Annotated in this window: 50 protein-coding genes (2 of these 50 cut by a window edge); 21 read left to right on the top strand and 29 right to left on the bottom strand. The window is 66.5% G+C overall.

Going from position 1 to position 57671, the window contains the following annotated elements; translation table 11 throughout:
* From ACOGJB_RS09015 to ACOGJB_RS09005, 3 genes are all read left to right on the top strand, one after another.
* A protein-coding gene (locus ACOGJB_RS09015) for an acyl-CoA dehydrogenase family protein (protein ID WP_419840478.1) crosses the window boundary here: on the top strand, positions 1–353 show its end. It extends 883 nt beyond the left edge of the window; 353 of the gene's 1236 nt are visible here — the last part of the coding sequence; its start codon lies beyond the left edge, outside the window; the stop codon is at positions 351–353.
* 101 nt (positions 354–454) lie between these two features.
* On the top strand, positions 455–1978 hold the full coding sequence (locus ACOGJB_RS09010) for a Fic family protein (protein ID WP_419840477.1): 1524 nt from the start codon (positions 455–457) through the stop codon (positions 1976–1978).
* Positions 1979–2072: 94 nt separating this feature from the next.
* Positions 2073–2555 carry a VOC family protein gene (locus tag ACOGJB_RS09005; protein WP_419840476.1) on the top strand — a complete coding sequence of 161 codons (483 nt, stop codon included), beginning with the start codon at positions 2073–2075 and terminating at the stop codon, positions 2553–2555.
* 60 nt (positions 2556–2615) lie between these two features.
* Here the strand turns inward: ACOGJB_RS09005 and ACOGJB_RS09000 are convergent, their stop codons facing one another.
* Positions 2616–3851 (bottom strand): amidohydrolase family protein, encoded by a 1236-nt coding sequence (locus ACOGJB_RS09000; protein WP_419840475.1) that lies wholly within the window; start codon positions 3849–3851, stop codon positions 2616–2618.
* Between the two features lie 230 nt (positions 3852–4081).
* On the opposite strand from ACOGJB_RS09000, the gene ACOGJB_RS08995 reads away from it, so the two are divergent.
* On the top strand, positions 4082–4855 hold the full coding sequence (locus ACOGJB_RS08995) for an EthD domain-containing protein (RefSeq protein ID WP_419840474.1): 774 nt from the start codon (positions 4082–4084) through the stop codon (positions 4853–4855).
* Between the two features lie 47 nt (positions 4856–4902).
* On the opposite strand, the gene ACOGJB_RS08990 is transcribed toward ACOGJB_RS08995, so the two are convergent.
* The 3 genes from ACOGJB_RS08990 to ACOGJB_RS08980 all read right to left on the bottom strand — a co-directional run bounded on the left by ACOGJB_RS08990 (position 4903) and on the right by ACOGJB_RS08980 (position 9053).
* Positions 4903–6513, bottom strand: coding sequence for an ABC transporter permease (locus tag ACOGJB_RS08990; RefSeq protein ID WP_419840473.1), 1611 nt, complete (start codon positions 6511–6513; stop codon positions 4903–4905).
* A 36-nt stretch (positions 6514–6549) separates the two neighbouring features.
* Complete coding sequence (locus tag ACOGJB_RS08985) at positions 6550–7584, bottom strand: extracellular solute-binding protein (RefSeq protein ID WP_419840472.1); 1035 nt, start codon at positions 7582–7584, stop codon at positions 6550–6552.
* A 473-nt stretch (positions 7585–8057) separates the two neighbouring features.
* A complete protein-coding gene (locus tag ACOGJB_RS08980; RefSeq protein WP_419840471.1) occupies positions 8058–9053 on the bottom strand; it encodes an SDR family NAD(P)-dependent oxidoreductase in 996 nt (331 codons plus the stop codon).
* A 236-nt stretch (positions 9054–9289) separates the two neighbouring features.
* Here ACOGJB_RS08980 and ACOGJB_RS08975 point away from each other — a divergent pair, with 236 nt between their 5' ends.
* The gene (locus ACOGJB_RS08975) at positions 9290–9637 is read left to right on the top strand and encodes a hypothetical protein (protein ID WP_419840470.1); all 348 of its coding nucleotides are present in this window, start codon (positions 9290–9292) and stop codon (positions 9635–9637) included.
* Positions 9603–10103, top strand: a complete 501-nt coding sequence (locus tag ACOGJB_RS08970; RefSeq protein WP_419840469.1) for a retroviral-like aspartic protease family protein — start codon at positions 9603–9605, stop codon at positions 10101–10103. Before ACOGJB_RS08975 ends, ACOGJB_RS08970 begins: the two co-directional genes overlap by 35 nt.
* Here ACOGJB_RS08970 and ACOGJB_RS08965 read toward each other — a convergent pair.
* Complete coding sequence (locus ACOGJB_RS08965) at positions 10100–11860, bottom strand: glycerol-3-phosphate dehydrogenase/oxidase (RefSeq protein WP_419840701.1); 1761 nt, start codon at positions 11858–11860, stop codon at positions 10100–10102. The two genes, ACOGJB_RS08970 and ACOGJB_RS08965, sit on opposite strands and share 4 nt — an antisense overlap.
* Before the next feature lie 95 nt (positions 11861–11955).
* Entirely contained in the window at positions 11956–12729 is a 774-nt protein-coding gene (locus ACOGJB_RS08960; protein WP_419840468.1) for a class II aldolase/adducin family protein, read from the bottom strand.
* Between the two features lie 102 nt (positions 12730–12831).
* Between ACOGJB_RS08960 and ACOGJB_RS08955 the strand changes: the two genes are divergently transcribed.
* Positions 12832–13992 carry an ABC transporter ATP-binding protein gene (locus ACOGJB_RS08955; RefSeq protein WP_419840467.1) on the top strand — a complete coding sequence of 387 codons (1161 nt, stop codon included), beginning with the start codon at positions 12832–12834 and terminating at the stop codon, positions 13990–13992.
* A gap of 8 nt (positions 13993–14000) precedes the next feature.
* Here ACOGJB_RS08955 and ACOGJB_RS08950 read toward each other — a convergent pair whose 3' ends face one another.
* Positions 14001–15071, bottom strand: coding sequence for an LLM class flavin-dependent oxidoreductase (locus tag ACOGJB_RS08950; protein WP_419840466.1), 1071 nt, complete (start codon positions 15069–15071; stop codon positions 14001–14003).
* A 242-nt stretch (positions 15072–15313) separates the two neighbouring features.
* Between ACOGJB_RS08950 and ACOGJB_RS08945 the strand changes: the two genes are divergently transcribed.
* Together ACOGJB_RS08945 and ACOGJB_RS08940 are read left to right on the top strand one after the other, a co-directional pair.
* Positions 15314–16333 (top strand): AAA family ATPase, encoded by a 1020-nt coding sequence (locus tag ACOGJB_RS08945; RefSeq protein WP_419840465.1) that lies wholly within the window; start codon positions 15314–15316, stop codon positions 16331–16333.
* 2 nt (positions 16334–16335) lie between these two features.
* Complete coding sequence (locus ACOGJB_RS08940; protein ID WP_419840464.1) at positions 16336–16845, top strand: hypothetical protein; 510 nt, start codon at positions 16336–16338, stop codon at positions 16843–16845.
* A gap of 224 nt (positions 16846–17069) precedes the next feature.
* Here ACOGJB_RS08940 and ACOGJB_RS08935 read toward each other — a convergent pair whose 3' ends face one another.
* The 6 genes from ACOGJB_RS08935 to ACOGJB_RS08910 form a co-directional block, all read right to left on the bottom strand.
* Positions 17070–18191: a Gfo/Idh/MocA family protein gene (locus ACOGJB_RS08935; RefSeq protein ID WP_419840463.1), complete on the bottom strand. Its 1122-nt coding sequence runs from the start codon at positions 18189–18191 to the stop codon at positions 17070–17072.
* 58 nt (positions 18192–18249) lie between these two features.
* Positions 18250–19197 carry an aldo/keto reductase gene (locus ACOGJB_RS08930; RefSeq protein WP_419840462.1) on the bottom strand — a complete coding sequence of 316 codons (948 nt, stop codon included), beginning with the start codon at positions 19195–19197 and terminating at the stop codon, positions 18250–18252.
* 106 nt (positions 19198–19303) lie between these two features.
* The gene (locus ACOGJB_RS08925; protein ID WP_419840461.1) at positions 19304–20320 is read right to left on the bottom strand and encodes a carbohydrate ABC transporter permease; all 1017 of its coding nucleotides are present in this window, start codon (positions 20318–20320) and stop codon (positions 19304–19306) included.
* Positions 20313–21890 carry a carbohydrate ABC transporter permease gene (locus ACOGJB_RS08920; RefSeq protein WP_419840460.1) on the bottom strand — a complete coding sequence of 526 codons (1578 nt, stop codon included), beginning with the start codon at positions 21888–21890 and terminating at the stop codon, positions 20313–20315. The genes ACOGJB_RS08925 and ACOGJB_RS08920 overlap by 8 nt, the downstream gene beginning before the upstream one ends.
* A 175-nt stretch (positions 21891–22065) precedes the next feature.
* Positions 22066–23526 (bottom strand): ABC transporter substrate-binding protein, encoded by a 1461-nt coding sequence (locus ACOGJB_RS08915; protein WP_419840459.1) that lies wholly within the window; start codon positions 23524–23526, stop codon positions 22066–22068.
* A gap of 248 nt (positions 23527–23774) precedes the next feature.
* Positions 23775–25382 (bottom strand): alpha-amylase family glycosyl hydrolase, encoded by a 1608-nt coding sequence (locus tag ACOGJB_RS08910; RefSeq protein ID WP_419840458.1) that lies wholly within the window; start codon positions 25380–25382, stop codon positions 23775–23777.
* Between the two features lie 237 nt (positions 25383–25619).
* On the opposite strand from ACOGJB_RS08910, the gene ACOGJB_RS08905 reads away from it, so the two are divergent.
* Positions 25620–26156 carry a YbhB/YbcL family Raf kinase inhibitor-like protein gene (locus ACOGJB_RS08905; RefSeq protein WP_419840457.1) on the top strand — a complete coding sequence of 179 codons (537 nt, stop codon included), beginning with the start codon at positions 25620–25622 and terminating at the stop codon, positions 26154–26156.
* A gap of 2 nt (positions 26157–26158) precedes the next feature.
* Positions 26159–28069: a hypothetical protein gene (locus ACOGJB_RS08900; RefSeq protein WP_419840456.1), complete on the top strand. Its 1911-nt coding sequence runs from the start codon at positions 26159–26161 to the stop codon at positions 28067–28069.
* Between the two features lie 30 nt (positions 28070–28099).
* On the opposite strand, the gene ACOGJB_RS08895 is transcribed toward ACOGJB_RS08900, so the two are convergent.
* The 3 genes from ACOGJB_RS08895 to ACOGJB_RS08885 all read right to left on the bottom strand — a co-directional run bounded on the left by ACOGJB_RS08895 (position 28100) and on the right by ACOGJB_RS08885 (position 30518).
* On the bottom strand, positions 28100–29293 hold the full coding sequence (locus ACOGJB_RS08895) for an RNA-binding domain-containing protein (RefSeq protein ID WP_419840455.1): 1194 nt from the start codon (positions 29291–29293) through the stop codon (positions 28100–28102).
* 112 nt (positions 29294–29405) lie between these two features.
* Entirely contained in the window at positions 29406–29789 is a 384-nt protein-coding gene (locus tag ACOGJB_RS08890) for a hypothetical protein (RefSeq protein ID WP_419840454.1), read from the bottom strand.
* A gap of 15 nt (positions 29790–29804) precedes the next feature.
* On the bottom strand, positions 29805–30518 hold the full coding sequence (locus ACOGJB_RS08885; protein WP_419840453.1) for an alkylhydroperoxidase-related (seleno)protein: 714 nt from the start codon (positions 30516–30518) through the stop codon (positions 29805–29807).
* Between the two features lie 307 nt (positions 30519–30825).
* On the opposite strand from ACOGJB_RS08885, the gene ACOGJB_RS08880 reads away from it, so the two are divergent.
* The 4 genes from ACOGJB_RS08880 (at position 30826) to ACOGJB_RS08865 (ending at position 36507) form a co-directional block, all read left to right on the top strand.
* Entirely contained in the window at positions 30826–31755 is a 930-nt protein-coding gene (locus ACOGJB_RS08880; protein ID WP_419840452.1) for a Dyp-type peroxidase, read from the top strand.
* A gap of 238 nt (positions 31756–31993) precedes the next feature.
* Positions 31994–35611, top strand: a complete 3618-nt coding sequence (locus tag ACOGJB_RS08875; protein ID WP_419840451.1) for a choice-of-anchor R domain-containing protein — start codon at positions 31994–31996, stop codon at positions 35609–35611.
* Positions 35612–35671: 60 nt separating this feature from the next.
* Positions 35672–36073, top strand: coding sequence for a hypothetical protein (locus tag ACOGJB_RS08870; RefSeq protein ID WP_419840450.1), 402 nt, complete (start codon positions 35672–35674; stop codon positions 36071–36073).
* Positions 36070–36507: a type II toxin-antitoxin system VapC family toxin gene (locus tag ACOGJB_RS08865; protein ID WP_419840449.1), complete on the top strand. Its 438-nt coding sequence runs from the start codon at positions 36070–36072 to the stop codon at positions 36505–36507. Before ACOGJB_RS08870 ends, ACOGJB_RS08865 begins: the two co-directional genes overlap by 4 nt.
* 113 nt (positions 36508–36620) lie before the next feature.
* Here the strand turns inward: ACOGJB_RS08865 and ACOGJB_RS08860 are convergent, their stop codons facing one another.
* Positions 36621–37409 carry an enoyl-CoA hydratase/isomerase family protein gene (locus ACOGJB_RS08860; protein WP_419840448.1) on the bottom strand — a complete coding sequence of 263 codons (789 nt, stop codon included), beginning with the start codon at positions 37407–37409 and terminating at the stop codon, positions 36621–36623.
* A gap of 94 nt (positions 37410–37503) precedes the next feature.
* Between ACOGJB_RS08860 and ACOGJB_RS08855 the strand changes: the two genes are divergently transcribed.
* Entirely contained in the window at positions 37504–38691 is a 1188-nt protein-coding gene (locus ACOGJB_RS08855) for a phytanoyl-CoA dioxygenase family protein (RefSeq protein ID WP_419840447.1), read from the top strand.
* Between the two features lie 52 nt (positions 38692–38743).
* Here the strand turns inward: ACOGJB_RS08855 and ACOGJB_RS08850 are convergent, their stop codons facing one another.
* The 4 genes from ACOGJB_RS08850 to ACOGJB_RS08835 form a co-directional block, all read right to left on the bottom strand.
* Positions 38744–39166 carry a type II toxin-antitoxin system VapC family toxin gene (locus ACOGJB_RS08850; RefSeq protein WP_419840446.1) on the bottom strand — a complete coding sequence of 141 codons (423 nt, stop codon included), beginning with the start codon at positions 39164–39166 and terminating at the stop codon, positions 38744–38746.
* Complete coding sequence (locus ACOGJB_RS08845; RefSeq protein ID WP_419840445.1) at positions 39163–39462, bottom strand: hypothetical protein; 300 nt, start codon at positions 39460–39462, stop codon at positions 39163–39165. Before ACOGJB_RS08845 ends, ACOGJB_RS08850 begins: the two co-directional genes overlap by 4 nt.
* A gap of 221 nt (positions 39463–39683) precedes the next feature.
* On the bottom strand, positions 39684–39863 hold the full coding sequence (locus ACOGJB_RS08840; RefSeq protein WP_419840444.1) for a hypothetical protein: 180 nt from the start codon (positions 39861–39863) through the stop codon (positions 39684–39686).
* A 4-nt stretch (positions 39864–39867) separates the two neighbouring features.
* Positions 39868–40236, bottom strand: coding sequence for a hypothetical protein (locus ACOGJB_RS08835; RefSeq protein WP_419840443.1), 369 nt, complete (start codon positions 40234–40236; stop codon positions 39868–39870).
* Positions 40237–40511: 275 nt separating this feature from the next.
* Here ACOGJB_RS08835 and ACOGJB_RS08830 point away from each other — a divergent pair, with 275 nt between their 5' ends.
* From ACOGJB_RS08830 to ACOGJB_RS08815, 4 genes are all read left to right on the top strand, one after another.
* Positions 40512–41822, top strand: coding sequence for an FAD-dependent oxidoreductase (locus ACOGJB_RS08830; RefSeq protein WP_419840442.1), 1311 nt, complete (start codon positions 40512–40514; stop codon positions 41820–41822).
* Positions 41822–42094 (top strand): sarcosine oxidase subunit delta, encoded by a 273-nt coding sequence (locus ACOGJB_RS08825; protein WP_419840441.1) that lies wholly within the window; start codon positions 41822–41824, stop codon positions 42092–42094. Before ACOGJB_RS08830 ends, ACOGJB_RS08825 begins: the two co-directional genes overlap by 1 nt.
* A gap of 61 nt (positions 42095–42155) precedes the next feature.
* Positions 42156–45005 (top strand): 2Fe-2S iron-sulfur cluster-binding protein, encoded by a 2850-nt coding sequence (locus ACOGJB_RS08820; protein ID WP_419840440.1) that lies wholly within the window; start codon positions 42156–42158, stop codon positions 45003–45005.
* Between the two features lie 53 nt (positions 45006–45058).
* Complete coding sequence (locus ACOGJB_RS08815; RefSeq protein WP_419840439.1) at positions 45059–45760, top strand: hypothetical protein; 702 nt, start codon at positions 45059–45061, stop codon at positions 45758–45760.
* Between the two features lie 29 nt (positions 45761–45789).
* Here the strand turns inward: ACOGJB_RS08815 and ACOGJB_RS08810 are convergent, their stop codons facing one another.
* The 3 genes from ACOGJB_RS08810 to ACOGJB_RS08800 all read right to left on the bottom strand — a co-directional run bounded on the left by ACOGJB_RS08810 (position 45790) and on the right by ACOGJB_RS08800 (position 48087).
* Complete coding sequence (locus tag ACOGJB_RS08810) at positions 45790–47256, bottom strand: D-alanyl-D-alanine carboxypeptidase/D-alanyl-D-alanine-endopeptidase (protein WP_419840438.1); 1467 nt, start codon at positions 47254–47256, stop codon at positions 45790–45792.
* Between the two features lie 170 nt (positions 47257–47426).
* Positions 47427–47822 carry a type II toxin-antitoxin system VapC family toxin gene (locus ACOGJB_RS08805; RefSeq protein WP_419840437.1) on the bottom strand — a complete coding sequence of 132 codons (396 nt, stop codon included), beginning with the start codon at positions 47820–47822 and terminating at the stop codon, positions 47427–47429.
* A gap of 10 nt (positions 47823–47832) precedes the next feature.
* Positions 47833–48087 (bottom strand): antitoxin, encoded by a 255-nt coding sequence (locus ACOGJB_RS08800; protein ID WP_419840436.1) that lies wholly within the window; start codon positions 48085–48087, stop codon positions 47833–47835.
* Positions 48088–48428: 341 nt separating this feature from the next.
* On the opposite strand from ACOGJB_RS08800, the gene ACOGJB_RS08795 reads away from it, so the two are divergent.
* On the top strand, positions 48429–49163 hold the full coding sequence (locus ACOGJB_RS08795; protein ID WP_419840435.1) for a hypothetical protein: 735 nt from the start codon (positions 48429–48431) through the stop codon (positions 49161–49163).
* Between the two features lie 22 nt (positions 49164–49185).
* Here ACOGJB_RS08795 and ACOGJB_RS08790 read toward each other — a convergent pair whose 3' ends face one another.
* From ACOGJB_RS08790 to ACOGJB_RS08770, 5 genes are all read right to left on the bottom strand, one after another.
* Positions 49186–49581 carry a hypothetical protein gene (locus tag ACOGJB_RS08790; RefSeq protein ID WP_419840434.1) on the bottom strand — a complete coding sequence of 132 codons (396 nt, stop codon included), beginning with the start codon at positions 49579–49581 and terminating at the stop codon, positions 49186–49188.
* Between the two features lie 133 nt (positions 49582–49714).
* Entirely contained in the window at positions 49715–52549 is a 2835-nt protein-coding gene (locus ACOGJB_RS08785) for a DNA methyltransferase (protein ID WP_419840433.1), read from the bottom strand.
* 389 nt (positions 52550–52938) lie between these two features.
* A complete protein-coding gene (locus ACOGJB_RS08780; protein WP_419840432.1) occupies positions 52939–55779 on the bottom strand; it encodes a DEAD/DEAH box helicase in 2841 nt (946 codons plus the stop codon).
* Between the two features lie 71 nt (positions 55780–55850).
* Positions 55851–56411, bottom strand: coding sequence for a hypothetical protein (locus tag ACOGJB_RS08775; protein WP_419840431.1), 561 nt, complete (start codon positions 56409–56411; stop codon positions 55851–55853).
* 227 nt (positions 56412–56638) lie between these two features.
* Positions 56639–57671: the 3' portion of a hypothetical protein gene (locus ACOGJB_RS08770; RefSeq protein ID WP_419840430.1), read on the bottom strand. The gene runs 95 nt beyond the window's last position; only the last 1033 of its 1128 coding nucleotides appear in the window; its start codon lies beyond the right edge, outside the window; the stop codon is at positions 56639–56641.

Below are 57671 nucleotides of genomic sequence, written 5' to 3'. Positions count from 1 at the left end.
TCGAGACGCTGCGACGCATCTCGTCGTGGACCACCCAGCGCGCCCGAGCCGCACGTGCCGCGGGCAAGCCGCCCGGCCCGGAAGGCTCGCTCACCAAGCTCAACATGTCGGTCACCGCCCGGGCCTGCCACGTTGCCCACACGATGATCGCTGGCTCGATGGGCATGCTGGTCGGACCCGGCTCCAATGCCGACGGCATCGTGTCGGAGATCCTGATGTCCACACCGGCCATGTCGATCGCCGGCGGCACCGACGAGATCCAGCGCAACATCATCGGCGAGCGCGTGCTGGGCCTGCCCAAGGAACCCGACGACGCCAAGGAGATTCCCTACAAAGACGCCCGCCGCAACTGACGCCTGCCCGACGGCAGTTATTCAGCAAAAAAGTTCTGTATATGTTCTAAATAGAAGAAAAATATTTGTTTAGGACGAAACTGGCAGTATTCTCCATACGCATGGCCTCGCCCGCTGCACTGCCGTGGCCACGCGGCGTCCGAACGGTCTTCTTCGACGATGACGACGGTGTCGCACCGACGGCCACGATTCGCCGGGCAGTCGCCGGTGGACATCTTCGCCGACTCGCGCCCCGGCTGTACACATCGGATACCGCGAGCGATGCAGCCGAGATCGTCGCTCACAATCTCTGGCGCATCTTGGGCCGCGCGATCTCTGACGCCGTGATCGTCGACCGCTCCGCTGCTGAGGACGGCAAGGTCATCGATGGCGTTCTCTATGTCGCCACCGACCAGCGGCACACCGTGCTGCGGCTGCCGGGCGTCGAGGTTCGAGTGCGTCCTCACCAAGCAGGCCTCGACGGCACCGATGACCTGCCGTGGCCGCACGGACTGCGCATGTCCCGACCTGCCCGCATTCTCGTCGACAACCTGGTTCCGTCACGCGGTCGCGGTGTCAGGGCCTCTCGGACGCTGTCGCTCGCAGAGCTGGAAGATTGGGTGGCACACAAGGCCTCCTTCATGGACCGGGCGCGCACACTGCGGCTGCGCGACGAAGCAATCGAACTTGCCGAACGGATTGAGGCCACCGACCGTGTCCGCGAGATCCGTGCGCTGTTCGAACGCCTCGACGGCCGCGAGCCGTTGTCGCCAGACAGCGGGGAACTGTTTGCAGCCTTCGTTCAGGGTGAAGCGTGGGATGAGCAGCGTGTGGAGATGTTCACCGTGCTGGCGGACGGCCTGGCCTCGTTCGAAGACCCCGACCTGCCCCAGCATCTCCCTGCGGGGTCCTACAACCTTGAGTTGCCGTTCTTCGAGAGCTACTTCTCCAACTACATCGAGGGCACGATTTTCGAGGTGGATGAGGCACGCCGAATCATCGAGACTCAGCAGCCACCGGCGTCTCGTCCAGCCGATGGTCATGACATCTTGGGCACCTACCGGTGTGTTGCCGATGCCGTCGGTCGTCGAGCCGTGTCCGACGACCCGGGCGAGTCGTTGTTGTTCCTGCGGGAACGTCATGCTTCCATTCTGGAAGGCAGGCCCGAACTAGGACCCGGCGAGTGGAAGCAGGTGAACAACCGCGTCGGCAGCTACCACTTCGTCGCCCCGCATGTCGTCGAAGGCACGTTGCTCAAGGGACTCGAACTTGCTCAGCCTGTGCCGGCCGGATTCCGACGGGCGCTGTACATGATGATGATGGTGTCCGAGGTTCATCCGTTCGCCGATGGCAATGGTCGAGTCGCACGCGTCATGATGAACGCGGAGCTGTCCGCGGCCAACGAAGCCCGGATCGTGATCCCCACCGTGTTTCGCAACGAGTACCTCGGTGGCGTGAAGCGCACTTCGGCATCCCAGGCACGCAATCTCTCCTCGTTCGTGCGAGTCATGAGCTTTGCCTGGCGCTGGACTGCCGCGATGCCTTGGGATGACCGGGCGGCAACCGAAGGGCAGATGGTCGCCACCAATGCGCTCCGCGAGCCCGACGACGCTGCGATCGGCGGCATCAAGCTCCGATTGCCCTGAGGTTCAGTCGGGTCGGTACGATTCGAAGCGGGCGGCGGACTCTGCGGACGGACAGGTTGGCACCGGTCGCGGATCCATACCGATGGGGGGTGCCATGGCCACGCTCGGCATCCGGCACGCAGTGCTGTGGGTCACCGATCCTGAGGCATCGGCCCGCTTCTACTCCCAGGCGCTGGGTCTCGAGGTGGTCAATCGCTACGGCACCGCCGTGTTCATGGCGTCGCCCGACTCCGACACCGACCACGACCTCGGACTGTTCGACGCGGCCGGCGAAGGGGCACCGCCGCGACATGTCGGGCTGTACCACGTGGCTTGGGAGGTGGCGACGCTCGCCGAGCTGGCCGAGGCCAAGGCCCGGCTGGCTGAGATGGGCGTGCTCGTGGGCGAGAACAACCACGGCGTCAGCCGCAGTCTGTACTGCCACGACCCTGACGGCATCGAGTTCGAAGTGATGTGGGAAGTCCCGCTGGAGCTCTATGAAGAGGGCGCCCCGAGCAACATCCCGCTCGATCTCGAAGCCGACATCGCCCGCTGGGGTGCCGACCGGCCCGGCCGCGGCGCCCGACCCGCTGCCTGACGTTTCGGAGAGCGCTGGACCGACCGAGCGCCGGTCGCGGCGGCCATCCTGCTCCGCTGGCTACACGTCGATCTTGTAGAGCTCGGCGGCGTTGTCCTGCAGGATCCGCTTCTGCGTGGCGGCATCGAGGCTGCCGATGGCGTCACGCACCCGCTCGACGCTGCGGGGATACAGGCACGTCGGATGGGGGATGTCGGTCTCGAACATGATCTGGGTGGCCCCGATGTGGTCGATGGCCGGCGCCAGCGTCTGCGATTCGAACCAGAAGCAGCCGTAGAACTGCCGCCGGAAGTAGTCCGAAGGCTTCATCGAGAGGTGTGCCAGGTGCTCGGGCGCAGTCTCGCCGCACTGGTAGTCGAGCGCGTCGAGCAGGAACGGGATCCAGCCGACGCCGCTCTCCACCGACACGAAGTTCAGGTTCGGGTAGCGCTCAGGCACGTCGCTGACCAGCAGGTTCACCATCCAGCGCAGTTGACCCAGGAAGATTGCCGCCCCGCCGAGGGAGATCTTCACATCGCCCGACCACGTGTCGTAGGGCACCTTGCCCGACCAGTCGATATCGCCCTCCGACGCGCCGATGTGGAAGTTGACCGGCATCTCGAGTGCTTCGCAGATCTCCCAGAACGGCCGCCAGTCGGGCTGTGCGAAGTTGGGCATGCCTGAATCGTGCGGGTTGGAGCACATCACGATGCCCTTGGCACCGTTGCGATGCGCCCGGTCCACCTCGAGCACGCTGGCGTCGATATCCCACCACGGCACCAGCGCCATCGGCAGGATGCGACCGCCTGAGCGGGCCTGCAGGTCGGCCATCCAGTCGTTGTAAATCTCGACGCAGGCGATGCGCAGCGCCCGGTCTTCCACCTTGAGGAAGTTCTGATTGCCGAAGCCGCCGACGTTGGGGTACACGATGCCGTGGCTCACGCCCATGGCGTCCATGAGCTCGAGGCGGGCGTCGCAGTCGTAGGACGCCGCGTGCACCATCTCGATGTCGTGCTTGAGGAACTTCAGCCCGAGCATTTTCTCGCCGTCGGGCCCGATCGCGGAGACCGCTGAGTCGCCCGCGATGGGGATGTCGCCGTTCACGACCCACTTGCGCTTGCCGTCGTGCTCACGAATCTGCGGCACCAGGTCGCGGTACTTCGCCGGGGCCCCGCTGGTCCACAGGTCGTGCGGCTCGGTCCAGTGCGTGTCGGAATCGACGATCTTGATGCCCGGGAAGAACTCGGTGATCGGCATGGTGTGCGCCCCCTCGCTGCCCGACGGCAGCCACGTCGAAATTACCAGCCTGGCCCCCACGCGATCCGAGGCGGGCGCTGGATGTAACCATCGGCACGGCTCCCGGCGGTTGCCAAATGGGGCCGGAACTAGCCTCACCGCAAGGCGAACTCGCCCGAGGCTAAGAGGCTGAGCCGATAGGCGAAGCCGTGGCCCGAGCGGCCCGTGAGCGACAGCGAACAAGAGCGGGAAACAACTGGTGCGACAGCGGGAAGGTTCACCTATCCGCGCATTATCTGAGGAGGCGAACGATGCTGCGACTGACGTTCTTGCTGCGACGCAAGGAAGGCATGAGCCGGGCCGAGATGCAGGACTACTGGCTCAACGTGCACGGCCCGCTGGTGGTAGCGCACTCGGCGAAGGCGAAGATGCTCCGTTACGTGCAGGTGCACACCACAGACGACGATCACAGCCGGCTGCCGGGCCGGCGGGGTCAGATGGAAGAGCCCTACGACGGGGCGGCCGAGGTCTGGTGGGAATCGAAGGAAACGATGCTGGCTGCCATGCGCACCGATGCCGGCCGTGAGTTCGACCGGGTGCTGGTCGAAGACGAGCTCAACTTCGCCGACATCAAGAACTCCACCGCGTACTACTGCTACGAGTACCCGCAGGTGAACCCGACGCCGGAGAACATCGTCGCCACCGACCGCTCCAGCCTGGTCAAGCTGTACTTCAGCTACCGCCACCTGCCGTCGCTGAGCATCGACGAGGCGCAGTGGTACTGGCGGACGCACCACGGACCGATCATCCGACGCCAAGCCCAGTCGTCGGGAATCCTGCGCTACCAGCAAGTGCACGCCGACGAGCACTCGTTCACCGCAGCCGTCAACCGCTCACGAGGCTCGACGGTCGAGCCCTATACGGGTCACGCCGAGGTCTGGATGGACCGCAGCGCCATGGGCAATGCAATTCCCGAGAACCGGGCAGCATCGCGCCGGGCGTATGAGGACGAAGCCAACTTCATCGACTTCGGCCGCTCGGTGATGTTCCTGGCCAAAGAGCACGTGATGGTCGACCACCGGTGAGCGGCTGAGCGGATCCGCCCCGGGTCTGCCCGGATGCGGTGCGGCTCTCAAGTGTGTTCTTGACGGCGCACCACCAGGAACCAGGTGAGCACGAACGACAGGACCACGAGAATCACGCCCATCAGCCCTGCTTCGGCGATGAACGCATCTTCGAATGACCCGTAGATCCGCGTGGTCAGCGTGGAGAAGCCGAGCGGCGAGACCAGCAGGCTGATCGGCAGCTCCTTCATGACCGAGAGCAGCACGAGGCCAGCACCCGCCGCGAGTGCGGGGCCCATGACCGGCAGGTCCACGGTGAAGAGGCGGCGCACTGGACCTGCGCCAAGCAGGCGGGCCGAGTCGTGCAGTTGGCCGGGCACGCTGCGGACAGCCACGATGCTGACGCCCATCGCGAGCGACCCGAAACGCACGATGTAAGCGAAGATCAGCAGCACGGTCGTATCGCCCAGCAGCTCCAGCACGAGGTCGGTTCGAAGCGTCCAGAAGCGCATCGACAGCGCGATGAGCAGGCCGGGCAGCGCAAAGGTGCTGATCACCACTGCGTGTGCCAACGACCCGGTGCGTGAGCGATGACGCCCGACGAGCATCGCGATCGGCAGCACCGCGACGACAGAGATCAGTGCCGCCACGACGCTCACCCAGAGGGTGTTGAACGTGGCATCGGCGATGCTCGGATAGTCGACCGCGAGCGCTCGCTCGCCGGTGATCGAACGAAGCACGCCTCGCTGAGCCCAATCCACCAAGGCGATGAAGGGAGCGCCCACGCTGGCGAAGACCGTGATCACCACCGCCGCCAGTGCCGCCGGCCGCCAGCGACCCAGGTGGTAGTCGAGCGGTCGTTGGCCCCCCGAACGTGTCCCGTCAGGCAGCCGGCGGGAGAACCATCGCTCGGCTAGCACCACCGCCGCAGCCAGGACCAGCAGCATCAGGCTCAGCGCCAGCGCCACGGGCGGGTTCGCGAGGTAGTTCGTGGCGATAGCTCGCGTCAGCGTGTCATATCGCATGAGCTGCACGGCGCCGAAGTCGCTCAGCGTGTACAGGAACACCAGCAGCGTTCCCGCGCCGATAGCGGTGCCCGCATGCGGCAGGCAGATCCGCCGGAACACCGCGAACGCGCTGTCTCCGAGCAGCCGGGCGCTCTCTTCGAGGCTGCCGGGGAGCTGCCGCAGCCGGGCCGCGACCGGCAGGTACACGTAGGGATAGGTCATCAGCACCAGCACCAGCCACGCGCCGAAGAACCCCCGCAGCTCCGGCACTGTGGTGATGCCGAGGCGCGCTGCCAGATCGTTGGCCAGCCCGCCCGGGTTAAGCGTGCGGATGAAGGCCGCGGCGCCGACGAACGTCGGATACACCAGCGGCAGCGGCAGCAGCACGCGCCACAGCCGGCGCAGCGGCAGGTCGGTGCGCATGGTGAGCCAAGCAAGGCCGGTCCCGAGGAATGCAGCGCACGCGGACACCGAAACGGCGAGCCGGAGCGTGCGCCACAGCGGGCCGAGGGTGCGAGCGCTCCACAGCAGGCCCTCGGGACCGGTGCCGTCACGCAGTGCCCGGTACACGAGATACACGCCGGGGAAGGCGAACAGAAACGCCAGCACCACACCGGCGACGCGCAGCGCCGAAGGTGCGGTGCTGCGCCCTCGCCGGGCGGCTTGGAGCATCTCAACACTCCGTTCGGGTAGGAGTGAGAACCGGTGTCACTCGTTCAGGATGCCGCTGGCCTCGATGATCTCGGTGGAGCGTGCAAAGCCATCGCCGAGCGAGTCGAAGCTGATGCTGCCGATCTCGGGGCCACCCAGCGCCGGCAGGACATCGGCGGGGGCGACTCCGGCGGCGAGCGGGTACTCGAGCGTTTCCCCGCTGAAGTAGCGCTGCGCAGGCTCGCTCAGCAGGTAGGCGATGAATTCGTTGGCGGAGTCGGTGTTCTCGCTGGAGGCAGTCACCGTGGCAGCCGTGATGATCAAAAGCGAGCCGATGTCGTCGCCGGCGAACTCCCAGTTCGCTGCCCGGTGACCCTCGCCGGAGGCCGCCGCAACTTGGTGCTGGTAGTAGTGGTTCACGAGACCCATGTCGATCTCGCCCCGACCTGCGGCCTCCACGATGGACCGGTTATTGGGGTAGTAGCGGGCACCGTTGGCGACCATCTCGTCCAGCCATCGGGCTGCGTCGTCGTCGCCGTGCTGATTGCGGAACACCGTGAACCAGTCGACGAAAGAACCGTTGGTCGCGGGGATTGCCACCCGACCGCGGAAGCGTTCGCCGGTGAGGTCGAAGACCGACGCGGGCAGTTCGCTGTCGGCGACGTTGTCGAGGTTGTAGACGAGCACGCGCTTGCGGCCGGTGAAGCCGACCCACGTCCCCGAAGCCGAACGGTTCTCCTCGCTCACGAGTCCTCGGACGTCGCTGTCGATCGTCCTCAGCAGTCCCTTGCCTTCGAGGAATCCCACCGGTCCGGGCGAGCGCGACAAGAACACGTCAGCCGCGGTGCGATCGCCTTCTTCTGCGAGCAGCAGGGCCAGGTCGTTTGAGGCACCCCAGCGGACCGCCACCTCGATGCCAGTCTCGCAAGCGAACGCGTCGAGCACCGGCTGGATCAGGTTCTCGGTGCGGCCGGAATAGACCGTGAGCTGCCGGTCGGTCTCCGAAGCGCAGTCGCCGTCGAAGATCTGCGCGGCGGGTCCTTCCAGCGTGCGCGCCGAGCCGCACGCGGCGGCAATCGTCGCGACCGTCACGGCGAGAGCTGCCCAACGAAGACGTGGCGAGCGGGCTACGCATGATTTCGGTCGGGTTGAGGGGCAGTGCGGGTGCGTGTGCATGGCGCAGCACTATAGCCAGAGTTTCCGTTAGATGTAAGGTATCCTTAACTATCACAGCGCGGGAAGCCAACCGGCACACACTCGTTGCCCTCGTGATAGCGCCCCGGCGGTAATCGCTTGTGTACATTGGCGATGCGGCCCTAGGGTCGCTGGTGGAACTAGACGGAATCGAACCGTCCGAGGTCGGCTATCAATCCAGCTCGGCGCACCAGCGCTAGTCCCGTGAGGGCCGCACCTTCGGGTGCGGCCCTCGCATGTTGACAGGCCATACGTCGAGGACTCTCGTGATTTTCTGAACGCGAGTTGAGGTCGGCTTGACTGGGTTCATGAGCATGGGCGCGGCTGTGTCTGCTGCTGGAGTTCGCAGCGATGTCCGGCCGCCGGAGGGCTCAGGCGAAGCGCAGGGGCTCCGCGGCGCTCCAGTCGACGGGCTGCTCGTCGAGGTTCAGCGCCAGCCGATGCCAGATCAGCTCGACAGCGGCCTGTGCAGACGCCGCAGCTTCGCCGTCCTCCTCGGCGGCGGTCACCATGAGCTCGTACATGGCGCCGTCGGTCTCGCTGGTGGGGCGGGCCAGCAGCGCCATGAACGCCTCGGCCATCTCGCAGGGCTCCAGCATCCGTGGCTGCCAGCGACCGAAAACCCGCTCGTTGCCGGCGTAGGAGTTGGTCATGCCCGTGCGCACGAAGGGCAGCAGCAGCGTGAAACAGGTGACGAGGTCGGCGCTGCGGCCCAAGTTCACCTTCAGCACCTTGGGCAGCTGCAGCACTGCCCAGTTGCTGAGCGCGTAGCCGGGCACGGCGGGGCCAGGGTCCACGGCCTGGCGGGATGACACGTACACGATCTGCGCCGGTTCGCCGGCGTACACCGCCTCGCCCGCCCACAGGTGCGTCGAAGCCAGGAAGCCGTCGACCTTGGTGTCGAGCACCAGCCGCGACTGTTCCAGGTTGTCGATGAAGTGCTGACGCACCCGAGCCCGCCGCAGCGACGATGACTCGCCCTCCACCTGCCGCAGCGTGCGACCGAGGTTGTAGCCCGCCTCAGTGAGCCCGGAGTTGCAGATCAGCAGGTTCGGCGGCAGGCCGCCCATCTGGTCCATGACGTAGCTGCGGATGGCCCACAGGTCGCGCAGGTTGGTCACGTCGGCCTGCACCGGAAAGGCGCGCACACCCTCGTCGCGCAGCTGGTCGACGAGGTCGAACCCGTCCTCGTAACTGCGATGAAAGTGAATGCCGACCGAGTCAGCGCCGTTCAACCCCGCGCTGAGTGCAAACGCTTGGCCGATGCCGCCGTCCTTGCCGGCACCGGTGATGAGCACACGCTTGCCTTGTACCGCGGGGCGGAACTCATCGAAGCGGAATGAGTCTGTCGGCGCGGTGTAGGCCATGACGATGCTCCTCGACGCGGGGCGGGCTGAACTGCCGGTTGAGTACCGGTCCGACGCCCGGTGCTGACCGCGAGTCTGCCCTACGTGAACACGTTGGTCCGACCCCTTGTGCTCACGCCGACGGGAGGTCTGTCGTGGAGTGTGTGGCTCGGCCTGACGCGGGGGTCCCTGGCGATGTGACGTGATGTAGACGAAATTGCGAGTCCAGCGTTCATCGGACATGGCATGATCGACCTATGGAGTCCAAGCCGTGGTGGGTGCGACCAGATCCGGTGCTTGAACGGCTGGAAGCACGTTTCGATCGGGCGAAGAGACGCCTGTTGCGCACCGACGAAGGCCGCTGGGCACTCGTGGTGCAGGGAACACTCCAGTCCGAGATCGAGGTGTTCGACACCGAGATGGAGGCCACTCGCGCCGGGTTCCTGCACCCGTCTCGAAAGCGCTTCTGCATCAAGCCGATCGTTGAACGCGAAGAACCCATCGTGATCAGCGCAGCGCTGCGCGAGGGACCCCTTGACCCGGGTCCAGGGCTCCGGCCTGTGAGCTGGCGTGAGATGCCATCGGATTACGAAATCTCGCCTTGAGCACCGGTCTGGGCACCGGACTGATTGTCCTCACGGCAGCCATCGGTCGGGCTGGGTGTTCGTTGAGGTGGAACTATCGCTCACTGCGTACGAGATCCACAGGCGCCAGTCCGGCGAAGTGCGTGCGTCGGTCCCTCTTCCATTTCGAGGCCGGGCATTGCTCGATACCGGTAGCGAATTGTCGATCATCAGTGACACGGCAGCCGAAGCGCTCAGTCTTGATGCCTTGCGAACCGTGCCGGTAACGACATCGCAGGGCGTGGGTGAAGGACCCGTGTACACGGCGCGGGTCACGTTGGGATGGAATCAGCATCCTCCGGCGCGAGCTCTCGAAACAAGCGTCGTAGGTCAGCCGCTCCGCGGTATGCACATGCTCATCGGCCGAGACATCCTCCGGCATGGGCAGCTGACGTGGGACGGGCCGGCGGCGGCCGCGACGCTGCGGTTTCCGACTGCTGACGGTTAGCGGCGGATGTCGGGGGCGCCGAGGCGGGCGGCGTCGGCGGTCTGGTCGTCGGGCCGAGTCTGGCTGTCGCGCTCGGCCTCGACTCGTGCTTGGTAGTGCCAGACCTCGCGCTCGATCGCCTCGGGCGACCAGTCGAGTTCGGCGCCCATCAATTCGGCCGTGTCCTGGGCAACGTCAACGCCACGGTCCCACGACTCGACAGACAACCGTGTACGGCGGGTCAACACGTCATCGAGGTGCAGGGCCCCCTCACTGCGCACTGCGTGGACGACCTCGGCACGCAGGTAGGGCAGTCCGTCAGCCAGCGGCTCGCCCAGATCTGGCTGGGCCGCGATCAGGTCGAGCACCTCGTCGATCCGGTCGCCGTAGCGGTCCAGCAGATGTGCGCCTGCGACGCGGCTCAACCCCACTCGGGCGCCGAGCTCGTCGTGGTGCCGCCGCCGTTCCTCGTATCCCGCGGCACCCACCAGCGGTGTGACCAGCGTGGCGGATCGGCGGGCTGCGGCGTCGCGCCGGCGACGGGGGAGGATCGGCGCGGTCCGGCCCCGAGCCACCATCACCTCGCCGAGCGCTCGCTCGACAGTGTCTGCTGCCATGACCCGGTAGGTCGTGTACTTGCCGCCTGCCACCGAGACAAGTCCGGGGGCCACCCGGGTGATCGTGTGCTCGCGGCTCAACTTGGCTGACTCGGACGCATCGCCGGCTACCAGCGGGCGCAGGCCTGCGTAGACGCCGCAGATGTCCTCACGGCTGATCGGGTCAGCCAGCACGCTGTTGAGTCGCTCGAGCAGCAGCTCGATGTCAGCGCTGCTTGCAGCGGGGTGGGCGTAGTCGAGATCCCAATCGCTGTCGGTGGTGCCGACGATCCAGCGCTCGCCCCACGGCACCACGAAGAGCACGCTGGGCGGCGTCGGCACGATCAACCCGCAATGCAAGTCGATCCGGTCCTTGGGCACCAGCAGGTGAATCCCTTTCGAAGCCCGGATGCGGGTCCGCTCGAGGTCGGGAGCGTCGGCGCCGCGCTCGGCCAGTTGCTCGATCTGACTGGTCCACACGCCGGTGGCGTTGATCACGGCGTCTGCATCGAGCTTGAACGTGCGACCGGTCTCACCGCAGTGAGCGATCACGCCGCGGACTGCGCCGTCGGTGACGACCAGCTCCTGCACTCGGGTCGAGGTGAGAATGCGGGCTCCGTATGCTGCCGCCGTCCGGGCAATGGCGACGACCAGCCGCGCATCGTCCGTCTGGCCGTCCCAGTAGGTGATGCCGCCGCGCACGACCCCGGCATCGAGGCCGGGTGCCAGCTGGTGTGTGCCACGGGCGCCGAGGTGTCGGTGAGAGCCATGGGCGTGGCGTCCCCCACCGGCCATGAGGCTGTAGAGCGCGATACCGAGCCCGGTGCGCAGCCGTTCTCGCCAGCCCCGCCGGATCGGGTAGAGGAACTGCACGGGGCGAACGAGGTGAGGTGCCAGCCGGCCGAGCAGCAGCCGGCGCTCGGTCAGCGATTCGGAAACGAGACCGAATTCGAGGCGCTGCAGGTACCGCAGGCCCCCGTGGATCAGCTTCGAGGATCGGCTCGAGGTGCCCGATGCCAGGTCGCGTTGTTCAAGCAACGCGACGCTGAGACCCCGTAGCGCCAGATCGAGAGCGCAGCCGGCACCGGTGACGCCGCCGCCGATGACGACTACGTCAACGCGGCCGCCGCCTCGCTCGCCGCTGAGTTCGGTGAGCCAGGCGGCACGCTGGGAGGGTCCCAACCGGCTGTCGCCGGCCGTGCCCGAAGGGGGCGCACCGTTGCCGGTCGCAGCAGGGTCGTTCACTGTTCAGCCACTCTGCGATCGCACCCGTGCGCTCAGGCGAATTCGTGAGGCAGGTGGCGGCGGGTGGCCCAGCCGAACAGGTGCCAACCGAAGTCGCCTTGGGTCAGGTTGTCGTGGGCGATGCGGGCCGCCTCCGCGGAGATCGGGATGGCCTTGCGGGCTTTCATCTGGACCTCGGCAACGCGCTCGGCGAGCACGAACCAGCCGACCGCATCGGCCGGGCTCAATCCGACCGTCAACAGGCCGTGGTTGGCGAGAATCACGGTGCGGCAGTCGCCGAGCGCGGCTGCGATGCGCTTGCCCCCGTCGGTCGAGAGGATCTGCACCTCTTCGTTGTCGAAGAGGGCATGGTCGTCGAAGAAGCAGGTCGCTTCCTGGTTGATGGGTTCGATCATCCGGCGCTCGGCCGAGAACGGCGTGCCCCACTGGGTGTGGGTATGCGCGGCGGCGCCGATGTCGGGACGGGCCTCGTGGATGGGGTAATGGATGCGGTACGCGCTGTTGTTGATCGGCGCAGGCTGGCCTTGCTGGTCGGTGGCCGTGCCGTCAGGAGCCACGAGCACGAGGTCGCCGACAGCGGCCCGCTCGAAGGGCACGCCGTATCGCAGCAGCCACATGTGATCCGGCCGCATCGGGTCGCGGCAGGTGATGTGGCCATCGCCCAGCTCGCCCCACCGCAGCACCCCGAACAGGCGATAGGCGCGGGCCAGGTCGACGAGCAGGCGGGCGCGTTCGGCACGCGGATCGGTCTCGAACGGCTCGGTGACATCTGCTGTGTCTTCCGCTGGGACGTTGGGAGATTCCACGTCGCGGATTCTGTCATGCCTGCCGTGCGTCGCAGCACGTCCGTAATCGGTTGCGGGCTAGCCTCGACCCACTACGCGTGCGCGTCCGAGCCGGGGGGTTCCATGGCGACAGTCACCCTCGATCGGCTGACGAAGAAGTACCCGAACGGCTTTGTCGCGGTCACTGACTTGAACATCGACATCGCCGACGGCGAGTTCTTGGTGCTGGTGGGCCCGTCGGGGTGCGGGAAGTCCACCGCGTTGCGGATGGTCGCGGGTCTTGAGGAGATCAGCGACGGCGACCTGCTGATCAACGACGAGCGCATGAACGACGTGGAGCCCAAGGACCGCAACATCGCGATGGTCTTCCAGAGTTATGCGCTGTATCCCCATCTCGACGTGGCCCGCAATATCGGCTTTCCCCTGAAGCTGGCTGGCGTCCCGAAAGCCGAGGTCGAAGAGCGGGTGCGCGAGGCGGCACGCCTGCTGGAGCTGGAGCCCTTGCTCGGCAACAAGCCGGCGCAGCTGTCGGGCGGTCAGCGTCAGCGGGTAGCGATGGGCCGGGCGATCGTGCGCGACCCCGCTGTGTTCCTCATGGATGAGCCGCTTTCCAATCTGGACGCGAAGCTGCGGGTGCAGATGCGGGCGGAGATCACCGCCCTGCAGCACCGGTTGGGTGCCACCACCATCTACGTGACCCATGACCAGGTCGAGGCGATGACGATGGGTGATCGCGTCGCGGTTCTGAAGGACGGCTTGCTGCAGCAGGTGGACGACCCCACCGATCTCTACGAGCGTCCCGACAACCTGTTCGTTGCCGGCTTCATCGGCGCGCCCGCGATGAACCTGCGCATGGCCCGGCTCGCCAGCAGCGCCGATGGCTGGCAGCTGCTGTTGGGCTCGCAAACGCTCGTGCTCAACGACGAAGTCCTCGCCGCGAACCCGGCCTTGCGGGCCTACGACGGCGCCGACATCGTGGTCGGCATCCGGCCTGAGGCATTCGAGGATGCGGCCGTCGTCAGCGACAACGGGCAGTCGCGCCTTCGGGCGGTGGTGTCACTCTCGGAGGCGCTCGGCTCGGATCTGCTGCTGCATTTCCCGCTCGACGCACCTTCGGTGGAAGCGGGCGATCCCGATGCCCTCGAAGGCATTGATGACCGCATGGTCATTGCCCGAGTGCATCCCCGCAGCGCGGCACGGCCCGGATCGACCGTCGAGCTCAGCGTTGACGTCGACGGGCTGCACTTCTTCGATCCCCAGACCGAGGCTGCTGTCCGCTCCTGAGCCCTCGTTCACGGATTCCAGAGCTTGCGGTGGGGCATGGATTGCAGGACGAGCTGTCCGAACAGGTCACACTCGGCCATGTGGGGGTAGCCCGACAGGATGAACGCGTCGATGCCCACCGCCCGGTAGGCCTCGAGCTTGGCTGCGACTTCGTCTGGGTCGCCCACGATGGCCGCGCCGGCCCCGCTGCGAGCCCGGCCGATGCCGGTCCACAGACCGGCCTCGGCGAAGCCGTCACCGTCGGCACTGTCTCGCAGGTCGGCTTGACGTCGCACGCCGACCGACGCCGAGTCGAGCGCCCGGGCCCGTATCGCGGCACCGGTGTCGTCGTCGAGCTGGCTGACGAGCCTCCTGGTGGCCGCCATGGCTTCTGCGTGTGTGTCCCGCACGATCAGGTGTGATCGCAGGCCGAACTTGAGCTCACGCCCGACCGCAGCAGCGCGATCTCGCATCTCGCTGACGGTGCCGGCAACGCCCGCCACGGTGTCGGGCCACGTGAGAAAGACGTCCGCGGCGACGGCGGCCGTGTCCTTCGCATCGTCGGAGAAGCCACCGAAATAGAACGGCGGACACTGCCCGCTGACCGTGCGGACGCGGGGAGGGTCGAGCTGGACAGACACGAATTCACCGTCGAAATCGACGGGCTGGCCGTCGAGGAGCGTCCGCAGCACGCTCATGTACTCGCGGGTGCGCTGGTAGCGCGGGCCCGACGGGAGCGGCGCGCCGGGAAGGTCGCTGGAGATGATGTTGATGGTCAGGCGCCCCGCGGACATGCGGTCGATGGTGGCGAGCTGGCGTGCCAATTGCGGTGGCCACAGCTCGCCCATGCGAACGGCAAGGAGCAGGTTGATGCGCTCGGTCTGCGTGGCGATGCCAGCGGCGAACGAGGTGGCGTCGATGCCGAGGTCGTAGCCCGAAGGCAGCAGCACGTTGTCGAAGCCGTTGCGCTCGGCCGTGGTGACGATGTCGGCACAGTGCTCCCAGGTGCTGGCCAGGTTCGGATCGGGCACGCCCAAGAACTCATAGTCGTCGTCGCACAGTGCCGAGAACCACGCAATCTCCGGCGGGGCTGTACTCATGGCTGTGTCGCAGTGTTCACGAGCGCGTCCCCGCATGCTGCGCCGCGGTGCTCATGGCCCGGACTCCGCGAGCTGTGCTCCTGTGCCCACGAGCCCGACTCCGCAAGTTTCACAGGAATGCTGTCACTCTCACGATGAGACCCTCTTGGTTTCTGCCGCAGTTGTAGGCTGAAGGCTCGCGGGGCGAGCACGTCATGTCAATACAGCACGCGGCAGCCGATTAACCGAGGCGACGGACCACCATGCCATTGACCAGGCTCCAATTGACGAACTTTACAGTGTTCGAAGACCTCGATTTCCGACCCAATCCGGGCTTGAACGTATTCATCGGTGCGAACGGAACGGGCAAGACACACCTCATGAAGGTTGCGTACGCCGCTTGTGATGTTTCAATAACTGAGGAAGACTTGGACGACAAGATTGTATCTCTATTTCTACCATCAGGTCGCCGACTCGGTCGCCTCGTCCGCCGACGCCAAGGTGTCGAGAACTGCAGCATCGCAGTATGGAACGGGCGAGCAAGCCTACGAGTCCGATTCACCTCTAGACGGACTGACTACATTCGATACTCAGGCTACGAGGGGTGGCGAAGTAAGAAACTTCCGTCGGCTTATATACCGGTTAAGGAAATGCTCGCAAACGCGCCGGGCTTTATTTCGCTTTATGATCGCCGCGAAATTCACTTTGAAGAAATCTACCGCGATATTTTGACGCGGGCATACGTGCCTGTCGAACGAGGTCCAATACCTCGTGACAGGAGTCAATTGCTCAAGATTCTCAACAAAGCCATGGGTGGTTCAGTCACGAGCAAGAACGAAGAGTTCTTCTTGAGATCCAAGGCAGGCAATTTGGAATTCACGTTGCTTGCAGAAGGCCTCCGGAAACTGGGGCTGCTCTGGCTACTCATACGCAACGGGACGTTGCTCGAGGGATCAGTCCTCTTCTGGGATGAGCCGGAGACCAACCTCAATCCAGCGCTCTATGACCCTGTCGTCGAGATCTTGCTAGCGCTGCAGCGTCTTGGGGTCCAGATCTTCGTTGCCACACACGACTATTCGATTCTCAAGCATTTCGAGCTAGGACGCGATGAAGATGACGATGTGCAGTTCCACTCGCTTGCGATTGTAGATAATGGTGCCAGCGTTGAGTTGCGTTCGTTTGATGATCTTCCTTCTATAGATCCAAACCTAATCTTGGAGGCATTTGACCTTCTGCATGATCGAGATGTAGACCGAACCCTCGAACGTCTTCAATCGGAATAGATGTGGCTATTTCGTTTGTTGAGGGCTCGCTTCGCATTCGTGGTCCAAACGCCGCCAAGATTCGCCGGTTTGACGCCCAGAATAGCCACGCTCTTCTGGGTGCTATGAAGGCAGTTGATTTTGTCATCGAGGAAACGAACTACACGATATTCCTTGAGCTCAAGGATCCAGATAATCCGCAAGCAAGCAATGCCAATAGAGCAGATTTTGCCAAGAAATTATACAGCGGAAGCCTAGACCAGGACCTCAAGTACAAGTACCGTGATTCCTACTTATATGAATGGTCGTGCGGCAATATCCGCAAACCAGCCTTATACATAGTGGTGATCCAATTTCAGCCCTTCGTGTCGGCACATCGGATGGTGCGTCAAGATCGCCTGAGGGAGCAATTGCCTGCACGGAGTCAGGCGCCAGCCGCTTGGCAGCAGTACTACCTAGAAGACGTACTCGTATTGGACTGCAGCGGCTGGAACCAGAGATTTCCGAACTTCCGAATTGAGCGTATTTCCTGAATTGGACTCGTCATTTGTCTACCTTGCTGATTTCTTGAGCGTCTGAGTTCTCAGTTTCGGATGACGTGAGGAGATCACTGAGCTCGACTGGTCGTGCTGCGCCGCTCGAGACGTGCGGTGCAGCTGATCGCCACGGCAGTCTGCGCCGCGCTGTTCATGGCCGCGGCTCCGCAAGCTGCGCCGCGCTGTTCATGGTCGCTGGTGCGTGAGCTGTGCTGTGGGGTTCACGAACTCAGCTCCGCCGGGGTGAGCAGTTCGTTCATCTCTACTGGCCTGCCCTCGTCGATCGAGATGTGCGCAGCTCGGCCGATCGCCACCGACCACAGCCCGTCGGCCAGCGTGCACTCGGCCGGGCTCGATGTCAGCACAGCGTCGCGAAAGCGTTCCAGCTCGATGTACGACGAACCGTGGTGATGGCCGACGACCGGGGCGGTGCTGGTGATCTGCTGCTCTTCGACATTGCCGATCCAGTCACGCTCGCGCACGCCGGTCCTCAGCACGTCGTCGGGGATCAGTGCTTCGAGCTTTCCGCTGTCGCCCACCACCGACAGTTCCTCTTGGTTCCGCGTGGCCTCGGCGAACATGCACAGGTCCAGCAGTGCCCTCGCCCCTGAGGTGAACTCCACGATCACGAACGCATTGTCCAAGATGTCCGGTGTCTCGCCGCCGTAGCGCTCGTCGAGGTGGTTCACGTCCTGCGCGCCCGATGCCATCACGCGGTCCGGCTCGCAGCCCACGATGAGCCGCATGAGGTCGAAGAAGTGGCAGCACTTCTCCACCAAGGTTCCGCCGGTATTGCGGTTGAACCGGTTCCAGTCGCGCACCTTGGGCTGGAATGGGAAGCGGTGCTCGCGGATGGTCACCATTGCGATGCGACCCACCGCACCGGCGTGAGCCTGTTCGATCAGCGCAGCCACCGGTGCCATGTAGCGGTACTCCAGTCCGACCCACACCAGCGGTGCTGAATTCTCCAGCGCCTCGATGCCGTCGATGATGCGGCGACAATCGGTCAGCGTGGTGGCCAGGGGCTTCTCGACGAGCTGGGGCACGCCGGCTGCGGCCACATCGAGCACGATGTCGGTGTGCAGGTGGTTTGGCGTTGCGATCACCACGGCGTCGCACAGCTCGGCGTCGAGGAGTTCTCGGTGGTCGCCGAAACACGGCACCGGATCGAGACCGTTACAGGCGAGTTCGTGCTGGGCTGCCTTGAGCGATGGTTCCCAGTTGTCGCAGAACGCCGCTACCTCAGCCCCGTCGAGTGCGATGACATTGGCGATGTGCTCGATGCCCATCATGCCGGTTCCGATGACGCCGAAGCGCATCGGCCGGTCGCTGACCGCAGCCATCTCGCTCACCGCACGTGCGCTCTGTCGGGAGTGCCATGCGAGCTGCCGCCGGCTCCGGTCACGGCAGCGGCACCCCTTCGGAGGCTTCGACAATGTCGTACACGTCATTGCGGTCGAGGTGAACACCGAGCGCAGCCTGCAGCCCTTCGAGACGTTCAGGCTGCTGCGTGCCGACGATGGCGATGGGTGCCGTGGGGTGAGCCAGCACGAAGGCCACGCACACCGCGGCTCGGTCGACCCCTTCCCGCTCGGCCAGCCGATCCAGCGTTGCCAGAAGCTGCGCCCGCACCCCGCTGTCCTCATCAGCTCCGGCCGGGTTCGGGGCCATGAGTCGCCCGCCGGCGAGCGGGCTCCATGCCAGCGGCACCATGCCCATCTCCGAGCACAGGTCGAGCGTGCCGTCGCGTAGCGGGTCCAGGCAGGCGGCTGAGTACTCAGGCTGGGTGCTCACGAGCGGAGCCTCCAGGTGCGCCGCCAGCGCCCGGGTCTGCGCGGGCGTGTAGTTCGAGACGCCGACGGCACCAATCAGGCCGTCGGCGACCAAACCGTCGAGCGTGTCGGCTAGCTCGGCGGGGTGAGTGAACATGTCGGGCCGGTGCACTTGGTAGACATCGATGCGATCAATCCCGAGCCGCGCCAGCGAAGCCTCGCATGCGGCCCTCAGAGCGATCGAACCGGAGTCATACGGCACCGGCGGCACGATGCCACCCTTGGTGGCGATCACCATGCGGTCGCGCAGTTCCGGCCGGGCCCGCAGCACCGCTCCCAGGTTCTCCTCGCAGCTGCCGAAGCCTGTGCCGCCCCAGTCCAACCCGTAGACGTCGGCGATGTCAACCAGATTCATGCCGAGCTCCAGCCCGGCTTCGATCAGCGCCGCGTTCTGGCCGATGTCGGTGCCGGTGAAACGCCACAGGCCCAGCGCCAGCGGCCCGACCTCGACGTCGCCCGAGCCCAGACGCCGCGGAGCAGACCGCACCAGCCCGGTCGGCACATCGGAATTTGACACGGTCACCTCGGCTCTGACGTCAGATGGACTGGGGCGCAGTCTGCCGGGGCGACGCCGATGCCGTGCGCTGGTTCTGAGCCCGATCGTGTCTTTGCGATGTCCCCATTCAGGATTTCACCGAGCCGGCCAGCAGACCGCGCACGAAGAACCGTTGCAGGAAGAAGAACACCAGCATCGGCACCCCTGCCTGCACGAACGCGCCGGCCGACAGCAGGTGCTCTCGCAGGCCGAACTCGCCGGCCATCGAGGCAATCTTGATAGTGGCCGGGTAGTTCTCGCCCGCGGCGCCGAGCATGGTCAAAGCGATCAGGTAGTCGTTCCAGGTCCACAGGAACTGGAAGATGGCAAAGGCCGCCAGAGCAGGCACCGAGAGCGGGACGACGATCCGCCAGAAGATCGTGAAATGGTCGGCGCCGTCGATGCGGGCTGCCTCGAACAGCTCTCCGGGCAAGGTTGAGATGTAGTTGTGCAGCAAGAAGATGGCGAACGGCAAGGCGAATGCCGTGTGGGTCAGCCAGACGGCCGTCGCGGTGCCGGCGAGACTGAAGTCGGGGATGAGCGTGACGACGATCTCGGTCCCAAGGATTATCTCGGTCCCAGGGATGGACCAGTGCGCGCCGCCGGAGAACATCTGCAGCAGCGGGAGCAGGGCCACCTGGTTCGGCAGGGCAAGCAGCGACACAGTCCCGATGAAGATCCACTCGCGGCCCCGGAACGGGATCCATGCAAAGGCGTACGCCGCCAAAGCAGCGATGGCGATCGGAATGATCGTTGCCGGAATGGCGATCGCGAACGAGTTGAGCAGCGCCTGCCACAGCCCGCCGGTCTGAGCCCCCGACGACAGCACGTCGGCGTAGTTCTCCAGCGTCCAGTTGCCTTCAGTGAACGACGTCCACCAGCCAGAGGCGCGCTGATCGTCGCGGTGCCGGAACGAGTTGAGGAACAGGCTGCCGGTGGGAACGCTCCAGACGATCACCATCAGCCACAGCACCCAGACCGGAATGGAGCGCAGGAAGCGGTACACCGCTCGCCCGATGCGGTCGGGGCCCTGGCGTCCGCGCGGCGCCGAACCAGAGCCCGCAGGCTGTTCAGCTGCTGCTGCGGCGTCGACGGCGCTACTCACCGCGTTGCATCCGTCTGATGTTGAGACCCATGACCGGTACCACGCCCAGGAACAGCACCACCGCCAAAGCCGATCCCAACCCCAAGTTGAATTCGGTGAAGCTGCGCTGCCACATCTCGTTGGCGATGACCTGTGTGCCGAAGTTGCCGTTGGTCATCACCCGCACGATGTCGAACACCTTCATGACCAGCACGATCATGGCGGTCATGACCACCGTGATCGTGGGCACGATGGTCGGCAGCGTCACCCCGAAGAAGACTTGGCGCTCGTCGGCGCCGTCGACTCGGGCCGCCTCGATCAGATCCGAGGGCACAGCCTTGATGGCCGCCGACAGGATCACCATGGCGAACCCGGTCTGGATCCAGATCAGCACCACCATCAGCCACACATTGTTGAAGGGGGATTCCTGGACGAACAGGATCGTTCCCGCAATCGGCTCGCCGTTGGGGCCCAAGATGGAGCCGCCGACGCCGGGACCCAAGAAGCGGTAGATCAGCCACAGCAGCGGGATGGCCGCGGTCGCCGAGCCGATGGCGAGCGCTGACTGCCGTCTCCGCACGCCGAAGGCGCACAGTGCGGCCAGCATGGCAGTCACTGTTGCCAGGACGGCAACCGCGATCCACGCCCCGCCGGTGGAGGGCCTCAGCGTGCCGAACCAGACCCAGATGGCGTTGAGCAGCCCGGTCTGGGACTTCTGAGGCGGCCGGGCGATGTACATGAAGCGCCAGATGATCCCCGCTCCGACGAAAGAGATCGCCATCGGCAGGAAGATCAAGCTCTTGGCGAAGGATTCGCGTTTGGTGCGGTCGGCGATCACCGCGGCCAGCAGGCCGAGCGCGGTCGACAGGAACGTGACCGCCACCACCCACCACAGGTTGTTCATCACCGTGCCGCGCAGATTGGCGAACACGGCGAAACTGAGCAGCAGGCCTCCGCCGATCCCGATCCCGACCGTGCTGGCTGAGATATCTGCTGTGACGCCGCGACGTCGACCCCGAGCCAACGCAATGACCGCCGCAACGGCAAACAGCATGACGCTGCCCCAGAACAACTGGCTGCCGAAGATGCCGGCCCAGCCCGACAAATCCAGGCTCTGTGCGTTGGTGAAAATGTCGCCGTAGTTGGCAAGCCCGCGAAAGCCGGTGCCGGCCTTGTCGAACAGCGACAGGTAGATGGTCCGCAGCAGCGGGATGATCAGCCCCAGCGCGACGAACAGCATGGCCGGCCCCACGAAGGTGAGCGCTCGCAGCCGACTCTGTACCGCAGATGTGCGTTTCGCGGAGGGAGGCCGCAGCATCCCGACGGCGGCACCCACCAGACCGAACACCGCAGCACCGCCGACAATCCACGCGAACTGTGAGCCTGCCAGCAACGGCGTGGAGTCGGCCCCGCTGCGAAGCCCCGACGCCACAGCACCCGCAGCGCCCCCGGCGAGCACGCCTGAGGTTGCGGTCACGACGGCCCAGCGCCGCTCGACGAGTCCGAACAGGCGGTGCGTGACCCAGAACACCGCGGCGCTGGCGCCGACGGCTATCACCACGCCAGCAAAAGCCCCCCACAACGCCGCCATCGTCGCAGTCTTGCAGTTCGCGCTGCGCGGCAGCGCACCTCCACGCCGGCGATCGGGAGTGAGGTGTCAACAGCGAAGGGCCGCCCCGCACATGCGGGACGGCCCTTCGTCTATGAATTCGATCTGGCCGGCGGGTGCACCTCGCGGTGCCGTGCCAGCCAGCACTGGCTCAGTCTCAGCGGGGCCAGCTGTCGTCGATGGCTTGCGTCGCCTCAGCGACGCTCTTGTCGCCGTTGACGACGGCGGTGCCCTCGGTCCAGAAGGTGCCGGCGCCGACCTCGGCAGGCATCAGGTCTGAGCCGTCGAAGCGCACGACATCGGCATTCTGCAAGATGTCGAGGAACGACTGCTCAAGCGGCTGGTACACGTTCGGGTCCTGGTTTGTCGCAGCCGACAGGAAGCCCGACAGGCCGCCGCCCTTGCGCTCGGTCTGCGCCCGCTGGCGCAACTCGGCGTATTCGGAGCTGCCGAAGTACTTCATCACTTCCCACACCTCGGGAGCGTCGCGGAAGGCGCCCACCAGGGTGCCGGCGCCCAGAACGGGCTGGTCGCCCTTCACCGACGGGAAGTAGAAGGTGTCGACAGCGTCGGCCGAGCCGTCCGCGAACACGGTTCCCTCGGGGATGAACGCGGCATAGAAGGACGCCTGACGGTGCATCATGCAGTCGTTGTCGACCAGCGGCTGGCCGTTGTCGCCGAACGGCGTCGCGGCGATGGAGCCACCGGCGGCGAACACCATTCCCGGCGTGTTCCACAGGTCAAGCACCTCGTTGAACACGCCGCTGACCTCGTCGCTGGAGAACGCCAGGTCGCCGGCGACCCACGCGTCGTAGTCCGCAGGCGTGTGGAAGCGCAGCATCAGGTCTTCGACCCAGTCGGTGAAGGTCCAGCCGGTGGCCGGACCGCTCTCGATGCCGATGCAGAACGGGGTATCGCCGTTCGCGATCATCTCGGCCGACAGTGCCTTGAGCTCGTCCCAAGTGCCGGGTACCTCGTAGCCCTTCGACTCGAACAGGGCCGGCTTGTACCACACCAGCGACTTCAGGTCGGACTTGTTCGGAATGCCGTACTGGGTGCCGTCGACGTCGCCGAACGATGTCCACGCAGGAGTCCAATGCTCATTCATCGCGGCCACGACGTCGTCGGGCAGTGCGATGAGGTGGCCGTTGCGTGCGAAGTCGGCCAGCTTGCCGGGCTGCGGGAAGATGAAGATGTCCGGCGGGTTGCCGCCAGCTGCCTGCGCATTGATCTGATCAGCGGCGTCGCGTGCGCCGGTGTAGCTGATCTCGATGCCTGTCCGGTCGGCGAAGTGATCGAGCGCATCTCGAAGGGCGCCCGCTTCCTCGTCGCTGGACTCGGGACCGAACACCGACACCTTGGTGCCGGCCAAGTCCATCATGTCGTCGTCGTCCATGTGCTCGTCCATGTCGTCGTCGGACATGTCGTCGTCCATGTGCTCGTCCATGTCGTCGTCGGACATGTCGTCGTCCATGTGCTCGTCCATGTCGTCGTCGGACATGTCGTCAGACATCTCATCTGACGCTGCGGTCGCCTCCGTGGTCGGCGCCGCCGCGTCACCGTCTGCGTCGTCGTCGCTGCCGCAGGCAGCAGCGATCAGCGCGGTTGCGAATAGCACGCCGAGCAGTTGAACCACGCGGCGCCCCCGACGGGTGCGCTGATGGGATGGGTGTGTCATTGAGTGCTTCCTCCCTGGAATGACGCGATGCCAACGCTCTGCCACGAATTGTCGGGCACGCCGTGCGACCTCAAGATGGTCGCTGCTGGCCAGTCGTCTCGGCGATGTGCCTGACGAGTCAGGCTAACGAGCGGCAGAGGCGTAGTGGTTGGAGCGCAGTGTGACAGTCGCGTGACGAGCGCGTTCGCTTACGTCTTGCGGCACACGATGGCGCTGCGGGGCACTAGGTGCAACGTTGCGGGAAACCGGGCAGGAGCGTCGCTGCTCGCGCCCGCTGTCTCGTACATCAACTCGCCGTGCGCGAGGTCCAACGTGGCCTCGGAGTCGGCCGTGTTGGCAGCGACCAGCACCGGTCCGCGGCGCAGCACGATGACCGCTCCGAAGCGCTCCCACTCCACCGCCTCGTCAGCCAGTCCGTCCTGCTCGAACAATCTCCTCCGAACTGCCAGCAGTCGCCGGTAGCTGTTCAGACACGAGCTGGTGTCGTTGCGCTGTGCCTCGGCGGTGTGTTCAGCCGGCCGCGGTTCGCTAGCCAGCCAAGGCTCGACTGCAGAGAAGCCGTTGAACGGTCCTGTCCCCCACGGCATGGGTGTGCGGCACCCATCGCGGCCCGCAGCCACGTCGCCGTCGGGTCCCACCGGGTCGAGTTTCGATTCTGACGCCACCTGCCCGTCTTCGAGGCCGAGTTCCTCGCCCTGGTACAGCACCGGCACCCCGGGGGCGAAGGCGAGCAGCGTATTCATGGCCAAGGTGCGCTCGCGCCCCGCGACGCCGCCGCCGAATCGCGTGGGCGCTCGAGTCATGTCATGGCTCCCCGCTGCCCACAGCAACCGGTCCGACAGCTCGCCAGGCCCGATCAGCACCTCCCACAGCTCGTCGGCGTTCCACTCGATGTGCATCGGCGCGAACCAGTAGCCGCCGTGCATGCCGTCGGGCGGCAGCAAGGCATCCATGCCGCGAGGATCCAGGTGGTACGTCTCGCCGTGCAAGAAGGCGCCGTAACCGTCGCAGATGGCGCGCCAGCGGCGGAAGACCTCCTGGCTCTCCGGCTGGAAGACGTCGTGGAGGTGCTCGAAGCAGTCCCACTGCTCCCAGCGGCTGGCGCCGGGCGGGATCGGCTGCCGTTGCGGGTTGGAACGAAGCTGAGCGTCCTTCACCAGGCCACCTGCCACATCCACGCGGAAGCCGTCCACGCCGCGGTCGAGCCAAAAGCGCAGGATGGCGTCCCACTCGTCGGCCACGGCTGGGTTGCGCCAGTTCAGATCGGGTTGGGTCGGCAGGAACAGGTGCAGGTAGTACTGGCCCGAGTCGGCATCGAAGGCCCACGCCGGGCCGCCGAAGTAGCCGACCCAGTTGTTGGGCGGGCCGCCGCCGGGCGCCGGGTCGCGCCAGATGTAGTAGTCGCGATAGCGCTCGCGGTCCGCCGCGCCGGAGTTGCCGAGCGCCGCTTGGAACCAGCGGTGATCGCTGCTGGTGTGATTCGGCACCAAGTCGGTGACGATGCGGATGCCGCGGTCGTGGGCTTCGGCGACCAGCCGATCGAAGATCGCCAGGTCGCCGAAGAGCGGGTCCACGTCGCAGTAGTCGGCCACGTCGTAGCCCCAGTCGTGCCCGGGCGTGGGATAGAAGGGGGTGATCCAGATGAAGTCGACGCCGAGGTCGCCGAGGTAGCCGAGTTTCGACCTGATGCCCTCGAGATCGCCGACGCCGTCGTCGTTCGAGTCGGCGAATGAGCGGATGTAGATCTGGTAGCCGGTGGCGCCGGCCCACCACTGCTCAGAAGTGATACTGGCCACGATGGAGTTCTAGTTCAGCCGAGCCCCCGCGTTCGGGCAGCCGGGCTGCTCAAACCAAAGACCGACCCGCAGAAGCGGGCCGGTCCTTGGTCTGTCAGTTTGGGTTGTGTGATGTGCTGCCCGGAGTTCACACCCCGAGCGGTGAACACGCCGTCATCATAGCGCGGGAGAAAATGGCATGCGCCACACTTAGGGCACACGATCGAAGAATCGGACGACAACTGAAAGGCAGCAGCCATGCCACAACCTCCCAGTCCCTACGACTTCCTTCCCGCCGTTGCGTCGTTCGAGGTGCGAAGCGACGACGTAGCTGAGGGCCAGATGCTGGCAATGCCGCAAGTCTCGGGCATCTTCGGTGCCGGCGGCGAAGATCGGTCGCCCCACTTGGCGTGGTCGGGTGCGCCGCAGGGCACCCAGAGCTACGCGGTGACCTGCTTCGACCCCGACGCGCCGACGGGCAGCGGCTTCTGGCACTGGGTGGTGTACGACATCGAGGCTTCATGCACTGAGCTCGCATCCGGTGCCGGCGATGCCGAGGGCAGCGGGCTGCCTGAGGGCGCAAAGCAACTCCGCAACGACGCTGGGTTGACCGGTTACTTGGGCTCTGCGCCGCCTGCGGGCCACGGCCCGCACCGCTACATGTTCGCTGTGCATGCGCTGAGCGTCGCCACGTTGCCGATCGACGAGAGCGTCTCGCCGGCAATCTGCGGTTTCAACATGTTCGGCACGACGCTGGCCCGCGCTCTCGTCACCCCGATCTACGAACAGAGCTAGCCATGACGGCCGGACCGCCGGCCGGCGGTCGCGACCATCTCGAAGTGGTCTACCGGGCTATGTGGCAAGACGGCCGCGATGGCATTCACGAGCTCGCCGCCAGCACCTTCCGCGGCTGGGCGCAGTCGCAGCACCCTCAACTCGATGTGGCCCGTGCGGGCGGCGACGGCGAGGCCGGTGCCGTGGCCACTGCCAGCAAGCGAGGTTCGGCGGGACGCGTCGTCGCAGCCGGGGTATCCGATGCCGATGCCGGGTATGCCTCGGGGGTGCCCGACGTTCCCGCAGCTGCCGCAGCTGCCGCAGCTGCCGATTGCCGGCTCGACCTGACACGTGAGACGAGCACCGACGGCGGTGTCACGACCACCACGCTGGAACTTGTCCGTCAGGGCGCCACCGGCGTGACGGTGGTGACGACCCGCGTGCTGAGCGACGCCGAGGGGGCCTGGCTGTGGGTGGACGTCGAGGTCCCCGCCGCTGCGTCGTCGGCGCGCGACGGCTCGCTGAGCAAAAGCCGTTCGATTCCGATGCCGGGTCTCGGTGCGGACCATGTTTCGTCGCAGCCCGCCGTACTGCGCGAGACGGGCGCAGCATCGCTCGTGCATGAACTGCTCGACACAGGCATTCGCGGTGGCGGGCGACCGCACGTCGGCCCCGAACCGCTGTCGGTCGATCCGGTGCAGGTGCGCGACCCCGCGCATACCGAAGCGATTCGCAACGCCATCGTCTCGCCCCAGCGGCCTGTTCCGTACCTGGTGATTGCGTGGGATCCGATCAACCCCGACACGGCGATGGGCGACATGACCCGCCGGGCGCACAGCGCCGCATCGCAGCTCGCCGGGCTTGCGCGCGTGTTCGTCATGCCGTTGGCGCTGCTGACCCGGTTTCAGCGTCTCGTCGGCGGCGAGCTCGACTTGCAGCCCGGCGAGGCGCGGCTGTACATGACTGGCTCGCAGGATGCGCACCGGCACCGGACGCTGTCGGCGGAATTGGTGCGCAGCGACCCCCACCAGGCGGGCCGCTGGGCCTCTGCTCTGCTGCGCTTGGCGCTCGCTGAGCGCGAGCCGCCGCCGCTGTATGGACAGGCCCGCGCACGGCTTGGCAGCCAGCGCCAGGCGCCGATCCTGGAAGCCGGACCCAGCCCCGCCGAACGCGTCGCTGCGCTGGAGTCTGAGCGCGACGACCTGTGGGAAGCCCTGTTTGAGACACGCGAACAGCGAGCAGCAGCACGCCAGCAGCGAGATGAGATATCCCAGCAGGTCTTGGACATGCAGGAGGAGCTGCAGCTCGCGCAGCTGCGGGCCGACGACCTGCAGCGCCAGCTCATCGACGCCCAGGATCAGATGGTCAAGTGGTTGTTGCAAGCGGGCCAGCGCGCGGAGGCGCCCGACACCGACGCGTCAAAGCGCAAGTACCAGCAGGTCACCTCGATCCGTCAGGCCCTCCAGCTCGCCCGCGCGAATCTGACGAAGATTGAGATCCCGCCCGCGGCCGAGCACCGGATCGCCGACTTGGACAGCGCCATCGAGTCCCACTCGTGGGCGCTCAGCGTCTTCGACGGGCTGCTGGCCTTGGAGGCCTACGCCAATACGGGCGCCAGCTTCCAGGACTTCCGCGATTGGTGCCGTCGGAGCAATCACCAGCGGGTGTGGTTCGCTAATGCCAAGAAGCTGGCGATGAACGAGTCTGAAGAAGTCATGCGCCGACCCGAACTGCGCAAGTATCGGCTGCTGCCGGTGGCCGTCAGCGTGGCGCCGGCCGGCCGTATCGAGATGCAAGCGCATCTCAAGCTGTCGAACGCATCATTCGCGCCGCGGCTGTACTTCCATGACGGCACCCGTGGCCCCGACGCCACCGGCAAGGTACATGTGGGCTACATCGGCCCGCACCTGCCCACCAAGCGCTTCAGGTCCTGACAGCGCTTGCCCGACCGCGCGCCGCGTCCGTTACGGACCCTCGGCGGTGCTGCCGAGATGAAGCGTCACCTGCACCCACCTGGCCTCGGCATCGTGGTGGATCCCAGGTTCGGTCCCATTGAAGTCACGCATTCCTCGGCGCATCAGCAGCCAGCCGCGGCCCCGCTGCTCCATGTAGCGGCGTGTCAAGAGATAGTTGGCCATCGACTCGTTCCGCGATCTGGGACGACCGCCTGCTCGAACGGAAGCGGCTGTGATGTGATTCGGAAGTCGGCCCGGACTGGTGAGCGTGACGCGGTCTTCGAATACCTCGAGCAGTACTTGGGAGCCAGTGATCGCATAGTCGCGATGGGCCACGGCATTGACGAGCGCCTCGCGCACGACGCTCACCGGCAGCAGGTAGTGGTCGACGCGTCGGACATGTTCGTAGGTCTCGGAGCGTCCCAGCGACTTGAACCATCCCAGGGCTCGGTCCACCTGCTCGTCGAGCCGGCCGGTTGCGCTCGCCACCTGGAGTACATCGGCGGCTTGGTCAGCTCCGCCGTACGCGACGCATTCGACAAAGAAGCGCCGCGTTTGGGGAAAGCGCTGAGGGTCTTTTCCGAAGGCGAACAAGCCGTACAGCGTGGGTCTCAGTTCGCCGTCACGCTCTGCCACCGCGCCGCGATTGCGCAGGTCGTCGTCGCTGCGGGGCTGCGGTTCGGTATCGGTGTCAATATCGAGGTCACGCAGATAGTCGCGGAACGCATGCGGATCGATGTCCGCGGTCGATGCGGGGCCGATCACCTGTTCCTCGGTCAGGACGTAGCCGAACGCGTTGAAGAGGTCTTGCAGTTCGGTCGGCGACGGCTCGACCGTGCTGCGTCCGCGCCGAACCCACACACGTCCGTCGCAGCGCATCGGCTCGAACCCTCGCTGACGTGTGACCGTGATCCAGTGCACCCACCCTTGCGCATGGCGGTGACGGCCGAGCCGAGCGTTGAGCGGAGAGCTGCAGCCGGACTGCAGGTAGGCAGACAGGCGCTCCTGGGTTTGCTCAGGGTCTTCGGAGACGCCCACGACCTTGCGGGAATTGTCGACGCCGAGCACGACGATGCCGCCGTCGGTGTTGGCGAAGGCACAGATCGCTCGCCCGGTTGCCGAGCGATCCCGGAAGTTCAGCTTGAATTCCGTGCGCTCGTCTTCGCCGGCCTCGATCCGGTTCGCAACGTCAGGCCATTCCACATGGTCACGCTATTGCCGCCGCTGAGTACTCGGCCGCGATCTGGCGTGCCGACGTTCGCTGGGCGCCCGTCGGCTCTCAGCGAACGGGCCGAGGGTGGGAGGAAGCTGTGGCTCAGCCGGCTCCTTGGGCGCCCTGGCGATCGCCTTGGGGGTCACGGCGTGACACGAAACCGTTGAGGTCGCAGGCCTCGCGTACCGGCGCGCTCATGTCGTAGGTGCCCGGATCCAGCGGGGTTCCCGTGCCGTCGGCGACCCGGGTCATCATGTGGAAGTTGGCGCTGACCGCCACGGCGTCGACCATGACGTCGGCGCCAGCGGCATCGACCACCGCAGCACGCGCCGCAGCGGTGGCCTCGCGATCGCCTTCCCACATCGCCTCAGCGAGGCGGGCCAGCAGCGCGCCGTGGGGAACGCCGCCGTCACCTCCGTGGGAACCGTTGACGGTGTCGTAGCGGACTTCCATGTCCTTTTGTTGGCCGCTCAGACCGAGCAGCAACGCGTGAGCAGAGGTTCAGTAGAAGCACTCGTTGAGCTTCGAAGTCCGCGCAGCAAGCACCTCGATCTGGGGTCGGGTCAGCGAGTTGCGGTCGGACACCACATCGCCACGCACTCGCTCCATGGGCACGTACTGGGCGTCGGACAGGATGAAGAGCGCCTCGTTCTCCGCCGGAACGGCGCTGAGGGCCTTGATGACGTTGGGCATCTTGAGGTCGGCGGTGGGCACCCAGTGGTACTTCACCGCCGCGGGTGCGCCCTCGCGTCCCGGCGGCCCGTCGGCTGGCTCGTTCAGTTCGATGCGTGGCAGCTCCAGCGCATCGGCGAAGCGGTCGACGCAGTTGGCCTGCGCGACGATGCCCACCAGCTCGACGTATGCCAGCGGATCGACGCCACGGTCGATGATCGAGGTGTACCAGTCCTGCGTCAGCGTCCCTGGATGGTTGGTAATGCGCCAGACCGCGTCGGCGGCGGCAGCGGGCAGCGGCGCTTCGGGATCGACGAGTCCGTCGATGCTGCTGGGCTGCACCCACGGGGGCAGCACGTCGCCGTCGTCGGTTCGGTGGTCACGCGCCGCCCGAACGTGCCGCACGATCTCGGCGCGTTGTGCCGCCGTCCACCACGTGCCCGGCCGGGCCCAGCGTGCCGCAATCTCGCCGTGGGCGGCGCCGAGATCGTCCCGGATGGGCAGCTCGGTGTCGTACGTGCGCTGTGGTGCCGCGATGCTCATCGGCGTCCCTCCGCTCGTTCTCGTTCCGACGTGCGCAAGCCACGTCGCTCGTGTCGTCGCGCCGGTCATCGCGGCGCTGCGAACATCGTCGCACAGGCGGTGAGTGCGTGCTGTCAGCACAGATGAGGAGGCGCACCGGGCGGCGCAAGACGACGTGGCCGCCTGACGGAGTTCCCGGCGCCCATGCGAGGGTGCGCGCGGCACGCCTGTTGGCCTACGATCAGCCTCGCAATCTCGCCGGATCGCTGCATGCGTCGCCCGGAGGGATTGCTTTCGCCTGCACCATCGAACCCCTCAAGGAGCACCGATGCCAACGCCGCAGAAGGCCATCTTCAATGAGATGGGCGCCAACCAGTGGTACGTCCACCTGAGTCGCGTCGAGGGCGCCGACCTCGGCGTGATCAAGTCCGTGCTTGCCGACCTGCGTGCAGCGTGCGACGCAGACGGCATCAACCTGACGCTGGGCTTCGGTCCGGGACTGCTGCCGGAGCTGTCCGACGACGTGCCCGACGACTTCCAGGCCTACGTGACCGTCCAGTCCACCGACGGATCGGGGCGCGAAGCCAAGGGCACCCAGGAAGAGCTGCTGTTGTGGTTGAACCACGACGACAAGGACAAGGTGTGGAAGGCGCAGTACGACGCTCGCACTGCGCTGGCCGGCCACATGGCCGTCGCCCGTGAGACGCCGACGTTCATCTACGGCGATTCGCTGGACATGACCGGCTTCAAGGACGGCACCGGCAACCCGGCCGATGAGGACCAGCCGGCCGCGGCCATCGTGCCCGACGGCGATGCCGGCGCAGGAGGCAGCCACATCATCGCCCAGCGCTGGGTGCACGACCTCGACGGCTGGAACGCCTTGTCCGACGACCAGCAAGAGAAGAACTTCGGGCGCAAGAAGTTCCCCGAGACCGACAAGACCGACAGCCAGGAGCCCTACAGCCACCTGAGCCACGTCGAGCTGCGTGCAGATGGCAACCACGGCAACGAGGGCAGCGACAAGATCAACGAGATCGCTCGCCGTTCCACGCCGTATGCGTTCCACGACGGCACCGTGGGCCTGTACTTCATGGCGTTCTGCAAGGACCAGGCGCCGCTGCGCCGCCGCCTGCGCCGGATGTACGGCCTCGACGACGCCAATGGCGTGCGTGACGCCATCACCAGCTTCTCGAACCCGGCCTCGGGTTCGTTCTACTTCGCGCCCAGCACCGAGACGCTCGATGCCATCACCGGCTGACCGTCGCTGCCCCGCCGTGCGCTCGACAAGTTGCTGAGGCCCGAACTCACAGAACACGGCTGCCCCAAAAGGGGGACGGTCAGAGTTTGACAGGCCCGGCCCGACAGGCCCCCTGAAGCGTTGGCCGGGTGTAGTCTGCTCTGCCACACGGTGTTGTCGGCGGAGGTTGCAGATGTCTGTGGTACGTACGTTCCCGGGGGGGGGGGGGCTTCTTAGGAGCCTTGTAGCGGTCGCTGTGGTGGGCGCGTTGTTGGCGTTGGTGCCGTTGTCGTCGGCTGGGGCGCAGACGCCAACGCCGTCTGTGTTGGTGAGCAATGTGGGTCAGTCCACCGGTGGCGGCTCTCTGAATTTCGGGACATCAGATGCAGCTCAGGCATTCTCGACGGGTTCCAACGCGTCGGGTTACACGTTGAGCAGTGTCGATGTGAGGTTCGGCGGGTTGTCGCAGACTGATGCGGCTTCGAGGCTGAGGGTCACGGTGAATGCTGATGCGGGAGGCTTCCCGGGCGCGGTTGTCGGTACTTTGACGTTTCCTGTCTACACGGCTTTCTCCAGTGATCAGACGTTGAGGTTCAAGGCGCCTGAGGGGGGCATCAGCCTTGCGGCGGACACCACCTATTTCGTTGTGTTGGACAGCTTTCAGTTTGGGTGGTCGGGCTTCGCCTCGTTGTGGAGAACCACAAGTGACGGCGAGGATGCCGGCGCGGCGGCGGGTTGGAGCATCGCCGACACGAGCCTGAGCCGCTTTTGGTCCAATGCCGTAGGCGGCTGGTCGTCGGAGTCTCGCAGCGTGACGATCGGTGTGAACGGCGTGCCGGTGGAGCCGCCGGCGTTGCCGCAGCCGTTTGGTGTGTCGTTGGGGCGGTTGTTTGAGGGTGAGCGTCGTTCGGTGGTGGTGTGGGGTTTGTCTGATGGTTCGGTGGAGGTGCGTGCGTTGCAGGCTGTGTCGGGTGTGTCGGCGTCTGCGGGGTCGGACTTTCGGGTGTTTTATCCGTCGGGCGGTTCGGTGAGGGTGGATTCGGGTCCGTTCGATGCGGCGGTTGTGGGTGGTGTGGCTCGGTTCGATCTGGAGGGTGTGGCTGATTCCAACACCGAGGTGGGCGCGCAGGCGGAGTTCTTGCGGCTGGGGTTCTTCCGGTCGGGTCGTCTTGTGGGGGACGCGACGGTGGAGTTGGTGGACGCGAGTGTGGGGGGCCGGTCTGATTCGGTGCTGTTTCGGGTGTGCCCGGGCGCGGACTGTTCGCCGGACAGCGACGCGGGTTGGGTGGAGTCGTATCGGCCGCGGGTGGTGCTGCGCGAGGGCGGCGGGCGTGTGGTCTATCAGTACAAGCTGATCGGGCACGGGCGCCGGTATGTGGACGCGAGCGTGGATGTGTGGGTGAACGGGTCGGCGCCGGCGGGGTATTACGCGGGCAGCATCCGTTCGGGTCTCGATGATCATGATCGGCTGCGTTGTCATCCCACGGCGGATCATCGGACGCGGCACACGGTGGGCGCCCGCGGTTTCTGGATGGAGGGCTACCAGACGCCGACGGGAAGCGAGTACCCCAACGGCAATGGTGTGCTGGAGTGGCGTGCGGCGCCGTGGTATGACCTGATGGGCGGCTGCGGGTATTACCGCAATGCGGTGTCGTGGGCGGAGCGTGACGACTGGCATACGGTGGAGTTCTCCGCTGGTCATGACAGTGATGCGTTCGACGAGTCGTTCCGGCTGTCCCATGTGGTGACCGCGAACGCCGATCCGGTGATCCGGGGCCAGGGGCCGCTGAAGAGCCTGTCGGCCGCTCAGTTGCGGGCGTTGGCTTTTGTGCCGTACGAGACGGGCCATGTGCAGGTGCATATCGTCGATGACGACGTGTGGGAGCAGGAGCTGGAGTTCTCCGGCGACGGCGGCGCGACGTGGGTGGCGGGCCGCGACGGCGGTCTGGAGCAGGCGCTGCCGGCGACGTTGGGGGCGGGGAGCTCTCACGAAGTGCAGATCCGTCTGCGCTATCCCGACGCCGCGCGCGGCACTGCCTCGGATTATGTGAATGTGCGGGTGGCGGGCTGCGACATGTCCCAGAGCGAGCGGACCGGGGAGACGGTGGTGATCGGCGGGGTGATTCGTCACATCACTGAGTTCGTGCCGCAGAAGGTGACGATCACCCCGAATTTCCGGGGTGCGGACCGGGAGGGGTGCCGCACGACGTTCGACTGGGGGACCGGCCTGTTGGCGTCGGCGCCGCCTTCGGGGACGGTGACGTTGACGGTGCACGCCGCGGCCGACGCTGCGGGGACCGTGTCGGCGTTGCAGCTGTACAACTATCTGTTCTACGACCGCACCGACACAGATCTGCCTGACGCGGGGGCGACCCGCGACATCGTCAGCCAGATCTATGACCAGACCCGCCGGTTCCGGATCGTCCCGGCGGGCCCCGGTGAAGAGCCCGACACCGACGACACCGACGACGTGCCCGGCAGCGACGATGCGCCCGGCACCGACGACGCGCCCGGCGCTGTCGACTCGGCGTCGGAGCCGGTGCGGTACGTGATGCCGGCGGCGTTGGTCGCGGAGGTCGAGGCGCACATCGCGTCGTTCAGGGCGCGCAGCCACGCGGCCGGGGTGCGCGACTGGACAGCAGTGCTCGACCGGCTCCAGGGCAACAGCGGCGGCATGAGCGACGACGACATCGCGGCGTGGCTCGCCCGCTCGCGGCGTCACGGCTGGGCCGACGGCGTCGCCACGCTGCCCAAGGTGCAGGCAGCTCTCACCGCCCAAGCAGCCGCCCAACAACAACAACAGCAGCAGCAGCAGGAGCCCGTGGGCGACAGCGACGACCAGCCGCTGCGGCTGCCTGTCGTGGTGCCCGAGGTGACCGTGACGTCGGCGGCAGCAGCGACCGAGGGAGCAGCGGTGACGTTCGCGGTGGCCGCGTCGCCTGCCCCCACAGCCGACCTCGCGGTCGCGGTCGCGGTGACCGCGGCAGGCGACTACGGCGTCACCACAGGCACCCGCACCGTCACGATCCCCGCCGGTACCATGTCCGCGACGCTCAGCGTGCCCACCGTCGATGACACCGCAGACGAGCCCGACGGCACCGTCACCGCCACGGTGACCGCCGGCGACGGCTACACGATCGGTGCGGCATCGACACGAACCGCCGCCGTCACCGACGACGACGAACCGCCGCCGCCTGCGGTGAGCGTCAGTGCCGCCGCAGGTGTGAGCGAGGGCGGTGTGGCGTTGTTCACGGTGAGCGCTGATGTTGCGCCCGCTGCGGACCTGCCGGTGAGCGTCACGGTCGCGGCGTCAGGCGATTACGGCGTGGCGACCGGCACGCGGACGGTGACGATCGCGGCGGGCACGACCAGCAAGGTGCTGTCGGTGGCGACGGCCGATGATTCGGTCGACGAGGCTGACGGCTCGGTGTCGGTGACGGTGGCCGACGGTGCCGATTACGACGTCGGCACAGCCACGGCGACGGTCAGCGTCACAGACGACGACGATCCGCCTCCAGTGCAGGATGTGCCCGACACCGACGACATCGAGGACACCGATCAAGTGCCCGCCGACAGCGATGCATGCACCGCCAAGCCGACCGTCGCCGCAGCCGACGCGACCGCCACACGCGGCGACGACCTCGAGTTCGTCATCAGCATCGACTGCGCCCACAGCAGCCATGTCGAGGTGACCTACACCATCGCGCACGGCGGCGCCTACGCCGACGGAGGCACAGTGAGGATCAGCAGCGGCGACACCACAGCAACCGTGCGCGTCCCGACCATCGGCGCCAGCGACGTCGGCCTCTACCTGGCCTGGGTCACCGAAGTCACCAACCCATACGGAACCTGGGCATACGGCACCATCACCGACTGACCATCAAGGGCGCCTGTATAGGGGCTTGACCAAACAAGTTGCTCGCGTTAGCCCGAGGCAGTGGGCACGCAGACCGCCGAAACTCGCGACTGGATCGACTCGCTCAACTATCTGTCGCTGCATGAGGAGCATCTTGACATCCAGTATTGTGAGCATCATGATGTCTCCATGAGGACGACGTTGACGCTTGATGACGATGTTGCGGACGCGCTCAAGGAACGGGTGCGCCACTTGGATCAGCCCTTCAAGCAGGTTGTCAACGACGTGCTGCGTCGCGGACTGGGGCCGGACGCATCCCAACCGACCGACCAATATCGCGTCCGGACCCATTCGACCGGGTTCGCGCCGGGAGTCGATCCCTTGAAGCTGAACCAGCTTGTGGATGAATTCGAGACTGAGGCCTACCTCGAGAAGGAAGCGCGTGTCGCGCGTGCTGCGTCCGAACGTGCTGACGACCAGTGATCGTTCCCGATCTCAATCTGCTGATCTACGCCCACAATGACATGGCGCCGAGCCACGATGTCGCGCGCAGTTGGTGGGAATCTCTGCTCAGGGGGAGCGAGCGCATCGGACTGCCGTGGGTCGTCGTCTGTGGTTTTCTGCGTCTGACGACCCAACGGGCGTTCTACGAACATCCCCTGACCCCAGAGCATGCGACTGACGCCGTGTCTGACTGGTTCGCGGTGCCGAACGTCATGCCGCTGAATCCGGGTACACAGCATCTGGCGATCTTCCGGCGCTTGCTCGTTGAAGCCGGGGTCGGCGGCAACCTAGTCACCGATGCGCACATCGCGGCGCTCGCGATCGAGCACCAAGCGGAGGTTCATTCCAACGACAGCAACTTTGCGCGTTTCGGCGGTCTCCGCTGGCGCAATCCGCTCGTGACGGGTCGCTAGCCCGAGGAGCGCTTCCCTCAGCGCTTAGATAGTTGCGAGATGCCAGTCGGCGAGAGCCTGAGCGGCTGCGGATCGGACCCGTCACGGCGATGGATGGTTGATTGATGCTGTGCCTATGTTGCGTTCTCGGCCTGGTCGCGGAACCACTCGCGTGCCGACATCGAGGCGATCGCTTCAAGCGCGAGTCCCGTGTGCAGGTCGTCTGCCATCGCACGACGCAGGGGGCGCACCAGGGCGTGGCGGGTGTTGCGCAGCAGGATCGGGTTGAGCTTCGCCAGACTTGCGGCGATTTCCTGGGCGCGGTCCATCAGGCCGCCGGCAGGCAGCACCTCGCCCACGATGCCGAGATCGTGGGCTTCGGCGGCGCCGATCTGCTGACCGGTGAGCAGGAAGTAGCGGCCCCGGTTCGGCCCGAGCAGCAGCGGCCACACGATCTGCATGCTGTCACCAGGCACCAATCCGCCGGGGAAGTGCGGGGCGTCTTGAAAGTAGGCATCCTCGGCGGCCAGGACGATGTCGCACAGCACGGCCAGCTCGGAGTGAACCGTCACGGGGCCGTTGACCGCGGCGATCATCGGCACCTCGATGTCGAGCATCTGGTCCACGAGCCGGTTGCCCTCCCAGATGATGCGATCCCACACCGTGGCGTTGGCCCGCCCCTCGGCCAGCGCGTTGACCTCATCGGGCAGCTCGATGAACGAGTCCCCGGTGCCGGTGAGGATCACTACCTTGATGTCCCGGTCCGATGCGAGTGCCATGAACAGCTCCGGCAGTTCCCGGTGGGGGCGCCCGCCCCACTGCAGCGGACCGTCGCGGGTGTGCATGCGGACGGTCACGACCCCCGCGTCGTCGCGGGTCACTTCCGCGGTGCGATATCGGTCTGCGTATTCGTCAAACTCCATGGGCTCATGCTCGCAGAGCCGGCGCGCCAACGGGAGAGCTGAGGGGCCAGCCGATTACCATCGTTGAGGCGAGGAACTTTGCAGGGGGCTTGGGATGACTGACGTGGCGGATCCAGTGCGGACGGCTGGCACGCCGACGAGAGCGCAGCATCTCGCGGAGATGGCCGACTACCTCGCTGGTGGAGTGCAGCGCGCGCACGAGACCGGCAACCGCGGGCCGGTGCGATTCGGCCCGGACGGCAAGCTGCACCCCGAGATCTTGGACGACTTCTGGAAGCACGGCTTCTACGTCTTCACCGACGTTGTCGGCGCCGATGAGATCGCTGAGTTACGGGCCGATGTGTCCGAGGTCATCGAACGGGCACCGGTGCGCAAAGGCGCCGAGGTGGACCGCCACGGCCGGCCCGCGCTGGGGCGCGACTACGCCGTCGAGCCGTACATCCACGTCGCGCCGCTGTCGGACCCGTTTGGCGGCACCAGCGCCCTCGGCGGTCGTCACCAAGTGCAGATGGACCAGCCCACGCCCGACGAGGACGCTCCGCCCGATGTCGTCTACCTGATCTTCGGCATGTGCCAGTCGATGCCCTCCGCGCTGCGGCTGTACGGCCACCCGGACCTGATGTCGATCGCGGAGAGCATCAACGGACCCGACTTTGTGCCCTACAACGACGCCATCTTCGTGAAGGAGCCAGGGCTCGGCGGCTCCGTGTCGTGGCACCAGGACGGCGTCACCCACTGGGACAACCCGAACTGGGACATGGGCATCCACGGCTTCAACTTCCAGGTGCAGCTGTATGAGACCACCGCGGCGAATGCGCTGTGGGTGGTGCCGGGCACGCACACTGCCGGCCGCATCGACCTGCGTGCGAAGGTGGCCGCCAATGGCGGCAGCACGATGCTGCCCGATGCCATCCCGCTGCTGTGCGAACCGGGGGACGTGACGGTGGTGAACCGGCACATGGTCCATGGCTCCTATGCGAATACGTCCCCGGATCCGCGCATCTCGGTCACGTTCGGCTTCCATCGCCGCTCGTCCGTGCTCGGCGTGACAGGTCAACTGCGGGTGCACGAGCGTGACGCCTTGGTCGTCTACGACGAGGAGCGCGTCTTCAAGCGGTCGTCGGTGATCGCCGTGGCCATCGACGCCAGGGCGCAGCACCGCCCCGACGAGCGCCGCTACACCTACGCCCCCTTCGTCGGCCTCGAAGACGATTTCCGCCACAACGACGAGACGTTCGACCGCGTCATCCGCGACTACAACCTGAATGATCTAGCCATCTGATCGCCGACGACGAGCGCGTTCGGGCGACGCTGCCTGCCGCGCGATTGCGTCATCACACGGCCGGCGATTCCCAGGGGTTTATCAAGCGGAGGCCAAGCCCTTCGAAGTCACGGATGTTGCGTGTGGCCAGTGGGAGACGCCGCAGCCCGGCGGACGCAGCAATCAGCGCATCGCCGACATCAAGTGTGCGGCCAGAGCGTTGAACCTGGGCCCGCAGCTCGGCAGCATGTTCGGCCTCGGCAGGACCAATGGGAACGATCCGTCGGGCGCGTTCGGCGAGCGATCCGATGGCGACCGCAATGGCGTCACGGCGACGGCCTGGTGCCATTCGCTGTACGCCGTACTCCAATTCGTGCAGCACGATTGTCGACAGCCAGAGGTTTGATTCGCTGGCAAGGAACGCGAGCACATTGGCGTCGGGTGCGGGCCGAGCCGTTTCTGAGACGACGTTGGTGTCGAGGAGGATGCCGTTCACGGGGCGTCGGATACAGCGTCGGTGGCGTAGTCGATGAACGGGATGGGCCGATCCGAGCGGCGATCGGGGAGTTCGAGGTCGAACCCGCGGGGCATGTTGTCGATGAGCCACTGGCCGAGATGCACTTCAGGCTCGGCTCGCTGCTGCCACTCATGTTCGGGGACGACGACGAACGTCCGGCGGGTGCCGATGCGCTGGGGACCCTCCTCTTCTGCGCAGCGAAGAATGTGCGAGAGGCGCGACTTGGCCTCAGCCACGGTCCAGATGTGAGATGAATCCGCCGCGTCCGCAACCACTAAGCCTCCCGCTGGATCCAAGATTCGTCGAATAACTAGTCCAATGCAGACTAGATGATTAGTTCCAAGGGAGCGTCGGACAGACCCCGGTCGCCGCAAGCATCTTCTATTCGTGCGGGCCGCGCACCGACCGCACCGTCATCTGCTGGGTCGTGTCGCCGCCTGCGATGGTGTCGTTTGGCCGTGATGGACACAGAGCCCGTCACAGCGGCCTCGTCTTGCTACTTGTCACCCGAATCGCCGTCGGAGGGCCCAGAACCGCGCGGCGGCGGCTCGTACGCGCCCTTGGGGACATCCTTCGGCTCGATCGATGCAGTGGGCGTGTAGCCGTCGTATGCGCTTCGACGTTTCTCACGGCGCTCTGACCGCTTGATCCGGCCGCTCGGCTTGTCACGACTCATCGGATCAACCCCGGGCGCTCGGATCAGGTATTGCTATGAACTCTAACGACTCGATTTCCTGCGACTCCAGCAGTAGCCCGGACCCTGTCAACCACAGATCGCCCTTGCCGTCACGCGCCGGCACGTCGGCTTCGCGGCTCCCGAAGAGCTGGTCCCATGCCGTCGGGGCACGATTCACGCCCAGCAGCGTTCGCATCCGGCGCGGATGCTTGGCTGTAAGCCATCCCAATCCCCAGCCGACGACGTATGGGACGACGACGAATCCGAGGGGAATGAGGTACACCCACCACGAAACTGGTCTTCGAGCCGCGAGATCATCCCAGTAACGCAGGGCCAACCAGTGCCAGACCCAGAATCCCGCAGCCAGCCACACTCCCGAGAACAGCAGCAGTCGCAGCCCCAGTCTCGCCCCCGGCGGCTATAGCGCACCGAGTGCCACTCAAATCCAGCAGCGGCAGCCGCTCCAGGAATAAGCAGAACGAACGCCACAGCGGCTGTGCGGGCAATCGTCTCGAACTCAGGCAACATCACGACCCCGCCCACGGCCAACTGTCCAGAACCGCTTCGCAGTCTCGCGCCTTACGGAGCCGCTCAGAAAGTCAATTTCGCTGCGACGAAGCCGAGAACGGGTGCTTAACCTGCACGGTGATGACGGGTCTCACGCGCCGGCTCCGGCGACGCCCGCCCAAGTACTCGGCTGCGGCGCTGGCCTGGAAGGGCCTCCGCGGCGAGAACTGGCCTCGGGTGTGGCGCGACTGCGACCTGAAGCGCTCCTACGACGCGGTCGTCATCGGCGGCGGCGTGCATGGCCTCGCCACCGCCTACTACCTCGCTCGCAACCACGGCATGACCAATGTGGCCGTGCTGGACAAGGCCTACTTGGGCAGCGGCGGCTCGGGACGCAACACGGCGATCGTGCGCTCCAACTACCTCACCCCCGAAGGCGTGGCTTTCTACGACCGATCAGTGCACCTGTATGAGCGGATGGCGGTCGAGCTGAACATCAACGTGATGTTCAGCCAGCGCGGCCACCTGACGCTGGCCCACTCCGACGCCTCCCTGCGCACGATGCACTGGCGTGCCGAGGTCAACAAGCTCGGCGGCGTCAACTCCAGCGTGATCGGCCCCGACGAGGTCAAGCAGGAGTGTCCGAGTCTGGACACCTCCGACCACCCCCGTTACCCGATACAAGGTGCCCTCTATCACCCGCCCGGCGGTGTCGTGCGCCACGACGCAGTGGTGTGGGGCTACGCCCGCGCCGCTGACCACATGGGCGTCGAGATGCACCAGAAGACCGAGGTCACCGACATCATCTGCGAAGGCGGCGACGGTCCCGGCGGCAAGGGCGCCGGCGGCCGAGTCACCGGAGTGCGCACCAACCGGGGCGACATCTCCACGCCGATCGTGATCAACTGCACCGCCGGGTGGGCGTCGCTCATCTCGGCCATGGCCGGTGTGCGGCTGCCCATCACCACCCACCCGCTGCAGGCCGCCGTCACCGAACCGGTGAAGATGTTCCTGCCGACGGTGGTGGTCTCGGGCTCGCTGCACGTCTACGTGAGTCAGACCGACCGCGGCGAGCTGGTGTTCGGTGCCTCGGTTGACCCGTACGCCAACTACTCGGTGCGCGGCTCGCTGGAGTTCACCGAGGGTCTGGCCGGCCACGTGCTCGAGCTGATGCCCGGCATCTCGCGCATGCGGGTGCTGCGCCAGTGGTCCGGGCTGTGCGACATGACTCCCGACTACTCGCCGGTGATGGGCTTCACGCCCGTGGACGGCTTCTTGGCGGATGTCGGCTGGGGCACCTACGGCTTCAAGGCCGCACCGGTATCGGGAGAACAGATGGCCGAAGCCGCAGCCACGGGCCGCACGCCCAAGCTGATCGAGGCCTTCGCCCTCAGCCGCTTCGACGAAGGCGTGCTGGTGGGCGAAAAGGGTGCAGCGTCGGTGGGCCACTGATGTTACTCGTACCTTGCCCCAACTGCGGCCCACGCAATTCGACCGATCTCCGGTACGGGGGCGAATCGCACGCTCGTCCCGACCCCAATACGGCTTCACCTGCCGAATGGCGGGCCTACCTCTACCTGCGCGACAACCCCGCCGGTTGGCTGCGCGAGAACTGGTACTGCGCGTCGGGATGCCGCCGCTGGTTCTCGATCGAACGCAACACCGCCACCAACGAGTTCCGTGATCCGCCGCTGCCCGGCGACAAGCGAGGCGGTGCGGCATGAGTGCGTGTGTGCCCGGTGCTGCCGGGGGTCTCCAGCCCGACGGCGAGCGAGGCGGTGCGGCATGACGATGAGCCGGCAGGGCGTTCAGCCCACCGAGGTGATCGACCGGGCTGCCAAGCTCCGATTCAGATGGAACGGCAAGCGGTTCAGCGGGTTCGAGGGCGACACGATCGCCTCGGCCCTGGCTGCGGAAGGCGAGCACATCTTCTCCCGCTCCATGAAGTACCACCGGCCGCGAGGGATCCTCACCGCCGATTACTGGGATCCCAACTTGATGGTCCAGGTGGGAGACGACCCCAACGTCCGGGCCGGCCACCGCTTGGTGCGCAACGGCATGGACGTCCGCTCGCAGAACGCATGGCCGTCGCTGAACCGCGATCTCAAGGCGGCGAACGGCCTGCTCGGGCGTTTCTTGGCGGCGGGCTTCTACTACAAGACCTTCATGCGGCCGCAGTGGCTGTGGCCCACCTATGAGCGGGTGCTGGCCACCTTCGCACCCGGCGGCAAGATCGACATCGATACCCCGCACGGCTACCACGACAAGCGCTATACGCATCCGGACGTGGTGGTGGCCGGAGCGGGCCCGGCGGGCATCGAGGCGGCGCTGGCAGCGAGCACCGCCGGCGCCCGCGTCCTGCTCGTCTCCCACGAGCATGCGGTGGGCGGCCATCTGCGCTACTCGAGCGATGCCGGCGACCAAGGGGCTTTGGCAGAACTGCGCGCTTCGCTCGACGCTTCCGATGTCGAAGTGCTGACCGATTCGACCGTGACAGGCCGGTACGAGGACAACTGGCTCGGCATCGTCCAGCGCAATCACCCGATCGCGGTAGAGCGGCTCATCAAGGCCCGAGCCAAAGTGCTTGTCGCGGCACCCGGCCTGATCGAGCGCCCCTACGTGTTCGAGGGCAACGACCGGCCCGGCGTCATCACCTCGGGGGCGGCCCGACGCCTCATCAACCTGTGGGGTGTCAAGCCGGGCGAGCGAGCAGTGGTCTTCAGTGCCAACGCCGACGGCGATGCAGCGGCTGCCGACCTGGAACGGGTCGGTACCGAGATCGCTGCAGTCATCGACGCCCGTTCGGGCGGCCAGATCAGCTCGACGGCGGGCTCGTCTCGGGCTGTCGAAGCCGTGATGGCAAACGGCGAACAGATCGACGCCGATCTGCTCGTCATGGCCGCAGGCTGGACGGCGCCGACGTCGCTGCTCAACATGGCAGGCGACCGACCGGTCTATGACCCGGCCGCGGCCCGGTTCTTCCCCTCCGACCCTCCCAGCAATGTGCTGTCGACCGGCGGACTTGCCGGCGACGCTGATCTTGATGGGTTGCGGCAACATGGCGTCGAAACCGGTCGTCTCGCCGCAGCCCGTGCCGCAGCGGTACGCCACCGGCTGCAGGCCCGCACCGCCCGAGCGCTGCCGGTCGACGGCGACGAGCCTGCCTGGGCCGTCGACGAGCGGGCGCCGCTGGGCCGCGACCCCCATCCCGAGCTCTTCCGCGCTGATACCCATGGGATGGTCGACATGTCCGAGGACATCAGCTCCAAGGATCTGGTCGCTGCTGCGCATGAGGGCTACGACTCGGTGGAGCTGGCCAAGCGCTACACCACCGCCACCATGGGGCCGTCGCAGGGCAAGCTCGAGACGGTCAACACCGTCGCTGCCATTGCCGAAGCGCGGGGCGAGACGATCAGCCAGGTCGGCACCACCGTGTGGCGCCCTCCGTACGCACCGCTCACCTTGGGCGCGCTCGCCGGCCGCAGTTTTGAACCGGTGCGCGTGTCGTCCATCCATCCCTGGCATGAGGCCAACAACGTCACGCTCATCCAAGCCGGCCAGTGGCTGCGTCCCGATCACTACGGCGATCCACAAGCAGAAGTCCGCAACGTCCGTGAGAACGTCGGGCTCATCGACGTCACACCGCTGGGCAAGCTCGACCTCCGCGGCCCCGACGTGCCCAAACTGCTCAGCCTGCTGTACGTCAACAAGTGGATGAAGCTGGGCATCGGCCGGGTGCGCTACGGGATGATGTGCGCCGAGGACGGCGTGGTACTCGACGACGGCGTCACCGGCCGCCTCGGCGAAGATCACTACATGATGTCGACCACCAGCTCGGGCGCCGGAGGCGTGTGGGAATGGGTGGAGAATTGGCTCCAAACCGAGCGCCCCGACTGGCAGGTGCACGTCACCCCGGTGACCACCGCATACGCCAGCATCAACGTGGCCGGTCCCAAGTCCCGGGAGCTGATGAGCAGGGTCTGTGAGGGTGTCGACCTTGACGCTGAGGCGTTTCCGTACATGACAGTCCGCGAGGCCACAGTGGCCGGCGTGTCGGGCTGCTTCATGTGGCGCATCGGCTTCACCGGCGAGCTGTCGTTCGAGCTGCATGTGCCCGCCGGTCACGGTTGCCTTGTCTGGGAAGCGCTGATGGATGCTGGCAGTGACCTCGGCGTCGGCCCCTTCGGCCTCGAAGGCCAGCGCATCATGCGCCTCGAGAAGGGGCACTTCATCGTCGGCCAGGACACCGACGGCTTGACTCTGGGTCCGAGCACCGGCATGGGGTCGCTCATCAAGCTCGACAAGGACGACTTCGCCGGCAAGCCAGAGCTGGCATGGGCGGCGGATCGGCCGCTGCCGTTGATCGTGGCCATCCAGCCCGACGATCCCGACGTCGTGCCCGAAGAGGCCGCACAGATTCTGCGAGGCGACACCAACGAGATCCTGGGCCGGATCACCTCCTCGCGCTTCTCGCCGACGCTGAACCGCTCGATCTGCCTCGGGCAGGTGGAGCCGCACTTGGCAGCCGGCGGCACCAAGCTGACGGTGTTGCTGGAGTCGGGGGAGCGCATCAGCGCCACGGTGATCGACCATCACGCCCACTTCGACCCGGCCGGGGAGCGTCTGCGTGGCTGAGGCGCCGATCCGACGCAGTCGCATGAGCGACGCGCCCGCAAGGGCGGTTCGCCGTGGCTGATCAGCGATCACCTGCGAGTCCGCCGCAGCGGACACCGGCGTTCGAGAGCCCGGTCGTACGGAGCTATCCGACTTCGCAGCCGGGCGACCTTACGCTGACCGATGCGAGCAACACTGCCAAGTGGCTGGTACGCGCTGGCGTCGATGGACTCATTGCCGATCTGCTCGGCGCCCGATTCGGAACATCGCAGGTTGCACCGGGCGGCGCACTCGTGCTGGGGTCGCGCCCCGGCGAGTGGATCGTCTTGGGGACACCTGAGCAGGTGGACTCGGTGACTGCGGTTCTCCATGATGCTGTGCGTTCGGGGCCGATGCGGCGCGATGACGCTCGCGGCGACCGGGCCCCGGTGCTGCACGAGGCAACACCGGAACTCGTATCCGTACTCGACTGGACCCACAGCCGGGCGATGTTCCTGGTCACCGGCGCCGAAGCGACGCGCATGCTGGAGAAGGTGTGCGGCATCGACTGGAGCGACCACATGACGCCCGACGGAGCGGTGGTCTCAGCTTCGGTAGCCCTCGTTACCTGCGACCTTGCCCGCGACGACCTCAGCCAGGACGACACGACCAGCACGCCGTCGTATCTGATCTTCTGCGACCGGTCCTTCGGCCAATACTTGTTCGATGCGCTGATCGACGCCGGCGACGAGTTCGGCCTAGCGGTGGCGGCGGTGGACGCAAGTCGCGGCGGCTGACTGAGCTCGAAACCAGTTCCGGTCGCAGCTCACTTGAACGAGACATCGGCATGGGTTGATTCGGGCGGCGTGGGGTCGAATCGGGCTGCGGCGGTGATGGGGATGCGGCGCAGGGCTGGGCAGCTGCCCCGGCCGATGAGCAAGGGTGCGTTGGAGATCACGGCGAACGCGAGCTGACGACCGCTGCGGGCGTCGACGCGGCCGGCGACGGCTACGACGTTGTTGAGTATCCCGCCCTTGGCGTGCACCGGGTGCAGTTCGGCGCTATTGCGGGCGACTGAGGGGCTGCATCGCTGCAGCGTCCCGGTTCGGCCTGCGATGGCGAGGCTGTCGAAGATCGGGTCGCCTCGCTGCGTCCGTTCGAGCAGTGCGACCGCGGCGCGGCAGGTCATCGTGTTGTGCACCGATAGGCCCGAGCCATCCGCCATCCCGATCTCGCCGGCAACCTCGCCGAGCGCGCCCCATAGCACCGCTGTGGCGCCCGCCACTGCCTGCGCGCGGCTCGAGCCCACGGTGCGGTGGCCGATCTCTTTGAGCAGCATCTCCGCCGCGGTGTTCTCCGAGTAGCGCCCGATGCGCCCGACAATGCTCCCGAGCGGCGGTGAGCTGATCAACGCGAGCTCGACACGGACGGTCTTGCCGGGCGCGGCGCCTGCACGCGGCCGGTCCCGGATCACCAGGCCGCGGGCCTCCAGCAGGTCGTCGAAGACTGATGCTGCGCCTTGGGCAGGGTCTGGGGAGCGGACATGGGCTCGGCGGTTGCTGCGGTGATGCCGGTAGCCGTCGTTGAGCGTCAAGCCGCCCAATGGTCCGACCAGGTTCGTCGTGCGGTACGACTGCTTCCACACCTCGGCGCTCGCGCCTTCAGCCGGATCGGTTACCTCGTGGGCGGTGTAGTCGCGCTCGTTGTCGGGGTAGCGGCTGCCGTCTCCGACGACCGCGCCGTCCACCACTCGCACGCCCTGAGAAGAGAGTGCCGCCATCGCCGCGTCAGCCAGCATGTCGGCATCGGTGAAAGGGCGCTCGTCGTGCAGCCGCCGCATGTAGCGAGGTGTGGCCAGCACCGGGTCGCCGCCGCCGATCAGGTAGACGTCGCCGTGCAGCACGCCGTCGCGCACCGCAGCAAGGTCGTCGGCGCGCACAGCCACCGTGGTCACGAATTGCTCGTCGGCGCCCATCAGCTCGATTGCCGCGGCCATGGTGGCGAGTTTCGTCAGCGACGCCGGGACCATTCCCACGGTGTCGCGATGCCCGATGATCTGCTCGCCGTCGACCGAGACGCTCATGCAGGTATTCGCCGGGGTATCGCGGCGCGACAGCAGCGCGGCGAAGTCGTCGGCGAGGCGGTCGTCCCGCTGCTTGCCTTGCGCGCCGACGGGTACGGCGCCGGCGAGCGCGACCACGGCCGTCAGAACCGCCATCAGAACCGCAGCGAGCACGCAGCGGTTCGTGCAGGTTCCTCGGGCGATGCCCAGACGACTCGCCAGACGCTTCACGCGTCGACGCGACGGATCGACCCAACAGCGACGGCTCCCAGCAACGGCACCGGCGGCTGCAGCGCGGGAGACATACAGCAAACGTATTGCCGGCGTGCGCGCCAGAAGCGGACTTCGGCCGCTGCGCTGCACCGTTGCGGGGTCCAGCCGGAAACCCGGGATCTGGTGGACTACCGCAGTCGCTCGAGTCCTGCCACGGCATCGAAGCCTTGGTCGAAGCTGAAAATGCGCGTCACGCCGGCACCCGCCATTACTGCGGCGTGCAGGGCATCACGGGCTGACAGGCTGCTGACGCTCTCGAGCAGCGACCGTGCCGCACGAACTTCAGGCACGCCGAAGGCGAGGATGTCGTCAACCAAGGCGTCCAGACTGGCGAAAGCGGGGTCGATTGCTGCGAGCCGACCGATGGCGACGTAACGGTGGAGGATCTCTTGGTAGACCTCGACGTCGGTGACGAACGTCTCGCCTGCTTGCGTCAAGCGAGTCAGCACAGCGACTGTTCGATCTTTGTTCGGGTGTGCAGCGCCGATCAGGTACATCGGCACGTTCGAGTCGACGAATATCACGGCTGCAAGATCACGAGGCCAGTCGCCCCGCTTCGATGTCTCGAAGCATCCCGTCGATGTCGGCAGTCGGGAACTCGTGCTGCGATGCCTCCGCGATTGCCCGAAGCCTCGTCGCAGCCGGGTCAGGCGGCTGGCCCATATCGCTCAGCGCCTTCCGCATGGCTTGCCGAACCCACTCCGCCACTGTCAGATGGCATACCCGTGCCGCGCCCTGAATCTTCGTGTACTCGTCTTCATGCACCAGCACTTGCAGTCGTTTTGACACCTTGCTGAGTCTATCTGACTGTCAATCGTGAGAATCAAGCGTCTCCTACTGGATGATCGACACCGATCACGATCAGATGAGCGTCGTCGCGCTGACGGAGACCCGATAGTTGGCCCAGTTGATCCGGTCTCACCCGGCGCTGCGCCAAGGGTCGACGGCGCGGGCTGATCAGAGGTCGAGGATCTCCAATAGCTCATCGACTGTCAGTCCGTGATGAGCGGCGATGCTCTTGAGAATGCTCGACAGGGTCTTGATCTTGATGGGGCTGCGATTCGGCGTGCGTGGGGTGACACCGTCGTGCGAGGCTGAGCGGAACAACCAAGGCGGCGCGGGGTGACGAGATGGTGCTGAAACGATTGCAGAGGCTGTTCGGCGGCGACCCGGCCGCGGAGGCGCGCGAGTCGTTGGAACGGGCCCATCGCGAGGCGCTGGAGCGTCATCGTGAGTGGGAGGACGCGTGCGCAGAGCTGGCGGAGGAGATCGAGGCGTACCGCTCCTATGAGGACATGGCTGACGAGACGGATCCGGAGTGCCCGATCATCACCAAGCGCGGCGAGGAGGTGCTGCTGGTATGCCACGGGCCGATGCTCACCGAGACCCGGCGTGGACCCAAGATGCGCTACGGCGGCCACTCGCACGGGTTGTCGATCAAGATCGCGAAAGGCGTGTACTACCGACCGAGCGTGCATCGCGGTGCCATTGAGCAAGCACCCGAGGAGACCCGCGTGATCGACGGCAAGGACGGCGAAGGCGTGTTCGTGGTCACGAACACGCGGGCCGTGTTTCGGGGGAATCTGCACACGCGGGAGTTCCGGTGGGACAAGCTGGTGTCGGTGTCGCCCGAGCAGGTCGGCAGTGCCTGGGTGCTGATGATGCCGGTGGAGAACCGTCAGCGAGTCTCGGGCATCTACGTGGGCGCGTCGTCAGCGGCCGATTTCGTGATGCGCCGCGTGCTGTTCGGCGTTGCGCTGCATCAGGACCGCGGCGATGAGTTCATCGAGCGTCTCGAAGGCGAGCTCGCCGAGCTGCAGGCCGGCCCGCCACCAGTTCCCGAGCTGGCACCGCCGGCCGCGTAGCGCGCACCGACTCAGCGTCGGCCTATGGACCTGCGGGGTCTCCGGTTTCGCTAGGGAGAGGGCGACCGCTGATATCGAGTGTCGTCTCTATGCGTGCCAGACGGTCGGTGTGGTCCATAAGCACGCTGTTGACCTGATCGAACCTTCGGTCGGTCTCGGCGAAGCGGGCGTTCATCTCGTCGCGCAGGCTGCTGATTTCGTCGCTCACGCGGTCGAGAGCGGAGACAATGAACAGGAACATACCGCCGAGGAGCGCTGTGACGACGGCGCCAAGAACCGTGGCGAGCAGCGTCGTGGAGCGCTGATGGGCGGTGCCGTGCCGATGATCGGGTGCGATGGTCTGCGTCGTGACGGACGGGGGCTCGGTCTGCTGAGCAGCCGCGGGCTCGACGGCCTGTCCCCCGTCGTGTTCGGTCACGGATTCGATGGTAGCCACGCCTGTCCCACGGGTTGACTGCGGACGGATTCTCGTGAGGGCGAACGTAGGCAGGCGTCCGGCTCGGCGCAAGCGGATTTCTCCGAGCAGGCGAACCGGCCGAGGCTGGGCCCGTTCAGCCGTCGAAAGGAGCTGCCCAAGCCTCTGGGTGGATGACGGTGTTCATCTCGGCGCCGGTGTCGGTGATGGCTTTGACGGCGATGGGCCGGCCGTGGGGTGGGATGTCGAACGGCTGCGACTGGAACGAGATGATGTGCGACTGCGCGTCGGGGATGAGGTCTGGGCCGAGGCTCCGCATCGCTGCCTTGAGGCCGGCGTCGTGGCGCAGGCCGTTGGGAAAGTAGGTGAGCCGGGCGACGAAGCTCATCTGATCGTGGTCGGTGTCGATCATCCAGCAGTCGATGTGGTCCTGGTCGGTGTCGCGCACCGTGCCGTCGGACGGGTCGTATGTGTCGCAGCCCAGCAGCCGCACCACCAGCGAGGTGCCGTCGGAGGTCTGGCGAACCTCGCAGTCGGGTTCGCCGAGCAGGGTGAACGTGCCGCCGTCGGCCTGCTTGGACAGCTCGGGGATTTGCAGGTCTTTCGAGGCCGCCACGCGGTGTACAGCGCAGGCGCCGACGGTGGCGGGAACGTCGGGGTCGAACGCGAATCCGACAACGATCAGGTCGGCGCAGTCGGGCGCGTTGCGACGAGCCTCGACGGTGGCCCGGGTGACTTGGTGGGCGGTGACGGTGGCGTCCGGAGCTGCGATCATGAGCCCGGCTGCGGTCTGCGTGTCGCGTCCGGGACGGGTGCAGGTGACGCCGTGGGAGGCGAGCAGCGTCTGGGGCCAGCGTTCGTGGTCGACGATCTGCAGCAGGGCCGTACCGGACGAGTCGCAGATCGGAGAGCGGTACAGCGCGTCGATGACGGCTTGGGTGATCTCGCCAGATGCCAGGCCCAGGTCGGCGAAACTCGGCCCTGCTGGGTCCGTGCGGCCGACGCTGCTGGGCGTGGATGAGTCGTCGTGGGCCGCATCGGCGGAAGACTCACCGGTTGGACCGGCATCCGCGGGCGCGTCGACAAGGCTGGTGTCGAAAGGCAGGTACGAGTACGGCGAGTGCGACTCCACGGTGAACGGGCTGGCGAGCCGAACCCGTTTGGGCTCGGTCTCGGTCTGGTCGACGAGCTTGATGACGTTGTCGGGATGGTCCCAGTCGGTGTTGGGGTCGGCGAGCCTGCCGGCCGACACCTTGGGCATCTGCTTGCAGACGAAGTCGACGGCGGGGTCGGTGCCGCCGTCGGAGGTGCGATGCCACGTGTAGACCGAAGTGGCGAGCTTCTGGCGGGCAACGGCGATGGCGACGCGGCTGACATCGATGGTGATCCAGCGCCGCCCCCATTCTTCAGCCACGTCGGCCGTGACCCCCGACCCGCAGGTTGGATCCAGCACCAAGTCTCCCGGATCGGTCGTCATCAACATGCACCGCTCGACGATCGAACTAGCGGTTTGGACGACGTATCGCTTTTGGCCGCGCACGGTAACTGAGTTGTGCCAAACGTTGTCAATCCGACGCCCAGCCGTTTCGTCTTCCAGCTGCTTCCAGTACAGCGCTCTTCTGGTGCCGTAGAGACGGTTTGTCCATCCGAGCCAGCACAGGCCGCACGGCTCGGGGTCGGGGCACGGAGGCGAAGCCTCCGTGCGCGCGCCATTGTCGTCCGTCGGGGTACACACTGGTGCGTCTCCGTCATGGACGGAGACGCGCCATTGTCGTCCGTCCCCACAGTGGTACCGGTGCCCATCGTATTCGACCCAGCGTGTACGGCCCGTGGTGGATGCCCCCATCGACGTGAGGTTCTCTCGATTCCAGATCACGGCTCCCGCTGGAAGCTCGACCTCCGGCCTCTCGCGTTCCTGGGCCGTCATTCCTCGGCTGTGGTGATCTGCTTCTTCGACCATCGGTGTGGAGAATCCCCCGAATAAGTCAGCTACGCCCTTGCGATCGAGAGGCTCGTAGAGCTGGCGGTACCTGCACTTCGACTTGTCCCTGGCGTACCAGAGCAAATACGAAGCGCTCTCCGGCAGAGTTCGAGCTGATGAACCACCGGTAGGGCGCCAAGTGATCGTTGCCACTCTGTTTTCGGGGCCGAAGACCTCGTCGAGCACGAGGGCGAGTCGGTGGACGTTGATGTCGCCGATCTGGACGAACAGCGAGCCGGTGTCGGTCAGCAGTTCGCGTGCCAGCACGGTGCGCTCGTGAATGCCGTCGAGGTAGGAGTGGATGCCGTTGCGGTAGCTGTCGCGGAATGCTCGCAGCGGCATGGTGTCTCCGACGGGCAGGCCGTCGAGCTTCTCCGGGGTCTCGAGCTTGCCGGTGGTGGTCTGGAAGTTGGACTTGAAGTTCTGGCCGTACGGCGGGTCGAAGTAGATCATCTGCACCGCGCCGCGCAAGCCGTCCTTGGCGAGCAGTGACTGCATCACTGCGGCGGAGTCGCCGTGGATGAGGCGGTTCTGCCAGTGGCCGGCGTGCTGGTACCACTCCCATTCGAGGGCCTCGTCATCGAGTCCGTCGAAGTCGAGTTGCAGCGCGCGTCCGGTGTCGCCGCGGCGCAGCTGTTCGACCAGCAGCGCGGGGGTGACCTTCTCGCGGGTGTAGAGCGGCACGCCGGCGAAGCGGTGGGCCGCGTCGGCCTCGGCGTCGCCGCTGAGCTTCGAAGTGGCGCCTTGGCGGTCCCAAGCCAGGACGGGGTGGGTGCGCAAGTCGCGGTCGAGGTTCACGGCATCGCATTCGATGCCGGCTTCGTAGACTTGCGCGATCGCCTCGGGCAGTCGACGCGCTACCTCGAACGCGACCGGTGCGCGGTCGTCGTCGCTCAGCAGCGGCGCTGTCTCGGCGGTGGGCTGGTTTGGCCGCTGCGCCGAAGCGTGATCGTAGGAGCAGGGCTCGGCGTCAGCAGGCGGTGGGGTCACGGCTTGTCCTCGTCTTCGAATGCAGTCTCAGCGGGTGCAGCGCTCTCGCCCTGCCGGAGCGAGCAGCGGGGCTCACGAAGCTGCCCAAGCGGCATCGCCTGCGAGGTCGTCGAGGCGGCCCGGCAGATGGGCGGCGTCGGTGATGACCTCATAGGCCCAGTGCCGCAAGTGGTCGGGGAGTTCCGGTGTGCCCGCAACCGCAGGGATCCAGTGGTCGCGTGTCCAGCGCTCGGCGGCCAGGGCCTTCGGGTCAACGATGCCCTTGCATTCGATGACAACGTTGAGCCCGTTCGCGAGGCGGGCGACAAAGTCGGGTTCGTAGCGACGCCACGCCCCGTCGAAGTGGTACGGCAGCGACCAGTCGAGCCCGAAATTGCGGGCCCAGGCGGCTACTGCGGGGTGGCGGTCGAGGACGCGCGCAGCGGCGAGCTCAAGCCCGGAGTGGCACGCGGCGTGGGACAGCTCGCTGTGCCTTGCGACGTGAATGTGGCGCAGCGTGGTTTCGAACCGGACATCGGCAGTGTCGCCGAGCGGCGGCCGGCCGAGGACCGCGACCTGCCGCGGGGGGGGGGGGTCGCCGCGGCGCGCGTGCCGAAATCACACGCTGCGATCATCTGCTGGTAGAAGTCGCGCTTGTTGCGATGCCGCAGCAGCACTGACGCGCTGTGGCATTCAACCGCGGGATGGGCGAGCCATTCGCCCAGTGCGCGGAATGCCGACGCGAACAGTGAGCAGCGACCCGCGCCATGCAACCGGGCCGCGCCGGTGCCGCTGTCGGGATCGCCGCCGAGTGCGCCGTCGGCCTCACCGGCCGGTGTCGTCCGCGGAGAGGCGTTCCCGTCGCTGCCGGAGCTGGCCGGACGGCCCGTCGGCTGGTCGGCGGCCTGCAGCCGCAGCGCGTCGTCACCTCCGAGCGTGAGCAGGTTGGCGATCTCGGCAGCGCAGCGCACGCGGGCTGCCTTGTCGCGTTGCAACTCGTCGGGCGACATCAGGATGGTCTCGCCGGTCACGCCCGCCATCTCGACCCGTTCCGCGGATGCATCTTCGGACAGCTTGGCGGTTTGCACGGCTGCGGAGTTGAGCCGGAATCCGGCGGGCAACGCGACGGTGCGGTACTCGACTACCTGGGGCCAGCTGACCCGCAGCTCTGACCGACCGCGCACCGAGTAGACCTCGGTGCGGTCTGGCGGCGGCGGCCCGGTCCGGGTGCCGCGCAGCGGCATGAACTCGAACGGGATGCCGAGCACCTCCGCGTACTCGGGCGTGAGCAGGTGCGTCTTTCCGGGTTCCTCGCGAAACGACTCATAGGAGGTGCGTCGCAGCGCCCGCCCGGTTACCTGCTCGCACAGCAGCTGCGAGCTGAACGCCCGGAATCCCACGATCTGGTTCACCGTGCGGGCATCCCAGCCCTCGGTGAGCATCGACACCGAGATCACGCAGCGAACCCCAGCGCCGAGACGTCCTGGCTTGCCGACGGTGTTCAACGCCTCGCGGATTGCATCCGCGGGCACGTCCTCGCCCATGTGTGCTGCCTGCTCGCGCAGCAGCTTGCCGAACCGGGCGGTGATGGCGTCATCGTCGTCGGGACGCGAATGCACCAGCAGCGTGCGCGGATCAGCCCGCCACTGCGCCGGACCGCCCGCGGGGTGCGTGACGACGTTGGAGAACTCGTCATAGCGGCCGGCCAGGATCTGGGCCGCTGCTCGGCCCTCGCTGTCGTGCGCGGTTCGCTCACAGCCGGCGATGTGCTCGTACAGCGCGACTGCGTTGTCGATGGTGTTGGCCACCACGATCATCACCGGCGGCGTCGGCTGACGGTCTTTGGTGGCCTCGAACGTGCGCCGCCATTCGCGGCCCGACGCCTCCAGCGCATCTTCGAGCGGCTGTGGCAGCACAGCAGTGGGATCAATGCTGCGCTTGGGCAGCTTCTTGGTGGGCGTTGCCTCGTACAGCCGCCGCCATGCCGTGCGAGCCTGGGGCGTGTCGTCGGCCACTGGCACGCGGGGCACCTTCACCAAGCCCGACTCGATGGCGTCCATCAGGCCGAAGTCCGACGCCACCCACTCGAACATCGGCGACCCCTCACCACGGGAAGCACGGCCGATCCACATCGGCGTGGCCGAGAAGTCATACACGGGCGACGCCTGACCGCCGAGCCGGTCGCGTTCGCCGAGCGCGCCCAGGTCGCGCAGCGTCCGCACGGCGTTGAACCACACTGCGGCGATCTTGTTCTCGCTGCGCTCCTCCGCGGTCGGCTTCTTGCCGGCGTCGCCGTCTGGGCTGTCGGCCTGGGGCAGGTAGCAGTGATGGGCCTCGTCGTTGATGACCACCAAGTCGCCGCGTGCGCCGCGCCGGTCCATCAGACCGCCCGCCACCCGGCGCACCATCGCCGACGGCGATTCGGTCTGGTCGACCCGCGTGCTGCCCAGCAGTGCCTTCTGGGCGCCGGCGGACTCGGTGGGGTCGCGCCGGCGGAACGCTTGGAAGTTCACGATCTCCACCCGCGCCGCCGACAGGTGACCCCGAAGTTCTTTCGGTACGAGCCCGAGTTCTTCGTAGACGTTCCCGGGCGAGCCCGGCGCCAGCACGGCCAGCCTGTCGCGCACAGTGAGCCCCGGGGTCAGCACCAAGAACCGCGACGAGTGCTGCAAGTTGCGCTGACGCTCGGTACGCACTGCGTTGAGCGTCTGCCAGGCGATCAGCATGCCCATCACCGCGGTCTTGCCGGTGCCGGTCGCCATCTTGGCGCAGAAGCGGATGATGCCGTCATTCGCCGCGCGCGAGTCGGCTTCAAGGTCGCGTCGCTCGGGCGTGTCGCGCCGGGCGACCTCTCGCAGCCAGATGAGCGTCTCGATGGCCTCCCGCTGCGCGAAGAACGGGCGCAGCTGCCGGTGCGATGATTCCTCCGCCCAGTGCACCAGCAGCTTGCGAGTGACCGAGGTGGCACCCGGGTAGCCGTCGTCGCGCCATGCGCCCACCTGTTCGCGGACGGCGTTGATGGTCTGGTTCTCGTCGTCGGTGTTGAGACCGAGGGTCATGGTGGCGGTCACGGCGTCATCGGGCACTGGGCGAAGCAGTGCGGAGCGCCGCCGACCGCGCAGCGGTGCCTGTCCTGACATCGCTCGCCCCGCCTGATCGAGCTGCCAGTGCAGAGCTGGCTCGGCATAGGGCGAGCACACAATCGGATCGACCGCAGGGTCAAATTCGGGTGAATCGGCGCCATCAGCCATGTCGAAGGCCGCTTGCCCGTCCAGAGTCGGTCATCGGGTCATGTTGCTGATGGCGGGGAGGCTCACGACGCTCAGATGTAGTCGGCGTCGCCGGTTTCCCAGGACTCAGCACGGCGACGCCGACCACCGGAGGGTCCGCCGTAGTACTCGGGGTCGTCGTCCCATTCGTCGCCGTCCCAGTCATCTTCGAAGTCCTCGAAGTCGTCGGGTTCGTAGTACTCGTGGCGGCGTCGCTGTGCACGCTGGCGCAGGCTCGGCGCTGAGGATCGCTGCGTCGGGCGCTCCCGAACCTGGCGAGTCAGGCTCGTCGTTGGGGATCGCTTGCCTCTGCGCTTGCGTACCCGGACTTGGAGGTATCCGACCACAGCACCCGCCAGGCACGTCAGCCCGACGAGCTCCGTAGCGGACAGGTCGCCAGCGTTGCGCACGATGGCCACGACGAAGACGGCGGCGACGGCCCACGGCAGCCGTCGGCGGGCCGCAGCCATGCGTTGAGGCGAGGTCTGCGCCCACCCGTGACACGCCGCCACGACGACGAGGACAGCCACGAAGCCCTCCGCCGACAACCGCAGCATGGCGGCCGCAGTCAAGCACGCGGCCAGTCCGCCGATGTCGTACGCCCACGATGTCACGGGCCTCGGCGCGGTCACTGGCCGAGTCCCGGGATGGGGAGGCAACCCGACGCAAGGCCCATGATGGGCACGATATCGCGCCGGTGCGACATCTGGTACGAGCTTGGCGAGGTGCACCGCGCGGGTCGGACGATGCGAGCCGGCACGCCGCGCTCGTCGGCGAGAGCATTCCGCGTGATGTGATACGGCGAGCGTCGCGACGGAACGAGCATCTCAGCGCCACCCGATTAGATGTAGTCGTCGTCGTCCCACGATCGTGAGCGGCGCCTGCGCGAAGCGGGCGCTCGGTACGGCTCGTCATCGGGGTCCAGCGGGTCGTGCTCGTCGACCCAGTCCAGATCGTCTTCTCGGTCGTACCAGATGGGTTCCCGTGAGACGCGTTGGCTGCGGCGCCGGAAATTTCGATCTTCTCGGTCCCACTCGTCATCGGCGCGCGGTTCATCATCGTCCCAGCCGTCGTCGTCCAGCCAATCGTCGTCGTCCCAGCCGTCGCTTCTTGGAGGTGCAGTCTGAGCGCCGTCGTGTGATCCGCGCCGCGGTCGCGGCCTGCCCCGCCGATCGTCAGCCGGTTGGCCCGCGGGCTGCGAGCCAGACCGTCGGCGTGTGCTTCGACGGAGCGCGAGGGCGGCGACCCCGCCGATGATCACCAGCGCGCCGATGTCCACACCGGAGAAGACCATGAAAACTCCGGCCACGATCGCTGCAACCGGGAGAGCGGCACCGCTCAGCATGCCGCCCGCCTGCCCGAACAGCCGCTCCGCAGAGCTGCGCTGATCGGCACCGCGCCGGCGGCCCGCAGCGGCCTCGCTATGCGATGACTGCGGTTGGGGCGCCGTGGCACCGACCGCTTCCGCGGCGGCCCACCAGTCCAGCTTCCAACGTCGCAACTCAGCGAGATCGACGACGTGACACGGCTTGTGCTGGCTGTCGATCGTCCCCTGCAGGTGCGCGCCGAGCCCCGGTGCAGTGTGGATCAGCATCCGAGCCCGAAACTCGGCCGATCCGGTCTTCGCCAAGAACGAATCGACGTCTCGTTGCCCGACGAGCTGGCTGCCGTCGCGGCACTCGCACTGGATCGCTATGGCGTCGCCGCCGACTGTGCTGTTGCGCTGCGCAACGAGGTCGATGCCGTCGGCTGGGCCGTCGCGACCTGCCCATTCGTCCCACACATCGACGCGGTCGAACACCCTGTCCCCGCTGCCGTCGACCAATGCGCGCAGCACGCCCTGGCACAACCGAACGAATCGCTCGCCGAGATCG

This window comes from Candidatus Poriferisodalis sp., assembly GCF_965208895.1.
Classification (GTDB): Bacteria; Actinomycetota; Acidimicrobiia; order Acidimicrobiales; family Poriferisodalaceae; genus Poriferisodalis.
Note: the sequence above shows the minus strand (reverse complement) of the source record. Positions and strands in the feature narration are given on the sequence as shown.

Bases quoted from the DNA above. Each gene is read 5' to 3' on its own strand.
- ACOGJB_RS09010 (WP_419840477.1), top strand. From the start codon at position 455: ATGGCCTCGCCCGCTGCACTGCCGTGGCCACGCGGCGTCCGAACGGTC.
- ACOGJB_RS09005 (WP_419840476.1), top strand. From the start codon at position 2,073: ATGGCCACGCTCGGCATCCGGCACGCAGTGCTGTGGGTCACCGATCCT.
- ACOGJB_RS08995 (WP_419840474.1), top strand. From the start codon at position 4,082: ATGCTGCGACTGACGTTCTTGCTGCGACGCAAGGAAGGCATGAGCCGG.
- ACOGJB_RS08990 (WP_419840473.1), bottom strand. From the start codon at position 6,513: ATGCTCCAAGCCGCCCGGCGAGGGCGCAGCACCGCACCTTCGGCGCTG.
- ACOGJB_RS08980 (WP_419840471.1), bottom strand. From the start codon at position 9,053: ATGGCCTACACCGCGCCGACAGACTCATTCCGCTTCGATGAGTTCCGC.
- ACOGJB_RS08975 (WP_419840470.1), top strand. From the start codon at position 9,290: ATGGAGTCCAAGCCGTGGTGGGTGCGACCAGATCCGGTGCTTGAACGG.
- ACOGJB_RS08955 (WP_419840467.1), top strand. From the start codon at position 12,832: ATGGCGACAGTCACCCTCGATCGGCTGACGAAGAAGTACCCGAACGGC.
- ACOGJB_RS08950 (WP_419840466.1), bottom strand. From the start codon at position 15,071: ATGAGTACAGCCCCGCCGGAGATTGCGTGGTTCTCGGCACTGTGCGAC.
- ACOGJB_RS08945 (WP_419840465.1), top strand. From the start codon at position 15,314: ATGCCATTGACCAGGCTCCAATTGACGAACTTTACAGTGTTCGAAGAC.
- ACOGJB_RS08935 (WP_419840463.1), bottom strand. From the start codon at position 18,191: ATGGCTGCGGTCAGCGACCGGCCGATGCGCTTCGGCGTCATCGGAACC.
- ACOGJB_RS08920 (WP_419840460.1), bottom strand. From the start codon at position 21,890: ATGGCGGCGTTGTGGGGGGCTTTTGCTGGCGTGGTGATAGCCGTCGGC.
- ACOGJB_RS08905 (WP_419840457.1), top strand. From the start codon at position 25,620: ATGCCACAACCTCCCAGTCCCTACGACTTCCTTCCCGCCGTTGCGTCG.
- ACOGJB_RS08900 (WP_419840456.1), top strand. From the start codon at position 26,159: ATGACGGCCGGACCGCCGGCCGGCGGTCGCGACCATCTCGAAGTGGTC.
- ACOGJB_RS08885 (WP_419840453.1), bottom strand. From the start codon at position 30,518: ATGAGCATCGCGGCACCACAGCGCACGTACGACACCGAGCTGCCCATC.
- ACOGJB_RS08880 (WP_419840452.1), top strand. From the start codon at position 30,826: ATGCCAACGCCGCAGAAGGCCATCTTCAATGAGATGGGCGCCAACCAG.
- ACOGJB_RS08860 (WP_419840448.1), bottom strand. From the start codon at position 37,409: ATGGAGTTTGACGAATACGCAGACCGATATCGCACCGCGGAAGTGACC.
- ACOGJB_RS08855 (WP_419840447.1), top strand. From the start codon at position 37,504: ATGACTGACGTGGCGGATCCAGTGCGGACGGCTGGCACGCCGACGAGA.
- ACOGJB_RS08840 (WP_419840444.1), bottom strand. From the start codon at position 39,863: ATGAGTCGTGACAAGCCGAGCGGCCGGATCAAGCGGTCAGAGCGCCGT.
- ACOGJB_RS08830 (WP_419840442.1), top strand. From the start codon at position 40,512: ATGACGGGTCTCACGCGCCGGCTCCGGCGACGCCCGCCCAAGTACTCG.
- ACOGJB_RS08825 (WP_419840441.1), top strand. From the start codon at position 41,822: ATGTTACTCGTACCTTGCCCCAACTGCGGCCCACGCAATTCGACCGAT.
- ACOGJB_RS08820 (WP_419840440.1), top strand. From the start codon at position 42,156: ATGACGATGAGCCGGCAGGGCGTTCAGCCCACCGAGGTGATCGACCGG.
- ACOGJB_RS08795 (WP_419840435.1), top strand. From the start codon at position 48,429: ATGGTGCTGAAACGATTGCAGAGGCTGTTCGGCGGCGACCCGGCCGCG.
- ACOGJB_RS08780 (WP_419840432.1), bottom strand. From the start codon at position 55,779: ATGGCTGATGGCGCCGATTCACCCGAATTTGACCCTGCGGTCGATCCG.